The 56,584-nt window shown below is 68.7% G+C and carries 53 protein-coding genes and 1 tRNA gene (2 of these 54 cut by a window edge); 21 read left to right on the top strand and 33 right to left on the bottom strand.

Translation table 11 applies throughout. From position 1 onward, the window contains the following. The 3 genes from ACFYRU_RS35365 to ACFYRU_RS35375 form a co-directional block, all read left to right on the top strand. Window positions 1-2,730: the 3' portion of a BTAD domain-containing putative transcriptional regulator gene (locus tag ACFYRU_RS35365; protein WP_387667155.1), read on the top strand. Its footprint begins 60 nt before the window's first position; 2,730 of the gene's 2,790 nt are visible here — the last part of the coding sequence; its start codon lies beyond the left edge, outside the window; the stop codon is at window positions 2,728-2,730. Window positions 2,731-2,905: 175 nt separating this feature from the next. After that, window positions 2,906-3,673 (top strand): hypothetical protein, encoded by a 768-nt coding sequence (locus tag ACFYRU_RS35370; RefSeq protein WP_387667158.1) that lies wholly within the window; start codon window positions 2,906-2,908, stop codon window positions 3,671-3,673. After that, window positions 3,670-4,539: an endonuclease/exonuclease/phosphatase family protein gene (locus ACFYRU_RS35375; protein ID WP_387667160.1), complete on the top strand. Its 870-nt coding sequence runs from the start codon at window positions 3,670-3,672 to the stop codon at window positions 4,537-4,539. The genes ACFYRU_RS35370 and ACFYRU_RS35375 overlap by 4 nt, the downstream gene beginning before the upstream one ends. A gap of 8 nt (window positions 4,540-4,547) precedes the next feature. Here the strand turns inward: ACFYRU_RS35375 and prmC are convergent, their stop codons facing one another. From prmC to ACFYRU_RS35435, 12 genes are all read right to left on the bottom strand, one after another. Then, window positions 4,548-5,375 carry a peptide chain release factor N(5)-glutamine methyltransferase gene (prmC, locus tag ACFYRU_RS35380; protein WP_387667162.1) on the bottom strand — a complete coding sequence of 276 codons (828 nt, stop codon included), beginning with the start codon at window positions 5,373-5,375 and terminating at the stop codon, window positions 4,548-4,550. After that, window positions 5,372-6,448 (bottom strand): peptide chain release factor 1, encoded by a 1,077-nt coding sequence (gene prfA, locus ACFYRU_RS35385; protein WP_387667164.1) that lies wholly within the window; start codon window positions 6,446-6,448, stop codon window positions 5,372-5,374. The genes prmC and prfA overlap by 4 nt, the downstream gene beginning before the upstream one ends. A gap of 159 nt (window positions 6,449-6,607) precedes the next feature. Beyond that, the gene (rpmE, locus tag ACFYRU_RS35390; RefSeq protein ID WP_387667166.1) at window positions 6,608-6,814 is read right to left on the bottom strand and encodes a 50S ribosomal protein L31; all 207 of its coding nucleotides are present in this window, start codon (window positions 6,812-6,814) and stop codon (window positions 6,608-6,610) included. A gap of 115 nt (window positions 6,815-6,929) precedes the next feature. Next, window positions 6,930-9,113 (bottom strand): transcription termination factor Rho, encoded by a 2,184-nt coding sequence (gene rho / locus ACFYRU_RS35395; protein WP_387667169.1) that lies wholly within the window; start codon window positions 9,111-9,113, stop codon window positions 6,930-6,932. A gap of 327 nt (window positions 9,114-9,440) precedes the next feature. Continuing rightward, complete coding sequence (thrB, locus tag ACFYRU_RS35400) at window positions 9,441-10,331, bottom strand: homoserine kinase (RefSeq protein ID WP_387667171.1); 891 nt, start codon at window positions 10,329-10,331, stop codon at window positions 9,441-9,443. A 52-nt stretch (window positions 10,332-10,383) separates the two neighbouring features. Beyond that, entirely contained in the window at window positions 10,384-11,448 is a 1,065-nt protein-coding gene (gene thrC, locus ACFYRU_RS35405; RefSeq protein WP_387667173.1) for a threonine synthase, read from the bottom strand. Window positions 11,449-11,453: 5 nt separating this feature from the next. Beyond that, window positions 11,454-12,752, bottom strand: a complete 1,299-nt coding sequence (locus ACFYRU_RS35410; protein WP_387667176.1) for a homoserine dehydrogenase — start codon at window positions 12,750-12,752, stop codon at window positions 11,454-11,456. After that, the gene (lysA, locus tag ACFYRU_RS35415; RefSeq protein WP_387667179.1) at window positions 12,749-14,155 is read right to left on the bottom strand and encodes a diaminopimelate decarboxylase; all 1,407 of its coding nucleotides are present in this window, start codon (window positions 14,153-14,155) and stop codon (window positions 12,749-12,751) included. Before lysA ends, ACFYRU_RS35410 begins: the two co-directional genes overlap by 4 nt. Further along, the gene (gene argS / locus ACFYRU_RS35420; protein WP_387667181.1) at window positions 14,152-15,810 is read right to left on the bottom strand and encodes an arginine--tRNA ligase; all 1,659 of its coding nucleotides are present in this window, start codon (window positions 15,808-15,810) and stop codon (window positions 14,152-14,154) included. Before argS ends, lysA begins: the two co-directional genes overlap by 4 nt. Window positions 15,811-15,873: 63 nt before the next feature. Further along, on the bottom strand, window positions 15,874-16,404 hold the full coding sequence (locus ACFYRU_RS35425; RefSeq protein WP_387667184.1) for a hypothetical protein: 531 nt from the start codon (window positions 16,402-16,404) through the stop codon (window positions 15,874-15,876). Window positions 16,405-16,448: 44 nt separating this feature from the next. Beyond that, window positions 16,449-16,634, bottom strand: a complete 186-nt coding sequence (locus ACFYRU_RS35430; RefSeq protein WP_387667186.1) for a PspC domain-containing protein — start codon at window positions 16,632-16,634, stop codon at window positions 16,449-16,451. Between the two features lie 136 nt (window positions 16,635-16,770). Further along, entirely contained in the window at window positions 16,771-17,604 is an 834-nt protein-coding gene (locus tag ACFYRU_RS35435) for a hypothetical protein (RefSeq protein WP_387667189.1), read from the bottom strand. Between the two features lie 80 nt (window positions 17,605-17,684). On the opposite strand from ACFYRU_RS35435, the gene ACFYRU_RS35440 reads away from it, so the two are divergent. Beyond that, window positions 17,685-17,756, top strand: a tRNA-Arg gene (locus tag ACFYRU_RS35440). Between the two features lie 223 nt (window positions 17,757-17,979). Here ACFYRU_RS35440 and ACFYRU_RS35445 read toward each other — a convergent pair. From ACFYRU_RS35445 to ACFYRU_RS35460, 4 genes are read right to left on the bottom strand one after another with little or no spacing between them, the layout of a single operon-like run. Continuing rightward, window positions 17,980-18,912: an SDR family NAD(P)-dependent oxidoreductase gene (locus tag ACFYRU_RS35445; protein WP_387667191.1), complete on the bottom strand. Its 933-nt coding sequence runs from the start codon at window positions 18,910-18,912 to the stop codon at window positions 17,980-17,982. Continuing rightward, the gene (locus ACFYRU_RS35450; protein WP_387667193.1) at window positions 18,909-19,136 is read right to left on the bottom strand and encodes an SRPBCC family protein; all 228 of its coding nucleotides are present in this window, start codon (window positions 19,134-19,136) and stop codon (window positions 18,909-18,911) included. Before ACFYRU_RS35450 ends, ACFYRU_RS35445 begins: the two co-directional genes overlap by 4 nt. Beyond that, window positions 19,133-20,599: an SDR family oxidoreductase gene (locus tag ACFYRU_RS35455; RefSeq protein WP_387667195.1), complete on the bottom strand. Its 1,467-nt coding sequence runs from the start codon at window positions 20,597-20,599 to the stop codon at window positions 19,133-19,135. Before ACFYRU_RS35455 ends, ACFYRU_RS35450 begins: the two co-directional genes overlap by 4 nt. Continuing rightward, window positions 20,596-21,486 carry a MerR family transcriptional regulator gene (locus ACFYRU_RS35460; protein ID WP_387667198.1) on the bottom strand — a complete coding sequence of 297 codons (891 nt, stop codon included), beginning with the start codon at window positions 21,484-21,486 and terminating at the stop codon, window positions 20,596-20,598. Before ACFYRU_RS35460 ends, ACFYRU_RS35455 begins: the two co-directional genes overlap by 4 nt. Before the next feature lie 94 nt (window positions 21,487-21,580). Between ACFYRU_RS35460 and ACFYRU_RS35465 the strand changes: the two genes are divergently transcribed. The 3 genes from ACFYRU_RS35465 to ACFYRU_RS35475 are packed head-to-tail and all read left to right on the top strand — an operon-like array spanning window position 21,581 to window position 24,725. Continuing rightward, complete coding sequence (locus ACFYRU_RS35465) at window positions 21,581-22,828, top strand: NAD(P)/FAD-dependent oxidoreductase (RefSeq protein ID WP_387667201.1); 1,248 nt, start codon at window positions 21,581-21,583, stop codon at window positions 22,826-22,828. Continuing rightward, a complete protein-coding gene (locus tag ACFYRU_RS35470) occupies window positions 22,825-23,502 on the top strand; it encodes a DUF1365 domain-containing protein (RefSeq protein WP_387667204.1) in 678 nt (225 codons plus the stop codon). Before ACFYRU_RS35465 ends, ACFYRU_RS35470 begins: the two co-directional genes overlap by 4 nt. Then, window positions 23,499-24,725: a class I SAM-dependent methyltransferase gene (locus ACFYRU_RS35475; RefSeq protein ID WP_387667207.1), complete on the top strand. Its 1,227-nt coding sequence runs from the start codon at window positions 23,499-23,501 to the stop codon at window positions 24,723-24,725. Before ACFYRU_RS35470 ends, ACFYRU_RS35475 begins: the two co-directional genes overlap by 4 nt. Here ACFYRU_RS35475 and ACFYRU_RS35480 read toward each other — a convergent pair. Next, window positions 24,659-25,198: a hypothetical protein gene (locus ACFYRU_RS35480; protein WP_387667209.1), complete on the bottom strand. Its 540-nt coding sequence runs from the start codon at window positions 25,196-25,198 to the stop codon at window positions 24,659-24,661. The two genes, ACFYRU_RS35475 and ACFYRU_RS35480, sit on opposite strands and share 67 nt — an antisense overlap. 56 nt (window positions 25,199-25,254) lie before the next feature. Here ACFYRU_RS35480 and ACFYRU_RS35485 point away from each other — a divergent pair, with 56 nt between their 5' ends. Next, a complete protein-coding gene (locus ACFYRU_RS35485; RefSeq protein WP_387667211.1) occupies window positions 25,255-26,739 on the top strand; it encodes a serine hydrolase domain-containing protein in 1,485 nt (494 codons plus the stop codon). Between the two features lie 21 nt (window positions 26,740-26,760). Here the strand turns inward: ACFYRU_RS35485 and ACFYRU_RS35490 are convergent, their stop codons facing one another. From ACFYRU_RS35490 to ACFYRU_RS35510, 5 genes are read right to left on the bottom strand one after another with little or no spacing between them, the layout of a single operon-like run. Beyond that, the gene (locus ACFYRU_RS35490; RefSeq protein ID WP_387667214.1) at window positions 26,761-27,390 is read right to left on the bottom strand and encodes a maleylpyruvate isomerase family mycothiol-dependent enzyme; all 630 of its coding nucleotides are present in this window, start codon (window positions 27,388-27,390) and stop codon (window positions 26,761-26,763) included. Between the two features lie 37 nt (window positions 27,391-27,427). Then, complete coding sequence (locus ACFYRU_RS35495; RefSeq protein ID WP_387667217.1) at window positions 27,428-28,126, bottom strand: hypothetical protein; 699 nt, start codon at window positions 28,124-28,126, stop codon at window positions 27,428-27,430. Beyond that, window positions 28,119-30,230, bottom strand: a complete 2,112-nt coding sequence (locus ACFYRU_RS35500; RefSeq protein WP_387667219.1) for a hypothetical protein — start codon at window positions 30,228-30,230, stop codon at window positions 28,119-28,121. The genes ACFYRU_RS35495 and ACFYRU_RS35500 overlap by 8 nt, the downstream gene beginning before the upstream one ends. A gap of 44 nt (window positions 30,231-30,274) precedes the next feature. Continuing rightward, window positions 30,275-31,459 carry an RNA polymerase sigma factor gene (locus ACFYRU_RS35505; RefSeq protein ID WP_387667221.1) on the bottom strand — a complete coding sequence of 395 codons (1,185 nt, stop codon included), beginning with the start codon at window positions 31,457-31,459 and terminating at the stop codon, window positions 30,275-30,277. Beyond that, entirely contained in the window at window positions 31,456-31,785 is a 330-nt protein-coding gene (locus ACFYRU_RS35510; protein ID WP_387667223.1) for a YciI family protein, read from the bottom strand. Before ACFYRU_RS35510 ends, ACFYRU_RS35505 begins: the two co-directional genes overlap by 4 nt. Before the next feature lie 61 nt (window positions 31,786-31,846). Here ACFYRU_RS35510 and ACFYRU_RS35515 point away from each other — a divergent pair, with 61 nt between their 5' ends. Further along, a complete protein-coding gene (locus ACFYRU_RS35515) occupies window positions 31,847-32,233 on the top strand; it encodes a VOC family protein (RefSeq protein WP_387667225.1) in 387 nt (128 codons plus the stop codon). A 17-nt stretch (window positions 32,234-32,250) separates the two neighbouring features. Here the strand turns inward: ACFYRU_RS35515 and ACFYRU_RS35520 are convergent, their stop codons facing one another. The 7 genes from ACFYRU_RS35520 to ACFYRU_RS35550 are packed head-to-tail and all read right to left on the bottom strand — an operon-like array spanning window position 32,251 to window position 40,202. After that, on the bottom strand, window positions 32,251-33,183 hold the full coding sequence (locus tag ACFYRU_RS35520; protein WP_387667226.1) for a DUF1177 domain-containing protein: 933 nt from the start codon (window positions 33,181-33,183) through the stop codon (window positions 32,251-32,253). A 24-nt stretch (window positions 33,184-33,207) separates the two neighbouring features. Beyond that, window positions 33,208-33,867 (bottom strand): AroM family protein, encoded by a 660-nt coding sequence (locus tag ACFYRU_RS35525; protein ID WP_387667228.1) that lies wholly within the window; start codon window positions 33,865-33,867, stop codon window positions 33,208-33,210. Then, a complete protein-coding gene (locus ACFYRU_RS35530; RefSeq protein WP_387667231.1) occupies window positions 33,864-35,525 on the bottom strand; it encodes an ABC transporter ATP-binding protein in 1,662 nt (553 codons plus the stop codon). The genes ACFYRU_RS35525 and ACFYRU_RS35530 overlap by 4 nt, the downstream gene beginning before the upstream one ends. Continuing rightward, window positions 35,518-36,783 (bottom strand): M20 family metallopeptidase, encoded by a 1,266-nt coding sequence (locus ACFYRU_RS35535; RefSeq protein ID WP_387667234.1) that lies wholly within the window; start codon window positions 36,781-36,783, stop codon window positions 35,518-35,520. The genes ACFYRU_RS35530 and ACFYRU_RS35535 overlap by 8 nt, the downstream gene beginning before the upstream one ends. Continuing rightward, window positions 36,780-38,348, bottom strand: a complete 1,569-nt coding sequence (locus ACFYRU_RS35540) for an ABC transporter substrate-binding protein (RefSeq protein WP_387667236.1) — start codon at window positions 38,346-38,348, stop codon at window positions 36,780-36,782. The genes ACFYRU_RS35535 and ACFYRU_RS35540 overlap by 4 nt, the downstream gene beginning before the upstream one ends. Window positions 38,349-38,362: 14 nt before the next feature. Continuing rightward, window positions 38,363-39,202, bottom strand: a complete 840-nt coding sequence (locus ACFYRU_RS35545; RefSeq protein ID WP_387667239.1) for an ABC transporter permease — start codon at window positions 39,200-39,202, stop codon at window positions 38,363-38,365. Further along, entirely contained in the window at window positions 39,195-40,202 is a 1,008-nt protein-coding gene (locus ACFYRU_RS35550) for an ABC transporter permease (RefSeq protein ID WP_387667241.1), read from the bottom strand. The genes ACFYRU_RS35545 and ACFYRU_RS35550 overlap by 8 nt, the downstream gene beginning before the upstream one ends. A 98-nt stretch (window positions 40,203-40,300) precedes the next feature. On the opposite strand from ACFYRU_RS35550, the gene ACFYRU_RS35555 reads away from it, so the two are divergent. From ACFYRU_RS35555 to ACFYRU_RS35575, 5 genes are all read left to right on the top strand, one after another. Continuing rightward, the gene (locus ACFYRU_RS35555) at window positions 40,301-41,080 is read left to right on the top strand and encodes an IclR family transcriptional regulator (protein WP_387667244.1); all 780 of its coding nucleotides are present in this window, start codon (window positions 40,301-40,303) and stop codon (window positions 41,078-41,080) included. Between the two features lie 8 nt (window positions 41,081-41,088). Further along, window positions 41,089-41,811 (top strand): dipeptidase PepE, encoded by a 723-nt coding sequence (gene pepE, locus ACFYRU_RS35560; protein ID WP_387667247.1) that lies wholly within the window; start codon window positions 41,089-41,091, stop codon window positions 41,809-41,811. A gap of 61 nt (window positions 41,812-41,872) precedes the next feature. Next, window positions 41,873-43,360, top strand: coding sequence for a glucose-6-phosphate dehydrogenase (zwf, locus tag ACFYRU_RS35565; protein ID WP_387667250.1), 1,488 nt, complete (start codon window positions 41,873-41,875; stop codon window positions 43,358-43,360). A gap of 13 nt (window positions 43,361-43,373) precedes the next feature. Then, window positions 43,374-44,132, top strand: a complete 759-nt coding sequence (cobF, locus tag ACFYRU_RS35570; protein ID WP_387667252.1) for a precorrin-6A synthase (deacetylating) — start codon at window positions 43,374-43,376, stop codon at window positions 44,130-44,132. A 91-nt stretch (window positions 44,133-44,223) separates the two neighbouring features. Then, window positions 44,224-45,765: a carboxylesterase/lipase family protein gene (locus ACFYRU_RS35575; RefSeq protein ID WP_387667255.1), complete on the top strand. Its 1,542-nt coding sequence runs from the start codon at window positions 44,224-44,226 to the stop codon at window positions 45,763-45,765. Here the strand turns inward: ACFYRU_RS35575 and ACFYRU_RS35580 are convergent. The 3 genes from ACFYRU_RS35580 to ACFYRU_RS35590 form a co-directional block, all read right to left on the bottom strand. After that, window positions 45,719-46,357, bottom strand: a complete 639-nt coding sequence (locus ACFYRU_RS35580; protein WP_387667258.1) for a TMEM175 family protein — start codon at window positions 46,355-46,357, stop codon at window positions 45,719-45,721. The two genes, ACFYRU_RS35575 and ACFYRU_RS35580, sit on opposite strands and share 47 nt — an antisense overlap. Beyond that, complete coding sequence (locus ACFYRU_RS35585) at window positions 46,350-47,774, bottom strand: MFS transporter (RefSeq protein ID WP_387667261.1); 1,425 nt, start codon at window positions 47,772-47,774, stop codon at window positions 46,350-46,352. The genes ACFYRU_RS35580 and ACFYRU_RS35585 overlap by 8 nt, the downstream gene beginning before the upstream one ends. Window positions 47,775-47,852: 78 nt before the next feature. After that, window positions 47,853-48,335, bottom strand: coding sequence for a MarR family winged helix-turn-helix transcriptional regulator (locus tag ACFYRU_RS35590; protein ID WP_387667265.1), 483 nt, complete (start codon window positions 48,333-48,335; stop codon window positions 47,853-47,855). A gap of 195 nt (window positions 48,336-48,530) precedes the next feature. Here ACFYRU_RS35590 and ACFYRU_RS35595 point away from each other — a divergent pair, with 195 nt between their 5' ends. From ACFYRU_RS35595 to ACFYRU_RS35625, 7 genes are all read left to right on the top strand, one after another. Beyond that, on the top strand, window positions 48,531-49,688 hold the full coding sequence (locus ACFYRU_RS35595; protein ID WP_387667267.1) for an MFS transporter: 1,158 nt from the start codon (window positions 48,531-48,533) through the stop codon (window positions 49,686-49,688). Between the two features lie 10 nt (window positions 49,689-49,698). Then, window positions 49,699-50,823, top strand: coding sequence for a precorrin-3B synthase (locus ACFYRU_RS35600; RefSeq protein ID WP_387667270.1), 1,125 nt, complete (start codon window positions 49,699-49,701; stop codon window positions 50,821-50,823). Further along, window positions 50,820-51,449 (top strand): precorrin-8X methylmutase, encoded by a 630-nt coding sequence (locus ACFYRU_RS35605; RefSeq protein ID WP_387667273.1) that lies wholly within the window; start codon window positions 50,820-50,822, stop codon window positions 51,447-51,449. The genes ACFYRU_RS35600 and ACFYRU_RS35605 overlap by 4 nt, the downstream gene beginning before the upstream one ends. Continuing rightward, window positions 51,446-52,972, top strand: a complete 1,527-nt coding sequence (locus ACFYRU_RS35610; RefSeq protein ID WP_387667276.1) for a precorrin-2 C(20)-methyltransferase — start codon at window positions 51,446-51,448, stop codon at window positions 52,970-52,972. The genes ACFYRU_RS35605 and ACFYRU_RS35610 overlap by 4 nt, the downstream gene beginning before the upstream one ends. Before the next feature lie 80 nt (window positions 52,973-53,052). After that, on the top strand, window positions 53,053-53,748 hold the full coding sequence (locus ACFYRU_RS35615; protein ID WP_387667278.1) for a hypothetical protein: 696 nt from the start codon (window positions 53,053-53,055) through the stop codon (window positions 53,746-53,748). Window positions 53,749-53,824: 76 nt separating this feature from the next. Then, on the top strand, window positions 53,825-54,427 hold the full coding sequence (locus tag ACFYRU_RS35620) for a hypothetical protein (RefSeq protein WP_387667280.1): 603 nt from the start codon (window positions 53,825-53,827) through the stop codon (window positions 54,425-54,427). 42 nt (window positions 54,428-54,469) lie between these two features. After that, a complete protein-coding gene (locus ACFYRU_RS35625; protein ID WP_387667283.1) occupies window positions 54,470-55,522 on the top strand; it encodes an FAD-dependent oxidoreductase in 1,053 nt (350 codons plus the stop codon). On the opposite strand, the gene ACFYRU_RS35630 is transcribed toward ACFYRU_RS35625, so the two are convergent. Beyond that, on the bottom strand, window positions 55,503-56,584 hold the 3' portion of the coding sequence (locus ACFYRU_RS35630) for an MFS transporter (protein ID WP_387667286.1). The gene runs 118 nt beyond the window's last position; the window shows 1,082 of its 1,200 coding nt (coding positions 119-1,200); the start codon falls outside the window, past its right edge — the gene reads right to left on this strand; it ends in the stop codon at window positions 55,503-55,505. The two genes, ACFYRU_RS35625 and ACFYRU_RS35630, sit on opposite strands and share 20 nt — an antisense overlap.

The following is a 56,584-nucleotide window of genomic DNA, read 5'->3' on the forward strand; positions in this document are numbered from 1 at the left end:
GGGATCGAGCTCGGGCCACTGCGTCAGCAGGCGCTCCTGGCGGTTCTCGCACTGCGCACGAACCAGGTGCTGTCCGCGGACGAGTTGGTCGAGCTGGTGTGGAACGACGCACCACCCGGCAGTGGGTCGCGCATCGTGGCGCCGTACGTGTACCGCTTGCGACAGCTGCTGCCGAAGGGCGTGCTGGTCAGCTCGCGGGAGGGGTACAGCCTGCGGCTCGGCGCGTTGGACGTGGCGCGGTTCGAGGAGCTCGTCAGCGCGGCGCATGCGACCGACGACCTCGACGTACGGGCAGCTCGGCTGGCGGAAGCCCTTGCACTGTTCAAAGGCGAGCCGTTGGCCGGGCTGCCCGGGCACTACCTCGGCGTCGAGCGGCTGCGACTGGCGGAGAGGCGGCTCAACGTGCTCGCGGAGCGGATCGAGGCGGACCTGGAGCGCGGGCGGTACGGCGACCTCGTGCCGGAGCTGGTCGCGCTGGTCGAGGCGGACCTGCTGCGGGAGCAGTTCGCCGGGCAGCTCATGCTGGCGTACTGGCGGAGCGGGCGGAGTTCTCAGGCGCTGGAGACCTACGCGCGCACCCGGCAGGAGCTGATCGATCAGCTCGGTGTCGAGCCCGGCCCGGCGTTGCGGGCGATCCACGAACGCATCCTGCGCAACGACGAGCAGCTGGCGCGTCCTGCGGTACGCGACGAGCTGCCGTACGACGGTGCCGCGTTCGTCGGCCGCGACGCCGTACTGCAGCAGGTGGTCCGCGCACTCAGTACGGAAGGCCCTGCGGTCGTGGCGATCGACGGTATGGCTGGTGTGGGCAAGACCGCGCTGGCTGTGCGTGCTGCACGTCAGCTGGCGGACGTGTATCCGGACGGACGGCTCTTCATCGATCTGCACGGCTACACGCCCGGCCACGAGCCTGTGTCGGCCCTGCATGCGCTGGATCGCTTGCTGCGCACACTGTCCGTTCCGGCGGACCGCATACCCGCGGACCTCGAGGAGCGCGCCGCTCTGTGGCGTTCTGAGCTGTCCAGGCGCCGCATCCTCGTGGTACTCGACAACGCACCTGACAGCGCGGCAGTGGTGCCGTTGCTGGCCGGTAGTCCGCGGTGTGGCGTCCTGGTGACGAGCAGGCGGCAGCTGACCGGACTGGATGCCACCGCGCGGCTCGCACTCGACGTACTGGACCCTGCCGATGCGCAGCAGCTGCTGTCGGAGATCGTTGGACCAGAGAGGACGGCCGACCCCGCCGCGGCGGCGCGGGTGGTGAGCCAGTGCGGCCATCTCCCGTTGGCGATCCGGGTGGCCGGCTCGCGGCTGCGGCACCGGCCGAGCTGGACGGTCGAGCATCTGAGCAGGAGGCTCGAGGTCCGGCGGTTGGCCGAGCTCAGTACCGACAGCGGAGGGGTCTCCCCCGCATTCGCCTTGTCGTACAAGCACCTGCCACCGGATCAGCAGCGGCTGTTCCGGCTGCTCGGTGCGATGACGGGGCAGGACATCTCGCCGTACGCGGCCGCGGCTTTGGCCCAGGTGGACGTGTTCGAGGCCGAGGACCTCCTTGAGCAGTTGGTTGACGCCAATCTGCTGCTACAGCTGCGTCCTGGCCGTTTCCAGTTCCACGACCTGCTGAGGCAGTACGCACGGACGCTGCCGGCGGAACCGGACGCAGTACGGCGGCTGCTCGACTACTACCTTCATGCGACGGCGGCCGCCAGTACTGCCATCTTCAGCAGTCAACTGCAACCACTGCCGGAGCCCGCGCCGGTGCGGTTGCCGGAGTTCGCGTCGGCGGCGGACGGTCTGGAGTGGATCGACAGCGAGGGTGCGAACGTGCTGGCGACGATCCGGTTCGCGGCGTCGAGCGGTGCGGTCGAGCACGCGTGGCGGCTCGGTCTGTCGGTCGCTTCGTGCTTCTTCCAGCGCAGGCAGGTCGACGAGATGGAAGAAGCGCTGGAGCTGGCGCTGCGGGCCGCACCGGATGCGTCGACGCGAGCGCGGGTGTTGTTGTCGATCGGCAGCCTCGGGCGGTACCGCCGGGGCGCGGAGGCCAGTCTGCGTACGCTGCAGGAGGCCCGCGAGTTGCTGGCTGACGACGCGGACCTGGTACTGCGGGCACGGCTGCTCGCGTCGATCGGGTACAGCCTGGCGAAGCTCCGGCCGGACCTCGAAGCGATCGCTGTGCTGCAGGAAGCTCTGGAGGTTGCACGGCGGTCCGGTGCGGTCGACATCGCGTCCCGCGTGCTGGCGTACATCGGGGTGACGTACGGCGACCGCAGGGAGTTTGCGGAGGCGCTGACGGCGTACGAGGAGTCGCTGGCGCTCGGGGATCCCGCCGTACGGGCGGAGGTGCTCAACGGGATCGGCGAATGCCTGCTGGAGCTCGACCGCGTGGACGAAGCTCTGGCTGCGCTCACGACGGCTCGGGACCTCGGTGTGGAGCGTAGGGCGGACTACAGCCTCATCTACACGTATGCATTCCTTGGTACGGCGTATGCGCGGCAGAAGCAGTGGGTGGAGGCACTCGATGTCGGGCGCAGGTCGTTGGCGCTCGCGTTGGAGAGTGACTCGAAGCAGTCGCAACAGAACGCGCACCTGCGGCTTGCGGAAACCCTGCTGAACAAGGGAGATCTCACACAAGCCCGTCCCCATTTCGCACGCGCTCTGGAGCTGGCACTGGCTGAGGGACCAGAGGCGAACGTGCAGCGTGCAGCCGACGGCCTGGAGCGAACCAGTCTTTGACATGTGGTTCCCTGGGTCGATGCGGAGAGTCTGTGTGACGGTAGCCGTCGTACTGCTGGCCCTGTCGGCCTGCAGCGACAAGCCGGCACCTGCCGCCGCACCACCTCCTCCTACGACAGCACACCCCAGCCCCACTCCACCGCCTGCACCTAACGGGCTGCCACGGGGTGGGCGCGTGCTGTTCCCGAAGTACCAGCTGGTCGCGTACGTCGGGCTGCCCGGCTCTCCTGCGCTTGGACCGCTCGACAAGGATCTTGACGCAAAGGCGGCCAAGCTGGAGACCCTGTCCCGCGCGTACGCGGCTGGTCGGACACCGCAGCCTGTGCTGGAACTGATCGCGGTGGTCGCACGCGGTTCCCGTGGCAAGGACGGGCTGTACCGCGGGCGACTGGACGACTCCAAGATCGAGCAGTACCTGGCGGTCGCGCGGAAGTACAAGATGCTGCTCCTGCTCGACATCCAGCCCGGGCGGGCCAAGATCCTGCCCGAGGTGAAGCGGCTCGAGCGGTGGCTGAAGGAGCCGGACGTCGGGCTCGCGTTCGATCCCGAGTGGGCCGTCGGCCCGACGCAGGTGCCGGGCAGGGTGTTCGGGCATACGACGGGCGCCGAACTCGACAGTATCGCGGCCTACCTGTCCGGGCTGGTCACGGCTCATCAGCTGCCCGAGAAGGCGTTCGTGTTCCACCAACTGTCGACGAGGATCGTCAGCGACGAGGCTGCTCTGAAGCCGCATCCCGGCGTCGTGACGATCAAGTCGGTCGACGGGATCGGCGCCCGCAAGGACAAACTCAAGACCTGGGCAAAGCTCACCACAAACCTGCCACCGGCCGTCCACACCGGCTTCAAACTCTTCTACACCGAAGACACCCGCCACGGCCCACTGATGACCCCCACCCAAGTCCTGTCCTTGAAGCCACACCCGGAACTGGTGGTCTACGAATGATCTCGATCGCCTTCGCCAACGTCGCGGGCGGCCGGCTCGTCGGCGCGGACGGGTATGTCGACGCCGACCGGACGGCGGACTTCGGGCGGGCGCTCGTGGGTCTTCGTCCCGACGTACTCGTCGTCACCGAGCTGGATGTCCGGAGCGATCAGCTGGAGCGGCTGGGTACGGCGGCGATGCCGGGCCAGAAGCTGTCGTACGCGCAGCAGGACTTCTCGGATTCCCACATCCCGGGAGTGGAGCGGCTGGGAGTCGGCATCGCGTCGGCGTACCCGTTGACGGAGTTGCCGCGGATCGACCTGCCGGCTCCCCCGATCGACTTCCTGCATTGGCGGACAGGCGCAGGGATGGATCCGCATCCGAAGGGGTTCGTGGTCGCGCGGACCGAGTTCGGGCTGGACATCGTCGGTGGTCAGGTATGCCCGATCCACATGTTTCGCAGCGCCGTGGGAGTCGGGTACACGTACCGGGAGGGTGTGGGGCACGCGTACGGCCTGGAGCTGGCGGCGCACCTGAGGCAGGAGCTCGACGGGCGGGGCGTACGGCGGGCGGTCGTCGCGGGTGACCTGAACATGCCGAACCCGCGGGAGTTCTTCGGTGAGCGACTCGGACTGGTGGACGCGTTCGGCGATCCGCCACCGCCGACCACACCTGACGGACGGTCGATCGACCGGTTGTTCTCCACCCCGGAGCTGGTCGCCCGCGAGGTCGAGGTCGTCCAGCTTCCCGGAGCGGACCACCACCTCGTCGTCTGCCGTGTCGACCGCCGACCGTCCGCTGGGCCGCCGGTCGGCCGTATCCGCGAGCAGGACATCCGCCGGCCTCCTGTTCGCCCCGCTCCCCGGCGAGGTTTGTCGCGCGGCTGAAGCTGCAGTCAGATGCGGCGGCCGGTTGCGAATCTGTGGCGGCCGGCTAGGTCCAGTTGGTCGCGGACTTCGGTGAAGAGGCCGGTGGCGGCGAAGACCGCGGGGGCCGACTCGCCTTGGACGTCCGCGTGCTCGCAGGCGAACCAGCCGCCGGGCTTCAGGAGCCGACCGGCTGTGGCGGCGACCACCTTGATCTCGTCTAGGCCGTCGTCGCCGGACCACAGTGCGAGCGCCGGATCGTGGTCGCGTACCTCGGCGGTCACGGATTCCCAGGCGGTCAACGGGATGTACGGCGGGTTCGAGATGACCGCGTCCACCTGGCCGTCGAGCTCCGGCAGGCAGCCGTCGATGTCGCCCTCGTGCAGGATCGCCCCGGTACCTTCCAGGTTCCGCCGAGCCCACATCACCGCGTCCGCCGACAACTCGACGGCATGCACCGTACTGTCCGGCCGCTCGGTCGCCACGGCTCCCGCGATCGCACCCGACCCGCTGCACAGATCAACCACGAGCGGGTTCCGGACGCGGGCGATCCGCTCGAGGATCCACCCGACCATCACCTCGGTCTCCGGCCGCGGCACGAACACCCCCGGCCCGACCGCCAACTCCCGGTACCGGAACGCGGCCGTCCCCGTCAGATGCTGCAACGGCTCCCGACCCACCCGCCGCCCGACCAGTTCCTCGAACCGCGCCCGCTCGTCCCCCGTCGGCTCCCGCAGCATCATCCGGCTGGACCCGGTAACAAACGCAAGCAACTCGGCGGCGTCGAACTCGGGAGAAGCCACCCCCGCCTCGCGCAGCCGTTCGGCCGCCTCGGCGACCAGCAACTTCACAGTCACTGGGAGTCGACAGCCTCGAGGCGGGCGGCCAGGTCGGCGTCGGTGAGGGCCTTGATGACTGGTTCGAGGTCTCCGCCCAGTACCTGGTCGAGGTTGTGTGCCTTGTAGCCGACCCGGTGGTCGGAGAAGCGGTTCTCCGGGAAGTTGTACGTACGCACCCGCTCCGACCGGTCCACCGTACGGATCTGCGAGCGCCGCGCGTCCGACGCCTCCTGGTCCGCCGCCTCCTGCGCGGCCGCCAGCAAGCGCGCACGCAGGACCCGCATCGCCTGCTCACGGTTCTGCAGCTGGGACTTCTCGTTCTGCATCGACACCACGATCCCGGTCGGCAGGTGCGTGATCCGGACGGCGGAGTCGGTCGTGTTCACGCTCTGCCCACCCGGCCCGGACGACCGGAACACGTCGATCCGCAGGTCGTTCGGGTCGATCTCGACATCGACGTCCTCAGCTTCCGGCAGCACCAGTACGCCGGCCGCGGACGTGTGGATCCGCCCCTGCGACTCGGTCACCGGTACCCGCTGCACCCGGTGCACGCCGCCTTCGAACTTCAGCTTCGCGTACGGCGCCTCGCCGGGCTCCGGCGTACCCTTCGCCTTCACCGCGACCGTGATCGACTTGTACCCGCCGAGGTCGGACTCGGCCGAGTCGAGCACCTCGGTCTTCCAGTTCTGCGTCTCGGCGTACTTCAGGTACATCTTCAGCAGGTCGCCCGCGAACAGCGCGGACTCGTCGCCGCCCTCGCCGGCCTTGATCTCGAGGATCGCGTCCTTGTCGTCGTTGGGGTCCCGCGGTACGAGCAACGTCTGCAGCCGCTCCGCGAGCTCCTCGCGGCGGCCGGTCAGCCGCGTGGCCTCCTCGGCGAACGCCGGGTCCTCGGCCGCGAGCTCACGCGCCGCCTCGATGTCGTCGCCGGTCTGCAGCCACTCGTCGTACGTCCGCACGACCGGCGCGAGCGCGGCGTACCGCTTGCCGACCCGGCGGGCGTTGGCCTGGTCGGAGTGCAGCTCCGGCTCCGACATCTGCCGCTCCAGCTCGGCGTACTCCGCCTTCAGCGTCTCCACTGCCTCGAACATGCCGCACTCCTCCCTTCAGTTACGAACAAACGCCCGCGCCGCGCAAGGGGGTGCGGTGGCGAAGCCCCCGCCCGCGGCAAGCGGAGCGCAGCCGCACAACACGCGAAAGCGAGGCGGCCTGCGCTGTCCGCAGGCACACCTCGCCCAGAGCTTTCGCCGCTACTTCTTGGCGTACCGCTTCTCGAAGCGGGCGACGCGGCCACCGGTGTCGAGAATCTTCTGCTTGCCGGTGTAGAAGGGGTGGCACTGCGAGCACACGTCGGCGTGGATGACGCCGTTCTCCGCGGTCGAGCGCGTGGTGAACGTGGCGCCACAGGTGCAGGTCACCTTGGTCTCGACGTACGTCGGGTGGATATCAGCCTTCACAACAAGTCTCCTAGGAAGTATCAAGCGTCCCGGGTCGCCCGCACGGTGCGAACGTGAACCGGAACCGACAGACCAGTTTGCCACCCGGAGGCGGCAAACTGGTAATCGAGGTCGATCAGTCGCCGTTGGTGGTGCTGTGCGTCGTACCGGTCGACGGGGTGGTCTTGTTCACCTGGAGCAGGAACTCGATGTTCGACTTGCTCTCCTTGAGCTTGCCGATCAGGAGCTCGAGTGCGGCCTGGCCGTCGAGCGCGGACAGCACCCGGCGGAGCTTCCAGACCACCTGGGTCTCGTCCTTGGACATCAGCAGTTCCTCGCGGCGGGTGCCGGAGGCGACCACGTCGATCGCCGGGAAGATCCGCCGGTCGGCGAACTCGCGGCGCAGCCGGAGCTCCATGTTGCCGGTGCCCTTGAACTCCTCGAAGATCACCTCGTCCATCTTCGAGCCGGTCTCGATCAGCGCCGTCGCGAGGATGGTCAGCGAACCGCCGTCCTCGATGTTGCGGGCCGCACCGAAGAACCGCTTCGGCGGGTACAGCGCGGACGAGTCCACACCACCGGACAGGATCCGGCCGCTGGCCGGCGCCGCGATGTTGTACGCGCGGCCGAGCCGGGTGATCGAGTCGAGCAGTACGACGACGTCGTGCCCGAGCTCCACCAGCCGCTTGGCCCGCTCGATCGCCAGCTCCGCGACCGTGGTGTGGTCGTCGGCCGGCCGGTCGAACGTCGAGGCGATCACCTCGCCCTTGACCGTGCGCTGCATGTCGGTGACCTCTTCGGGCCGCTCGTCCACCAGCACGACCATCAGGTGTACTTCAGGGTTGTTCGTGGTGATCGCGTTCGCGAGCGCCTGCAGCACCATCGTCTTACCGGCCTTCGGCGGGGAGACGATCAGGCCGCGCTGACCTTTGCCGATCGGGCTGACGATGTCGACGATCCGGGTAGTGAGGATGCCCGGCTCGGTCTCCAGCCGGAGCCGCTCGGTCGCGTACAGCGGGGTGAGCTTGTTGAAGTCCTGGCGCTGCTTGGCGATCTCCGGGTCCGCACCGTTCACGGTGTCGATCCGGACCAGCGGGTTGAACTTCTCCTTGCGCTCGCCCTCCTGCGGCTGCTTCACCGCGCCGGTGATCGCGTCACCCTTGCGCAGGCCGTAGCGCTTCACCATCGACAGCGCGACGTACACGTCGTTCGGGCCGGGCAGGTAGCCGCTGGTCCGGACGAACGCGTAGTTGTCGAGTACGTCGAGGATGCCGGCCGCGGGGACCAGGACGTCGTCCTCGGTGATCGTCGGCTCGGCGTCGTACCGGTCGCCGCGGCCACGGCTGCGGGTGTTGTCCCGGCCGCTGTCGCGACCACTGTCACGCCCGCCGTCCCGGCCACCGTCACGACCACCGTCACGACCACCGTCACGGCCGGTCTGGCCGTCGCGGTTCCGGTCCCGGTCGCGTCCGCGGCGGCGCCGGCGACGGCCCTCGCCTTCCTCGCCCCGGTCGGTGTTCTGGTCCTGGCGGTCCTGGCGGTTCCGCTGGTTGTCACCGCGGTTGTCGCCCCGGCTGTCAGGCCGGTTGTCAGCGCGACCGTCGGTGCGGTTGTCGGTGCGGTTGTCGGTGCGGTTGTCGGAACGGTTGTCGGAACGGTTGTCCCGGCCCTGGCTGTCGCGGTTCTGCTCGCGGTTGCCGTCGCGCTGACCGTCCCGGTTGTTGTCCCGGTTCTGGTTGTCACGGCTCCGGTTGCTGTTCCGGTCGCGGTTGCGGCCCTGGTTCTCGCCCCGGTCGTCGCGCTCGTCGGGCTGGACCGCACCGTTCTGCGCGGCCGGCTCCGGCTGGGTCTGCTTCGCCGCGGGCGCTTCGACGGCGGCCTCGGGGGCAGCACCGTTCTGCCGGGCGTCGTGCTGCGGGGCCTCGCTCCGGCCCTCGTCCTGCGCCTCGTTCTGCGCCTCGTTCTGGGGGGCCGCGTCCTTCTGCGCGGCGGCGCGGGTCCGGCGACTGCCGCCCTCGCGCTTGGCCGGCGCCTCGGCGGTCTTCGCCGGCGCCTCGGCAACCTCGTCCAGCGTCGGCTGCGTCGCCTTCGCCCGGCTGCCGGTAGAGCCGCCCGCGGAGGAACCCGCTTGAGCGGCCTTGATCGCCTCGATCAGCTGGCCCTTGCGCAGTGCGCCGGTGCCCTTGATGCCGAGCGTCCCGGCGAGCTGCTTGAGCTCGGGGAGCAGCATGCCCTCGAGGCCGCCACCAGCTTTCCGGCGACGCGTGGCGGTGGTGGCCGCTGCGTCTGCTCCGCTGGAGGCTTCAACAGTTTCTGTCACGTGAGGTCCTTCCCACACGGATCGTCGAAGGCCTGCACGGCACATCGACCAGTTTCATTCCACCCACGGCCACACAACGGGCACGCGGGGTACAGGAGGTCTCTCGTTCGATCTGAGTCCCCCCGGACATCTCCGACGCAGGCGGCGTCAGGTCACATCCACAGGAGGGTCGCCACACAACACAGGGTGCCGGGAGCACAGCCCGGATCGTGACGAGAGCACGCCGACCACCTGGAGGGGATCGGGTGAGTCGAGACTAGCACCACAACAGGTCCTTCTGCCGACTCAAGGGGTACAGCGCGTGTCCGGGACCCGGCATTCCCCGCGTCAGCCCGCCTCCATCGACCAGACCTGTACGCCGACTGGATCGATCCCCAGCTCGTACTTCGTCCAGCCGTCCGGAGCGTCCGGCGTACCGCGGAAAAACGTGCCCTGACCTGCGCTTTTGCCGTCGTCGGCGCCCAGTACGGCGACCGTCGGGCCGGCGCCGCTGACGATCGCGGCGAGACCGCTGCCGCGCAGTTTGTGCACCAGCGCGAGGCTCTCCGGCATGGCGGGTTCGCGGTACTCCTGGTGCAGCCGGTCCTCGGTCGCGGTGAGCAGCAACTCGGGCCGTCCGGTGAGGGCGGCGACGAGCAACGCGGCCTTGCCGGCGTTTGCCGCGGCGTCGGTGTGGGAAACAACGCCCGGCAGCAGCCCGCGCGCCTCCTTGGTGAGCACGCGGTTGTCCGGTACGTATGCGACCACAGCAGTTCCCGCCGCCGGTTCGAGCTTCACCGCGTGGCCGGTTTCTCCTTCACTCCAAGCGATAGCGAACGCTCCGAGTGCGGCCGCGGCGACGTTGTCGGGGTGCCCCTCGATCTCGTTCGCCAGTACGACGAGACGCTCGCGGTCGAGCTGCTCGCCGGCCAGCGCGTACGCCGCCGCGAGGCCGCCGACGATCGCGGCGGACGAGGACCCGAGCCCACGCCCGTGCGGGATCCGGTTCTCACACCGCAACGTGAATCCGGGCACCGAAGCCTTCAAGGCCTCCAGCCCCGCCCGGATCGACCGCACCACCAGATGCGACTCGTCCAGCGGTACTTCGCCCTCACCGCACCCAGTGACCTGCACCGTCACCCCGGACCCACCCGGCGTCACCACCAGGTCGTCGTACAACGTCAGCGCCAACCCGAACGCATCAAACCCCGGTCCCAGATTCGCACTCGTAGCCGGCACCCGAACCCGAACCTGATCACACGGCTTGCGTCCAGCCTCGGCCTCGGCCATCTCAGGCCAGTCCGGCGATGCGGGCGACCGCGTCGGTGTCGGCCGGTGTCACCGGGGGTTCTTCGAACGTCACGTGGTTGAGGGCCGTGTCGATGTCTTTCAGGCCGTGGCCGGTGACGGTGATGACGACGGTGGAGCCGCCGGGGAGTTCGCCGTTGGACTTGGCCAGCAGGAGACCCGCGACACCGGCCGCGGAGGCAGGCTCGACGAAGACACCCTCGCGGGCAGCCAGCTCGCGCTGGGCATCGAGGATCTGCTCGTCGGTGACCAGGTCGATCTTGCCGCCGGACTCGTCCCGCGCGGCCTCGGCCAGCGTCCACGACGCCGGATTCCCGACCCGGATCGCCGTGGCCGCGGTCTCCGGCTTCTCGACGATCCTGCCGCGCACGATCGGCGCCGCGCCCTCGGCCTGGAAGCCCCACATCTTCGGCGTGCGAGTCGCGAGCTTGTCCTTGGCGTACTCCTGGTACCCCTTCCAGTACGCCGCGATGTTGCCGGCGTTCCCGACCGGCAGCAGATGCAGATCCGGCGCGTCACCGAGCGCGTCGCACACCTCGAACGAGGCCGTCTTCTGCCCCTCGAGCCGTACGGGGTTCACCGAGTTCACCAGCGCGACCGGGTAGTTCTTGCCGAGCTCCCGCACGATCCGCAGGCAGTCGTCGAACCCGCCGTCGATCTGCACCAGCTTCGCGCCGTGTACGACCGCCTGCGCGAGCTTGCCCTTCGCGATCCGCCCGGCCGGAATCACGACCAGCGGCAACATCCCCGCGCGGACGGCGTACGCCGCGGCCGACGCGGAGGTGTTACCGGTCGACGCACACACCACGGCCTTGTCACCCGCCTGCGCCGCCAGCGAGATCGCGACCGTCATCCCGCGGTCCTTGAACGAGCCGGTCGGGTTGTTGCCCTCGACCTTCAGCCACACCTCGCAGCCGGTCTGCTCGCTCAGCCACTGCGCGGCCACCAGCGGCGTCCCGCCCTCGCCGAGCGTGACCACCGGCGTGTCCGCCGACACGGGAAGCCGGTCTCTGTACTCCTCGATCACGCCACGCCACTGGTGCACCATTCGAATTACTCGCCTTCTACCCGCATCACACTGCTGACTTCACGGACGATGTCCATGTCCCGCAAGGACTCCACGGTCGCGGACAACGCGGCGTCGGTCGCGGTGTGGGTGACCACCACCAGCTGCGCGTCACTGCCCCGGCCCTCCTGGCGGACGGTCTGGATCGACACGTCGTGCTCGGAGAACGCGTGGGCCACCGCCGCCAGTACACCGGCCTTGTCGGCCACGTCCAGCGACACGTGGTAGCGGGTCATCGCGTCGCCCATCGGCCGTACGGCCCGCTGGGTGTACGACGACTCGCCGACCCCCGGCACGCCCTTGAGCCGGTTGCGCGCGGCGGACACCAGATCCCCGAGGACGGCACTGGCCGTCGGGGCGCCGCCGGCACCACGACCATAGAACATCAGCCGCCCGGCTGCCTTGCTTTCCACGAAAACCGCGTTGTACGCGTCCCGAACACTGGCCAATGGATGTGTGGTCGGGATCATCGCCGGGTACACCCGGGCACTCACGGAGTCGGTCCGCTCGTCCAGTTCGCAGATCGCCAGCGACTTCACCACGCAGCCCATCTCGCGGGCCGACGCGATGTCGGTCGCGGTCACCTCGGTGATGCCCTCGCGGTGCACGTCGGCGATCGACACCCGGGTGTGGAAGGCCAGGCTGGCCAGCAGCGCGGCCTTCGCGGCGGCGTCGAAGCCTTCGATATCGGCGGTCGGGTCGGCCTCGGCGTACCCGAGCGCCTGCGCCTCCTCGAGCGCCTCGTCGAAGCCTGCGCCGGTGCTGTCCATCTTGTCGAGGATGTAGTTCGTGGTGCCGTTGACGATGCCCATCACCCGGACCACGTCGTCGCCGGCGAGCGACTCGCGCAGCGGCCGCAGGATCGGGATCGCGCCGGCGACCGCTGCCTCAAAGTACAGGTCGCGCTGGTACTTCTCGGCGGCCGCGAACAACGTCGGGCCGTCCTCGGCGAGCAGGGCCTTGTTGGCGGTGACGACCGAGGCGCCGTGCTCGAGCGCGGTCAGGATCAGACCGCGGGCTGGTTCGAGCCCGCCGATCACCTCGATCACCAGGTCCAGGTCGCCGCGGGAGACGAGCGCGTGCGCGTCGGTCGTGACCAGGCTCGGGTCGACCGCGATGTCGCGCTCACGCCCGGCTCGCCGGACGGCGATCCCGGCGATCTCCAGCCGGGCGCCGACGCGGGCCGCCAGGTGGTCCGCCTGCTCGGTCAGGATCCGCACCACCTCGGTGCCGACCACTCCGCAACCGAGCAGGCCTACCTTGAGAGGTTTGTCGTCGTTCTTCATTCGGCGGCCCCCATGTCGAGGAGAAGCAGGTCGTCTTCGGTCTCACGGCGTACCACGACGCGCGTTCGGCCGTCCTTGACCGCGATCACCGGTGGCCGCGGCACGTGGTTGTAGTTGCTCGCCATCGACCGGCAGTACGCGCCGGTCCCCGGGACGGCGATCAGGTCGCCGGGCCGTACGTCGGACGGCAGGAACTCGTCCTTGACCACGATGTCACCGGCCTCGCAGTGCTTGCCGACCACGCGGGCCAGCGTCGCCGGGGCGTCGGAGTACCGGTTGGCGAGCGTGCAGGAGTAGTCGGCGTCGTACAGCGCGGCGCGGATGTTGTCGCTCATCCCGCCGTCCACCGACACGTACGTACGGGCCGCGCCGGCGTCCAGCTCGACCTCCTTGACGGTGCCGACCGAGTACACCGTGCACATCGCCGGGCCGACGATCGCGCGGCCGGGCTCGACCGACACCCGCGGGACCGGGATCTCGTGCTCGTGGCACTCGTGCTCGACGATCTTGCCCATCTCGGTGGCCAGCTGCGCCGGGTCCGACGGGTCGTCCTGAGTGGTGTACGCGATCCCGAAGCCACCACCCAGGTCGAGCTCCGGCATGTCGACGCCTAGCTCGTCGGAAACCCTTGCGTGCAAGGCGATCACGCGCTTGGCGGCCACCTCGAAACCGGCCGAGTCGAAGATCTGCGAACCGATGTGCGAGTGCAGGCCGAGCAACTCGAGCTCCGGCGCTTCGTTGATCCGGGCAACGGCTTCGAAGGCCGCACCGGAGGTGATCGAGAAGCCGAACTTCTGGTCCTCGTGCGCGGTCGCGATGTAGGCATGGGTGTGCGCCTCGACGCCGGCCGTGACCCGGACCATCACCGGGGCGACGGTGTCGCGCTCGGCGGCCAGGGCGATCAGCCGGGTGATCTCGTACTGCGAGTCGACGACGATCCGGCCGACGCCGGCGTCCAGCGCGCGGGCCAGCTCGGACTCGGATTTGTTGTTGCCGTGGAACCCGAGGCGCTTCGGGTCGGCGCCGGCACGCAGCGCGACGGCCAGCTCTCCCCCGCTGCAGATGTCGAGGTTCAGGCCTTCTTCCATCACCCAGCGCACGACCGTCGTACAGAGGAAGGCCTTGCCCGCGTAGTACACGTCGACGTCCTTGAAGGCGTGCTTGAAGGCACGGGCCCGGGCGCGGAAGTCGTCCTCGTCCAGGACGTACGCGGGACTGCCGTGTTCGGCGACCAGGTCGCGTACGTCGACGCCGCCGACCACGAGGGCGCCTTCGCCGTCCTTCTTCGCGTTCGTCGACCAGAGCGACGGGACCAGTTCGTTGGGGTCACGGGGAGCGCGCAGCCAGGGCGGTGCCCGGTGGCCGATGTCGGCGTGCAGCGCGCCCGCCTCGTGCGCCCTCACATCCGCTCCGGTGCGGAGACGCCGAGCAGGTCGAGCCCGTTGGCGAGTACGGTCCGGGTCGCGGAGACCAGGGTCAGGCGAGCCTTGTGCACCGGCTCCACCTCCTCGTCGCCGCGCGGCAGTACGCGGCAGCTGTCGTAGAACTTGTGGAACGCGGACGCGGTGTCCTCGAGGTACCGGGCGATCCGGTGCGGCTCGCGCAGCTCGGCGGCGGTCGCCACCACCCGCGGGAACTCGGCCAGCGCGCGCAGCAGGTCGCCCTCGCGCTCGTGGCTGAGCAGGCCCGGGTCGAACTCGTCCAGCTTGATGCCGAGCTCGTCGGCGTTGCGCAGGATCGAGGCGAGCCGGGCGTGCGCGTACTGCACGTAGAACACCGGGTTCTCGCTGGCCTGGCGGGTCATCTCCTCGATGTCCAGGGTCAGCGGGGAGTCGGCGGGGTAACGGCAGAGCGTGTAGCGCAGGCCGTCGACGCCGCCCTCCTCGACGAGCTCGGCGAGCGTGACGATGGTGCCGGCCCGCTTGGACAGCCGCATCTCCTGGCCGCCCTTGAGGATCTTCACCAGCTGGCCGATGAGGATCTCGATGTTGTGCTCGGGGTCGTCGCCGGCACAGGCCGCGATCGCCTTGAGCCGGTTCACGTAGCCGTGGTGGTCGGCGCCGAGCAGGTAGATACAGGTCTCGAACCCGCGCTCGCGCTTGTTCACGTAGTACGCCGCGTCGGAGGCGAAGTACGTAGGCTCGCCGTTGGACCGGATCAGCACCCGGTCCTTGTCGTCGGTGAAGTCGGTCGTCCGCATCCACAGCGCGTCGTCGGCCTCGTACAGATGGCCCTGGTCGCGGAGCTTCTGGATCGCGTGCGGTACGCCGTCCTGCTCGTGCAGGCTGCGCTCGGAGAACCAGACGTCGAACTTGGTCCGGAAGTGCTCGAGCTGCTCCTGCTGCTCCTTGAGCTGACGCTCGTACCCCGCCTCGCGGAAAGCGACCAGCTGCTCGTCGACGGGCAGCTCGGTGATCCCCGGCACCTCCGCGACGATCCGCTTGGCCAGGTCGAGGATGTACTCGCCGTGGTACCCGTCCTCGGGAATCGGCTCACTGTGCGCGGCGGCCTGCAGGCTGGCGCCGAACTTGTCCATCTGGTTGCCGCGGTCGTTGATGTAGAACTCGCGCGTCACGCTCGCGCCGGCCGCGGTCAGCACCCGGGCCAGCGCGTCGCCGACGGCGGCCCAGCGGGTGTGGCCGAGGTGCAGCGGGCCGGTCGGGTTCGCCGAGATGAACTCGAGGTTGATCGTCCGGCCCTGCAGGCTGTCGCTGGTGCCGTACTGTTCGCCGGCCTCCAGGATCGCCTGGGCGACCTTGCCCTGGGCATCGGCCGCGACCCGGAGGTTGATGAAGCCGGGGCCGGCGATGTCGACGGCGGTGATCGCCTCGTCGTCGCGGAGCTTGCCGGCCAGCAGCTCGGCGAACTGGCGCGGGTTCAGCCCGGCGCGCTTGCCGAGCTGCATCGCGACGTTGGTGGCGTAGTCCCCGTGCTCGGGGTTCTTGGGTCGCTCGACCTTCAGCTCGCGCGGCAGCCCGCCCTCGACGGTGATGGTGCCGTCGGCGGCGAGCGCGGCCAGGGCCTGCAGGATCTTCTCAGCGAGCTGTTCCGGAGTCACCGGATCAGCCTAATGGGCTCCCACCAAAACCCTTGACTCGCTATCCACAGCGCGGTACGGAGGTCAGCTCCGGGCGGTGATGAGGATGTGGCTGTTGCGTATCAGTGGGGTATCCCAGGGGGCGGGGTTGCCGTCTACGGTGACGGTCACGGCCTTGCAGGCGTCGGCGAGGCAGTTGGCGTCGTACCGGACGCCCCAGAGGGTGAAGAACTGGGCGAGGGTCGGCTGTTCGGCGGCGGTCTTGGCTTCGACCCAGACCTGGCCGTCTGTGGTGTGGGTGTGTACGGCGGCCTGCTCGGCGCGGAGCTTGTCGATGCCGATCCCGGCCGCGACCTGCACCGGCTTGCCGTCCAGCGTGACCGCGATGTTCAGCGTGTACGGGGACGGGCCGGAGAAGTCCAGCGGGAGCCGCTCGAAGCCGGCCTTGTCGATGTACGAGACGGCGTCGCGGGGTGCGTCCCACGGGGGCTCGCCGGTCCGCAGGTCGGCGGCCGCCGGCGCCGCGGGGCCGACCTGGCACCCGGCGAGCACACCGAGCACACTGGCGGCGAGCAGCAGCGCGCCCGCCGTCCCGGCCCACCTGCCAGCTCTCATGGGAGCCAGATTGCCAGCTGAGCCGGGACAGCGGGACGCCGGGGTCAGCGCTCGGACGGCATCAGGACCCAGAGCGCGATGTAGATGAGGAACTGCGGGCCGGGCAGCAGGCAGCTGATCACGAAGATCAGCCGCATCGTGTTGGCGGAGATACCGAACCGGCGAGCCAGTCCGGAACAGACACCACCGATCCAGCGATCGTTGACCGGGCGAACCAGAGAGCTGGCCATGAGTACCGTTTCCTTTCCACCGTTGGGCCTCCGTCGGGCCTTGTGTCCACTATGACGGCGTGCAGGCCGGGCCGGATGCCACTTCGCGGTGGTTCCAGGGTGCGCTCAGGGGTCGCCCGTATGACGAAAGTCGTGCTCAGCGCTGGAAGCGGTACGTCTTGCTGTCGATGCCGACGCAGACGCTCGGGGACATCACCACGACGCGCAGGGTGCCGTCGTTCTCGTAGTAGTCGATGCCCTCCACCTCGAAGCTGCCGGAGCAACCACTCTTCAGCGGGAGCTGCCCGAGCGACGTGACGTGGCCCGTGACGTCGGTGGAACCGACCGGCGCCGACAGGTCCACCTGGAGCAGCGGCTTCGTCGTACCGAACAGACTGCCGTCCGGGTCGTCCGAGGAGCACAGGAGCTGCGTGGCGTTCAGGAAGTCGCAGCCCTGTACGTCGCGGACCTGGTGGTCCAGGCGGATCGCAGACGCGTACGGGAGGTTCTTGGTGGGATCAGTTGCGGCCACGCCTGGCATTGGGAGGACCAGGAGGCGGTCCATGGTGCCCCACTCGCCCGTGACCATCCACTGAGCGTCAGGGCTCACCGCGGCGAAGCTGTTGTTGTTGGCTTCCCAGGACTCGAGGGCGTGCGTGTAGTTGGTCCAGGTACCGGACGGGGACTGCACGCGGTACAGCTTCGCGCCGCGGTCGTCACGCTGGTACGGCTCGACGTACCAGCCCTGCGAGGCGCCGGGGTCGCCGACATGGTTCCAGCCGCGGACCAGCAGGGCCGACGGGATCGTTCCGACACCTGTGTAGCGGTACTGCGTGGTGCCGCCGCGGGTGACCGTGGCGAGGCCCTGGCTCTCGTCGAGCGGACGGGCGTTGTCAGAGCCGACTACATGCCATCCGTCGACAGCGTGGGCCTGGGTGGGTAGGAGGAGGGCGGCTAGCACGAGAACGAGAGAAATCCCTGGTTTGCGCATGCCCAGACTTCTACCCCACGCCGGAGGGGCCCGATTCGGAAATGGCATGAACATGCTGCTAATGTTCTGCTCGTTCCTGAGCCCCCGTAGCTCAGGGGATAGAGCACCGCCCTCCGGAGGCGGGTGCGCAGGTTCGAATCCTGCCGGGGGCGCGACCGATCTGGCCGATCTGTGCGCGGGTGAAGCTCGCGCGTTGATCGGCCGTCGTGCTTTCTGGGGGCGGAGCCCCCAGACCCCGCCCCGGGAGGGCTCCGCCCCCCGGACCCCCGCCGTGAGTCGCTCCGCTCCCTCCGCTTGGGCTGAGCGCTTCGCTTCGCTCGCTCCCTATGTCTGGCGCGCCAGTTGCCCGCCCGAAAGGCGCTTCGCTTCGCTCGCTCACTTGGGCGGGGGGTAGGTGGGGGTGGGGAGGCCTGCTTGGGTTTGGCAGTAGGTCCAGGTGGCGGTTCTTGTTGTGGTGGTGGATTTGGTGTGGGGGAGGTAGTGGGTGGGGCGGGGTTTTCGGTCGTGCCAGAAGTTGCCTGTGGGTGGGGCGGGGTCTGTTGCTGCTAGCCAGATTGTGGTGTCCGCGCCTTGCGCGGGGGTCCGCAGCAACGGGCCGGTCAGGCGGGTGAAGGTTGGGAGGGAGGTTGTCAGGCCTGGGGTGTGGGACCAGCCTGGGTGCATCGTGGCGATCGTCGTGGGGGCGAAGTGGGTCGCCATGAGCGGGGTGAGGTCTACCTGGATTCGTTTGGTGCGGGCGTAGGCGACTGCTGGTTTGTAGGGGGCGTCTCTGTACTCGGGGTCTTCCGGGAGGGGTTGGGTGTACATGCCGCCGGAGGCTACGAAGATGACTCTCGACAGGTGGTGTTTCAGGAGCTCGGTCAGGAGGAGGGGGCCTAGTACGTGGGTGGCCAGGGTCAGCTCGTGACCTTGGGGGCTTTCTGTTCTCACCGGGGGCATCACGCCGGCGTTGTGGATCAGGGCGTGGATCGGTTCTTCGATGGTCGACGCGTAGTGGCGGACTGACGTCAGGTCGGCGACGTCGCACTGGTCGAGAATGTACGTGCCTCCGTTGGACTGGAGCTCGGTCAGGGCGTCCTGGGCTTTGGCTGGGTCCCGGACTGCCAAGCGAACGGTTGCGCCGAGGTTCGCCAGGGCTGCTGCAGTGGCTTTGCCCAGGCCTGTGCGGGCTCCGGTTACTATGACCGTTTTCCCCTTTAATGCTTGGGGTTCGGGGTCGTCGGAAGGCCACGTACGAGCACGGTACTTGTAGCCGAGTCGCGTGTAGCCGAGGACTACCAGGCGATCCAGCAGAGTGTCCAGAGTCATGCGGCCAACTTCCCCAGGGCGTTGCGTAGCCCCTCTTCGGCTTCCTCCCCCAGGTGGTCGAACGGCTTCCGCAGGAACGTTGTACCGACTCCCCCGTTGCCGGAGACGAGGCTGGTGCGGACTGTGCCCGGGTCCCATTCCTCGGTGGACGTGAAGTCGGAGAGGTAGTCGAAGACGCGTTCCAGCGGGGCGGCCACGGCGACTTCGCGTTCGATGACGATCATCGGGACACCTCCGCTCGTTCGGCCGCGTGGGCGATGTTGCGTTGCATGCCGCCGAAGACGACGTCGTGGAACGGCCGGATCGCCGCCCAGTACAGCTCGCCGGGCAGCCCCCGGGGATGGAACAGCGCACGCTGCCGGAACAGCGTGCGGCCTTCGTCGTCGGTGCCTGCGCACAGCTCGAGCCATGCCTCACCGGGCAGCCGCATCTCGGCGCGGAGCCGGAGCAGCCGGCCGCGTTCGAGCGCCTCGACGCGCCACCAGTCGAGAGGATCGCCGACCGCGAGCGTGTCCGGATGGAGCCGGCCGCGGCGCAGTCCTGGCCCACCGACGACCCGGTCGAGCAGCCCGCGGGTCCACCAGCCCAGCCGCCACGAGTACCAGCCGCGCCGCCCACCGATGCCCTCGATCACGTTCCACAGCTGCCGCGGCGACGCCTCGACCGTACAGTCGCGTTCGTCGACGTACAGCGAGCCGCCGCTCCAGTCCGGGTCACCCGGCAGCGGATCGCTCGGCGCACCCGGCGTCGCGGCGGACGCCCACGACGTACTGACATCCAGGTCGTGCACCTTCTTCAATGCGAGCGCGACGGCGCGGTCGAAGCCGATCGGGTCACGCGGACCGACGTACCGGTCGATGTCGTGTTCCTTGCACACGACCTCGTGCACCAGGCTGTCGACCAGCGGACGGGCAATGCCGCTCGGGACCGGCGTGACCAGTCCGACCCAGTGGCTCGACAGGCCGGGGCTGAGCAATGGGAGCGTGACGATGCGGCGCGGGCGGAGGCCGGCGACCGCGGCATACCGCTGCATCATCGCGCGGTACGTCAGTACGTCCGGCCCGCCGATGTCGAAGCCGCGGTTCACGTCGGCGGGCATCCGCGCGGACCCGACGAGGCAGTGCAGTACGTCGCGGACCGCGATCGGCTGGATCCGGGTGTCCAGCCAGCGCGGTGTCACCATCACCGGCAACCGCTCGGTCAGGTACCGCAGCATCTCGAACGACGCGGACCCCGAACCGATGATCACCGCGGCGCGCAGCACGGTCGTCGGTACGCCGCTCGCGAGCAGGATCTCGCCTACCTCGCGGCGGGACCCGAGGTGCGGCGACAGTTCCTCGCCGTCGGGGTACAGCCCACCGAGGTACACGATCCGGCCGATCTCCGACTCGCGGCACGCGACCCCGAACGCGAGCGCCGTCCGCCGGTCGCGCTCCTCGAACCGCCTCCCGGTGCCGAGTGAGTGGATCAGGTAGTACGCGACGTCGACGTCGACGAGCGCCTTCGTCAACGCCTCCGGATCGGCGGCGTCGCCTTCGGTGACCTGGACCTGGGACCGCCACGGACGGCCGTCGAGGCGCTGCGCGCGCCGGGCCAATACGCGGACGTCGTACCCGGCCGCGAGCAGTTCCGGCACCAGCCGCCCGCCGATGTAGCCGGTGGCTCCGGTGACCAGGACGCGGGTCATCGCCGCGCCAATCGCTCTGCGGACGTGACGGGGTCGTTCTCGACGTACTGCGCTCCGATGGCGGCGGCCAGGTCCGGCGAGGCGCCGGGGCCGGCGAGTGCGAGGGAGCCGGCCTGGGCGAGGCGGACGAGTTCCGGGCGGACGCTGTCGAAGCGGGCCGGGTCGGACGCGGCGAGCATCACCAGGTCCGGTTCGAGCACCGCCGTGGTCCGTTCGATGTCGGACATCGGCGAGTCGGCCCCCAGGAAAACCACACGCCAGCCGATGCGACGCAGCACCAGTCCGAACGACAGCAGGGCGATGTCGTGCAGTTCGCCGGGCGGGCAGGCCAGCAGGGCCTTGGGTCCCGCGCCGCTGCCCCAGCCGCGGGACAGGGCCGCGAGCCGTGAGCGGACGACGTTGCTGGCGAAGTGCTCCTGTCCCACCGTGACCTCGCCGCGGGACCACCGAACGCCCAGATCGTGCAGGTACGGAATCAGCACGTCGCGGATCACGGCCTCGATCGTCAGCGTGGCGAACAGTTCGTCGAGGACGACATGCGCGGCCCGCTCGTCCAGGTCGTCCAATGCGACCTGGAGGCTGGCCGCTGCGCCGACCGTCGCGGTCCGTACTGCGACCGGGTCCGGCACGGGCGTCCGCAACGTGCCCCGGGACTCCGAGAGGACGGCACGCGCTGCCTCCGCCGCGGACAGGCCGTCGGCGAGGTACGCCCGCATCCGCTGCACCCGGCGTACGTCGTGCTCGGAGTACAGCCGGAAGCCGCCCGCGGACCGCGTCGGCGATAGCAGGCCGTACCGCGTCTCCCAGGCACGCAGGACGTGCTCGCTGACGCCGGCGCGCTTGCTCAACGCACCGATCCGCAACGCACCCGGAACCGAAGTCTCCATGAGCTCACTATACAAAACCTAGACAGATCTTTGACAAGCCTCAAGATGCCGCCCTAATCTCTAGACGAACCTTCGACAGCCTGGAGACCATTCGATGACCGAATCCGTGGCTGTGATCGGCGCCGGCGTGTCCGGCCTGACCGCCGGCTATCTGCTCGCCCGCCGCTTCGACGTCACCCTCTTCGAGGCCGAGCCGCGCCTCGGCGGCCATGCCCACACGCACGGCCTGACCGACCCGGCGGGCCGCCGGCTGGCGGTCGACACCGGCTTCATCGTCCACAACACCACCACCTATCCCCTGCTCAGCCGGCTGTTCAGCGAGCTGGGCGTACGGACACAGCCGACCGAGATGAGCATGAGCATCAGCGACCCGTCGAGCGGCCTGGAGTTCGCCGGCGGCCGTGGGGTGACCGGACTGTTCGCACAGCGCCGCCGGTTCGCCGACGTGTCGTTCTGGAAGCTCCTGACCGAGGTACGCCGCTTTCATCGTCGTGCGGCCGCCTGGGTCGCAGCAGGTTCAGAGGACGACCTGACAACGTTCGGGGAGTTCCTGGAGGCCGACCGCTTCAGCCCAGCCTTCATCCGTCTCTACGCCGTCCCCGTGGTGTCCTGCGTGTGGTCCTGCGGCGGCAGCTCGGCCTTGACGTACCCAGCTCGCTACTTGTTCCGGTTCCTCGACCACCACGGCATGCTCTCGGTCGGCGGTTCCCCTCAATGGCTGACCGTCACAGGCGGTTCTCGCACGTACGTCGAGGCCGTGGCGGACCGCCTCGACGCAGTACGGGCTGGTCAGCCGGTGCGGTCCGTCCAGCGGCACCCGGACGGTGTCACGGTGACCGTTGCCGGCGGCAACACCCTGGACTTCGACCGAGTCGTCCTGGCCACCCACGCCGACCAGGCGCTTGCGCTACTGGCCGATGCGACACCGGAGGAGAAGGCAGTACTCGGCCCGTTCGAGTACAGCCGCAACGAGACGGTCCTGCACACCGACGCGTCGTTGCTCCCCAGAACGAAGAACGCCCGAGCCTCGTGGAACTACGTGGTGCATCCAGGTGCACCGCTGACGACCTACTGGATGAACCGGCTGCAAGGACTGGAGACCGACGAGACGTACCTGGTGACGCTGAACGGTGCCGAGACGGTCGATCCGGCAAAGGTGATCGCACGGATGGACTACCGGCACCCCATCTACACCCCGGAGGCTGTCGCCGCACAGAACCGGCTGGCAGGCCTCAACACCGGTCGGGTCGCGCTAGCGGGGGCGTACCACGGCTGGGGTTTCCACGAGGACGGCTGCCGCGCGGGCGTCGCGGCGGCCGAGTCCTTCGGGGTCCGCTGGTGACGGTCGTCGGAGAGGTCCCCCCACTCCCGGCGATCGTCACCGGCCTCGTCCGACACGCACGGTTCGGCCCGGTACGGCACGCCTTCAGGCACCGCGCGTACCAGTGGCTGGTGGATCTGGACGACGTACCACGGCTGCCTTGGTACCTACGTCCGCTCGCCCGCTTCGACCAACGCGACCACCTGGACCTCAGGCGTTACCTGGCCGACAACGGGATCCCGTACGACGGCCGCGCTGTCATGCTGGCCAACGCGCGCGTACTGGGTCACGTCTTCGACCCCCTCACCGTCTACTGGTGCCTGGACGGCCCGTACGTCGTCGCCGAGGTCCACAACACGTACGGCGAACGGCATGCATACCTGCTTCGCCCGGACGAGCACGGCAGCGCCAGTACTGCCAAGGAGTTCTACGTGTCGCCGTTCTACGACGTGTCGGGCAGCTACCGCCTGTCCTTCGAGCTGGACCGTGAACGCGTCAAGGTGCAGGTCGCCCTGTCGCAGGACGAACGCACGGTGTTCGCAGCGAGCTTCGACGGCGTACCGCGACCTGCTACCCACCGGGCTGTGCTGTCGGCTGCCCTACGGATGCCGTTGATGCCACAGCGAGTGTCGACCCTCATCCGCCTGCACGGCGTCTGGCTGTGGGCGAGACGACTCCCATTGGTCAAGCGATGAGGGCGCGCATCGCGCGGCTGATCGTCGACAGGATGCTCGATCAAGTGCCCGTACGTGCGGTCTACCCGGACGGTACGGTCCGCGGCCGCGGTGGACCGGAGCTGCGGATCGTCCGACCGGACGCGATGTTCGAACGCATCGCCCGTAGTCCCAAGATCGGTCTGGGCGAGGCGTATCAGGCGGGTGACTGGACGGCCGGTGAGGGCACCGATCTGGGCGAGCTGCTGACGCCGTTCGCGGCCCGCGTCGCACAGCTCGTTCCACGGCCGCTGCTGAAGTTCAGACGGCTGGTGGACGAGCGGATGCCGCGCAGGCAGCGCAACACCCCAACAGGTGCCCGGAGCAACATCAGCGCGCACTACGACCTCAGCAACGCGCTCTTCGCCGCCTTCCTCGACCCAGGCATGACGTACAGCTCGGCTTTGTTCGAGTACGCCGGTCAGGACCTGGAGGAAGCGCAGCGCCACAAGGTCGAGCGCATTCTCGACCAGGCGGGCGTCGGCGCCGGCACCAGGCTGCTGGAGATCGGGATCGGCTGGGGTGCGTTGGCGATCACCGCGGCCCGGCGCGGCGCACAGGTCACCGGCATCACGTTGTCGACCGAGCAGTTGCAGCTGGCGCAGAAGCGTGTGGCCGACGCCGGGTTGACCAACCGCGTCGACCTGCGGCTGCAGGACTACCGAGCAGTGACCGGCTCGTACGATGCCATCGTCAGCGTGGAGATGATCGAGGCCGTCGGAGCTGAGTACTGGCCGGAGTACTTCCGCGCGCTGGACCGGTTGCTCGCACCGGGTGGGTCCGTCGCGCTGCAGGCGATTCTGATGGACCACGAGCGGATGCTCGCGACCCGGAACTCGTACGGCTGGATTCAGAAGTACATCTTCCCCGGCGGTTTGATCCCGTCGCGGACCGCGATCGACGAGACGCTGGCGCACTACACCGGGTTGGTGGTCGAGGACGACCACCGGTTCGGTGCGGACTACGCCGAGACGCTCCGGCGGTGGCGGCGGAACTTCGACACCAACTGGCCGGCCATCCGGGCGGAGGGGTTCGACGAGACGTTCCGGCGGACGTGGGAGTTCTACCTGGCGTACAGCGAGGCCGGTTTCGCCTCCGGGTACCTGGACGTCGGACAGTTGCGGCTGATCGCCAAGGATCAGCTGTCCGGTAGCGAGAACATCGAGAGTACGACGCGGTCCTTGCCAGGGGCCTCGGCCAGGTAGGGCTCGATCAGTTCGGCGAAGCGGGCGCGGAAGTCGGCCATGTCCTCCGGGCTGAGGTACATGGCCAGCTGGGAGTAGCCAAGTTGGTTCATTCGCGGGTACAGGTCTCCGCTCTCGACCACGCGGTCGAAGTCGGCGGCCAGGCGGGTCAGCATCATCAGGAAGGCCTGGCGGTGTTGGTCGGGGGTCATCGCGCGCGCTTCGCGCTCGTCGATCCGGCCGACCTTGGTCTGGTCCAGGCTGAGGGTGCGTTCGGTGGTGCCTCGGACTTTTCGTTCGCGGACGACCGTCAGGTAGCCGGCGTCGATCAGCGCGGCGACGTGCCGGTACAGCGTCGTGGTGGGGATGTCCGGCAGGTCGCGCTTGAGGTCTGTCGTGGTCACCTCACGACCCAGCACCCGCTGCGCGATACGCCAGCGGATCGGGTGCAGCAGGACGTCGATGACCGGGGTCGGCCCTTCCTTTGATCCCATATCTGGTAATAATAGCTGGACTGGAAGCATTCGCCTGTTCGCCCGAGGAGATTGCCGTGCCGCTCACCCGTCGTACCGTGCTCAAGTCAGCCGCCGTGCTCCCCACGCTCTCGGCGCTGCCCACGTCCGCCACCGCCATCCGGGAACCCGCCGCGATCGGCCGGCTGGCGGAAAAGATCGAGGCGGGGATGGCCGACTACGCGATCCCCGGCGCCGGGCTCGGCGTCTGGTACCGCGGCCGCGAGTACGTCCGCGGCTTCGGCGTGACCAGCGTCGACACCAACGAGCCGGTGTCCGCGGACACCGTGTTCCGGATCGGCTCGACGTCCAAGACGTTCACCGCGACCGCGATCATGCGACTCGTCGAGCAGGGCCGGATCAGTCTGGAGCGGCCGGTTCGCGCGTACTTGCCGGACTTCGCGACCGCGGATCCGTCGGTCGCGGCGCGGGTCACCGTACGGCAGCTGCTGAACCACTCGGCCGGCTGGCAGGGCGACTACTTCGAGGACACCGGGGACGGCGACGACGCACTCGCGAAGTACGTCGCCGACCTGACGAAGGTCCCGCAGCTCACGCCGCTGGGGAAGGTGTTCTCGTACAACAACGCGGCCCTCGGCGTTGCGGGACGCGTGCTGGAGACCGTGTACGGGAAGCCGTACGAGACCGCCGTACGCGAGCTGCTGATCGATCCGCTCGGGCTGGCGCACAGCAGGTTCTTCCGGAGCGAGCTGGAGGGGTTCAGCGTCGCTGCGTCGCACAACGTCGTCAACGGGAAGGCTGTGGTCGAGCCGTCGTTCGACGCGATGCCCCGGAGCCTCCATGCAGCAGGCGGGCTGATCTCGAGCGCACGGGACCAGCTGCGGTACGCACGGTTCCACCTAGGACACCGTGGTATCCCCCAGGTGCTCAGTGACCGCATCAGGCTCGCCATGCAGTCACACCCTGGTCCTGGCGGCACTCTGTTCGTAGAGCTCAACGGTGTCGGTGTCAGCTGGATGCTGCGGCCTACAGCGCAGGGACCGACTGTGGTGCAGCACGGTGGTGACTGGTCCGGCCAGCACTCCGGGTTCCTGTTCGTACCGCAGCGGGACTTCGCGATCACCCTGCTCACCAACTCCGAAAGCGGGCCGACGCTGCTGGCTGAGCTGTTCGCTGACGACTGGGCGTTGCAGGAGTTCGCAGGACTCAACAACCTGCTCGCCGTACCCCGTCCGGTAACCAGGCCAAGCGAGTACGTGGGCACGTACGTAGCCCAGCAGATCGGCTTCGACGGTAAGCCGGAGGAGATCGGTCTGGATGTCACGGCCGACGACGGCGAGCTGGTGGCGAGTGTGGGTGGACAGCCGATGTTCCGGTTCGCCTTCTACCGCAAGGACTTCGTACTGGCTCTCAACCCGGACGGCACCTCCACCCACACCCGCGCGAACTTCGTCCGTGGCACCACGGGCAAGGTCGAGTGGCTGCGGTACGGCGGGCGCCTCTTCCGCTTCCACCCCGCGGGCGTCCGCCAGGCAAAGGCATTCAGCCACCGCGTGCTCTAGTCCGTATCGGGAGGCTGATGATCATCGGGGTACTCCCGCGGTGAAGCGGTCGGCGGCCTGACCTGAGAGGTGGCCCGGCGGGAGGTGGCGGCCGCTCAGGACCATGAGCAGGTCCTGAGCCGTCCCGGTCAGCGGTGCGCCGCTACCGAAGGTCCAGGACAGGTCGGTGGCCTGCAACCGTACGTCGGTCAGGTTCACGCCGAAGTACTTCACGTGCCGCGGCTGCAGCGCGCCGAGGACGTACTCCAGGCGCTCGTGCGGCACCTGGCGATCGATGCCCAGGGCAATCGTCATGTCGAGCCCGTGGATCACGTCGTGCGACAGCGCGCCCTCGAAGCCACCGCCCGGGGGCTTCCACGGATGGCCGACGTTCTGCCGGAGACAGTCGACGAGCTCCGCGGACGTCAGCGTCGCCGCGTCCTGCCGTGCCTGCCGGTCGGCGTACCGGTTGAAGTTGCCCCCGGCCCGGATCATCCCGGCGACGAACCGCGGCGGCCGGACCCGGTACGCCATCGTGATGTGCGCGACCACCTCCCGCACCCGCCAGCCGGCGCACAACGTGGGCCGGTCCCAGTCCGCCGCCGGCAGCCCGCCCAGGATCTCCGCGAGGTCGGTCCGCTCGCCTGCTACAGCACTTCTGATCTCCGTCATACCCGACCGACGAACGGGTTCCGCCGGGACAGACACCTCAGACCGAGAGATATTCGGACGGTTTCAGCAGCGGTACGCCGTCGGTACGGCGGCACGCGGTGATCAGCCCGGTGAACTCCGCATCCGTCGGAGTCCTGCCCTCACAACTGGTGAAGTAGTCCGTCAAGAACCCAACCAGCAGGTCGGCCCCGATCCGCTCGGTGTGCGCGTAGAACACCATCAGCAGCAGGTTGCGGACCCGCTCGGCCCCCTCGGACAGGGCAGGCTGGACGTACGGCAGCGGAAGGATCAGCCCGCCGAGGCCCTCGTACAACCGCATCCGCGCGTCCGCGTCCCCATGCCCGGCGTCGGCGTCCGCAGGGCCGCGTGGATCCTCCACTTCCGCCAGGGCAAGCGCGGGGCGGTACCGAGCGATCCACCGCGGCACGGCGTCCCGCGCGAGCCCGGAGCCGACCCCGCGGTCACGGAACTCCGGTAGAACGGCCAGGTACGACAGCAGAAGCACACGGGAGTACGTGTCGGCGATGATCGCGGCCAGGACGCGCCCGGCCGGGTCGACCGCGGCACGGCAGCACACGCCACTGTCCTGCTGAGCCAGCCGGGTCAGCAGCCCTTCGCGTGGCATCAGTTCGTCGACAGGAAAGCTCGGGTTGAGCACGTCGTCGTACAGACTCGCCAGCTGCTCCGGTGACAACAGCCACGAGTCCACGTAGTCCACCACGGGCTTGTCAGTCATGTGGGCGGCCCATGAACCCGAACGTCAGCGCGATCGCGGCAGCGGCCAGTGCGACGACGCCCAGCTCGGCGGCTGCTGCCACCAGCGGCACTCGGTCCGAGCGCGGAGCCTCGACGAACTGGTTGATCGCCTCGATCAGACCGACGAGCGACAGCGCTGCCAGCACTCCCAGGATCACCTGGATGCTCCGCTGGTACTTGCTCGTCCGGATCTCCTCCTCGCGTGCCTTCTGTTCCTCGACAACGCTCAGGTGCGCCGCGACCAGCTCGTAGAGCGCCTGGACCTCACGGATCTCGGCCTCGAGTTCCTTCTCGTAACGCAGCAGCCCGGCCGCCTCGTACAGGCGGTCGACCAACCGCCGGTGCACGGCGGGGCGGCACAACGCGTTGCTGTGCAGCTGATCGAGGCAGAAACGCAGGTCGGCCACTTGTCTGGCCAGCTCCATCCGGTCCGTCTCCACCTGCCCGCGCTGGTTCTGCTTCGCCGGCGAACTCAGTGACTCCTCGACCTTCTCCTTCATCGTCCGCAGGTCGCGGCGCCACCGCTGCATCAACGGGGGAAGCGAGGCAACGAACTCGACCTTCTCCTCCTGACCGAGATAGACCCAGCTCGGACTACCCGGCAGCACTACCAGCGTCGTGTTGTCAGTACGCGCGATCAGGTCGGTCTCGTAGCCCTGGTCGCCGCTGAGGTTCCGTACCTTGGCCGGCATCGGCCGCCGGGTCCACTCCTCCAGCGCGGTCGCGTAGCCGGTCACAGGGTTCAGTACGAGCCGACCGGCCACGTCGACGATGTCCTGCCCGGTCGCCTCCCGCTCGGCGCCGTCCGCGCTGCGCAGGCTCGCCTGCCGGATCTCCAGTACGACGTTGAAGTTCTTGCTGAGGTCCGCGTCCCATTCGCCGGGGTCCTCGGCGTCGACCTGCTGGGCGAGATCGGCGAGCACTGTCGCCGCGAACTCGTCCAGCCGTGGCCAGTGCCGGTCGCCGCCGTCGAGCCAGGTGACCACCTCGTCGCCCATCATGTGCGACGCCCGCCGCAGCCCCTGGTAGATCTCGTGCAGTCCGAGCTCCTCGCTGTTGTGCTCGATCCGCAGGTAGTGGTTGCCGAACTTACTCAGCCGCAGCTCGACCGTGTGCCGCAGGTCGATGCCCGCGGTCGTCCGGACGTTGATCGGTGGCAGCGTCACCACCAAGCCCTGGTAGATCTCGCTGTTCCAGATGTCCGACAGGTGCAGCTCGTCGACCAACTGAACCTGCCCACCGGCCAGCAGGCTCGCGTTCGCAAGCTCCTCCCAGCGGATACGCGCAGGAGCGGCGAACGGATAGCAGTAGACGAAGCGGGCCTCACCGATCGTCAGGTCGCCCGGCGTGCTCTCGACCAAGCTCTGCAATGCGTACCGGTGTGCTCGCAGCTCTGATGCGTACACGTCGTCGGCCAGCAACGGGCTGGACTCTGCCTTCTCCAGCCGCGCCATGCACGCTTCGATCTGGCCGGCAGCGGCAGGGCCTTCCATGAGCCAGCCCAGCACACTGTGTGCCACTGCAGCGATCGCGTCGTACGTCACGAAGTGCTTCTCGACGATCTCGGACAAGAACTGCACGAAGCTCTCGGCAGCTGGTTGTTCGAGGCCCCTGATCGACTGAAGAATCGCGGCGTTCGTCTCGGACACCGCGGCGGCGTGCGCCTCCAGTGCGATCGGGCAGGAGCAGTTGACCGCTCCCTCGGCGTCCATGCAGTCGGGCAGCGACGCGACGTGCTGCAGGAACAGCTCTGTCGCCTCATCCTCCCAACCGCCCGGTCTGGTGCACTCGTCCCAGCCGGCCCGGGCGCTCTCGATCGTTGCCCTGATCCTGCCGTAGTCGCCGGTCAGCTCCCACGCTTCCTGGCAGCGCGCGTACACGTACGCGGCCAGTACGAGCGTCGCGCCCGGCTGCCGGCCGGCCGTTGTCCAGGCGTGCTGGAAGTCAACGGCACGGTCACCGGCCAGCGCACGATCGACGGTCTCGCGCAGCGCCACGTTGCCTTCGAGTGACTTCGTCAGTGCGGTCAGCTCCCGGCGGCTGAACTCGCCGCCGATCACAGCCCAATCTGTCTCCCCCACCATGTTGCCCCCTCCCCCACAGTCCACAGTACGCGCGGGAAGGCATTTCAAATGAGCGCATCAGCCAGACGCTTCTCCAGATACAGGCGCTCGGCCTCGGTCGTGGCCAGCGCCAGGGCCTCGCGGTAGGCCTCAGCGGCTTCGGTACGACGGTCAAGACGGCGCAGGAAGTCCGCGCGGGTCGCCGGAAGCAGGTGGTAGCCGCTCAGCTCGGCGGCACCCAACTCGTCGACCAGGCGCAGCCCGAGAGCTGGGCCGTCTGCCATGCCGATCGCTACAGCTCGGTTGAGTGCGACGACTGGTGTTTGTGGCAGCTGGGAGTACAGACCGGCGATCTGATGCCAGTCGGTGTCTGCAGCAGTGCGGGCTGTTGCGTGGCAGGCCGCGATGGCCGCCTGGATCTGGTACGGGCCGTGCTCTGCGAGGTGCAGTGCGGAGTCCAGGACGTCCACGGCCTCAGCGATCTGGGCGTGGTCCCACCTGGTGCGGTCCTGGTCGTCCAGGGTGACCAGGGCTCCGTCCGGTGCCAGCCTGGTCTCCCGGCGCGCATCGTGGAACAGCATCAGTGCGAGGAGTCCGGCGGCCTCTGGTTCGTCCGGCATCAGTTGGACGAGCAGCCGGGCCAGGCGGATCGCCTCAGTGGTGAGCTGGCGTCGTACGGCATCGGAGTACCCCTCGTTGAAGAGGAGGTACAGCACTGCGAGTACCGCCGGAGTGCGCTCGGGCAGGAGGTGGGCGGGCGGTACGCGGTACGGGATGCCGGCGTGCTGGATCTTCTGCTTCGCCCGGGTCAGCCGCTTCGACATGGTCGTTTCCGGTACCAAGAACGCCCGGGCGATCTCTGCCGTACTTAGACCGGCCAGTGTCCGCAACGTCAGCGCTACACGTGCCTCCATGGCGAGCGCGGGATGGCAGCACGTGTACATCAATCGCAGCCGGTCGTCCGGTACGTCGTACGGCGGCTCCTGCTGCTCAACGCCGAGCGCAGCGATCTCCTGCAGCTTGGCCGCGCCCACGGCCTCGCGGCGCAGCCAGTCGATCGCACGGTTGCGTGCCGTCGTCGTCAGCCACGCTCCAGGGCGGTCCGGTACGCCGTCGGAAGGCCACCGCTGGAACGCCGCCGCGAAGGCCTCCTGCGCGCACTCCTCGGCCAGCTGCCAGTCGCCGGTCAACCGGATCAGAGTGGCGACCACCTGGCCCCACTCCTGCCGGTAGATCTCCTCGAACGTCACACCGGCGGCTCGAACACGGGCCGGATCTCGATCGTTCCGTACCCGGCCGCCGGGTGCTTCGCCGCGATCTCGATCGCCTCGTCCAGGTCGGCACAGTCGATCAGCACGAAGCCGCCGATCTGCTCCTTCGTCTCCGCGAACGGACCGTCGGTGAGCAGCACGTCGCCGTCGCGGACCCGGACCGTGGTCGCCTCGTCCGGCGGCCGCAACCCGGCCCCGCCCGCGACCACGCCGCGCGCTTCCATCTCCTCGGTCCACCCACCGCAACCGTCGTCGGCATGCGCCGCCGCGGACTCGTCACCGGCAATCATCAGCAGGTACTTCACGGCCTCATCCTCGCAGGTCTAGCGTCGGCCGCAAGGGAACCGTTTGGGGGAAGGACAGCCGATGACTGGCCGGATCGTGCACTTCGAGGTGCCGTACGACGACGGTGAGCGAGCGCGGGCGTTCTACCGCGAGGCGTTCGGGTGGAACCTGATGGAGCTGCCCGAACTGAACTACACGATGGTGTCCACCGGGCCGGTGAACGAGCAGCAGATGCCGGCCGAACCGGGCTTCATCAACGGCGGGATGTTCCAGCGCAGCACCGTCAACGCCGACCTCACCCGGCCGGTGCTGACGATCGACGTACCCGACATCGACGCCGCCTGGAAGACGATCGAGAGCCTCGGCGGCGAGAAGGTCGGCGAGAAACTCCCGGTCGGCGACATGGGCTTCGCCGCCTACTTCAAAGACCCGGAGGGCAACGTCCTGGGCCTCTGGCAGAGCGCCTAGACGCGCAGAGAAAGGGCCTAACCGCCCATCGTCTGCAGGTGCCGCATCGAGCCGTAGCGGGTGGTGAGCCGGTCGAAGTCGGCCGGGTCGAACAGCGCGCAGGTCCCGGCGCCGTAGCTTTTCGCGGCCTCGACACAGAACCGGGCGGCCGACTCGACGGCGGCCAGGTCGGTCGCCCCGGTCCCACACCCCGGTACGGCGGTCTCGGTGGTGATCGCGACACCGACCACCGGCGCGCTGGTCGCCGTACACGGCTGCAGGATCGAGTTCACGTGGTACACGTCGTTCCCGTACGGCGTGATGTCCTGCATGGTCAGCGGCAGTACGGCCGGCAGCCGCCCGGTGACCTGGGACGCGAGCTCGAGCAGGTCCTCGCTGACCCGGAGGATCCAGCCCTCCTTGACCGTCGGCGAGATCGCGAAGCCGTGGTGGTTGACGATCCGGTTGCCCTTCGTGGTGTCCACCGACAGGACGGCGTCCATCGCGTCCTCGACCTCGTGCGCGTTCATCGCGCCGACGTCCACCGGCGAGTCCATGAACGGCACCGGGTCGTGCGGCCGGGTCGGCGCGTCCGGGCAGACGTGCGTCGCGACGATCACGTCGCCCGGCAACCGGTCGCCGCGGCGCGACATCGACCCGAGCTTGGCCGCGACGGCGAGCGCCACCAGCGCCCCGTCGCCGTCCGATACGAACCCGATCCGCTCCGGCCGCGCGCCGAGACCACCGAGCCGCCCGATCACGCCGAGCGTCGGTGCCGCGCCGCCGGCGGTCCGGCCCGAACTGCCCGGGATCACCGCGCGGACGAAGTCCGTACTGCCCCTGTCGCCCTGCACGGTGGTCACGCTGACGTCGTCGACGCCGCACTTCCGCAACCAGGCCGCGACCGACTCCCCGGACGCCGACGCGTCGTCGAGCAGGTCGTACAGGTCAAGGACTTCACGCCATGGCATAGCTGTATCTCCTCAGTAGATTGCTCAGCAGAGTTCTGCGGTAAGGCGCGCCACGACCGAACGGGCCAGGACCACAGGCAGACCAGACGCGGCCGCAGCCGCCTCGCGGTGCGCCTGCGTGTAGCCCATGCAGTCGAGGACCAGCAGCTGTACGCCCTCCGCGGCGAGCTTCTGCGCCGCGGTCTCCAGTTCGGTCAGGCCGGGCTGGTAGGGCGTGGCCCACGCGACCTTGATGTGCTGCGGGAACTTCTCGTACGTCTGCTGCTCCTGCTCCGCCAGCGGGCACACCACACCGACGAGCGAGTCGCCCGCGATCGCGGTCAATCCTGCGGTCAGCAATGGCCCGGCCAGCAACAACGGCCGGCTGTGGCGGAACGCGGGGAACTCCCCGGTGCAGACGACCAGTACGACGTCCGCACCGCCCGCCTCGAGGATGTCGATCGCCGCCTGCAGCCGTGACAGGATCCCGGCCCGTCCGATCACGACGGACGACCCGTCCCGCAGCCTGGTCGTCAGCGTCTCGTCGTCCGGCGCCGGGGCGAGCGCGGCGATGTCCGCCGTACTCAGGCCGTCGAGGGCACCACGCTGACGTACCTCGACCGAGGACGGCAGCCACTGCAGCAGCTCCGGGAACATGTCGCTGCGCGGCGACTGCCCGATCGTCACAACACCCAGTACGGTCACCCGACCGCCTCCTTCGTTCCGGCTTCGACGAGTTCGCGGCGCTGCGCCCGATCGAGCCGCGCCCGCGGGTCCGGCGCCGGGACCGCGGCCAGCAACGCCTTGGTGTACGGGTGTTGCGGCGCGGCGAAGACCTCGTCGACGGTGCCGCGCTCGACGACCTTGCCGCGGCTCATCACGATCACGTCGTCGGCGACCAGCCGGACCACGGACAGGTCGTGCGAGATGAACACGTACGCCAGCCCGAGCCGTTCCTGCAGGTCCCGGAGCAACTCCAGGACCTGTGCCTGCACCGAGACGTCCAGCGCGGACACCGGCTCGTCGCAGACCACCAGCGACGGGTCGAGCAGCAACGCGCGGGCGATCCCGATCCGCTGCCGCTGTCCACCGGAGAACTCGTGCGGGAACCGCTCCAGGTGATCCGCCTCCAGCCCGACCAGCTCCATCACCTCGACCAGCCGGTCCTGGATCCCGGACGCGTCGAGGCCCGTGTGCAGCCGCAGCGGCTCGGCCAGCGTGCGGCCGATCGTCCAGCGCGGATCCAGCGAGGCGTACGTGTCCTGGAAGACGATCTGCATCCGGGACCGCATCCGGCGCAGCTCCTCGGCGGACAACCCGAGCAGATCGACGCCGTCGAACGTCACGGTCCCGGACGTCGGCTCGTGCAACCGGAGCAGCGCGCGACCGGTCGTCGACTTGCCCGACCCTGACTCGCCGACGATCGCGAGTGTCCGGCCGGGCGCGACGCTGAAGCTGACGCCGTCGACCGCGGTCACCGGGCCGGTACGACGGCGGCCGGGGAACACCTTGACCAGGTCGGACACCTCGAGCAACGGCGGCTGATCAGCCGGGCGGGACGGCCGTGCGCGCGGGCGGTGCGAGGGCAGGAAGCTGAGCAGCCGCTTCGTGTACTCGGCCTGCGGTGTCTCGAAGAGCTGCTCGACCGGCGCGGTCTCCTGGACCTGGCCGTCGTGCATCACCGTGACCTCGTCGCACGTCTGCGCGACGACCCCGAGGTCGTGCGTGATCAGCAGGACGGACGTGCCGTGCTGCTCCTGCAGGTCCATCACCAGTTCGAGGATCTGCAGCTGGGTGGTGACGTCGAGCGCGGTCGTCGGCTCGTCCGCGATCAGCAGCTTGGGCTCGCAGGACATCGCCATCGCGATCATCACCCGCTGCCGCATCCCACCGGACAGCTGGTGCGGGTAGTCCCGCAGCACCCGGGCGGGGTCGCGGAGACCGACCATGCCGAGCAGCTCGGCCGCCCGGTTCGCCGCCTGCCGCCGGGACATCCCGAGGTGTACCCGCAGCGGCTCGGTGACCTGGTCGGCGATCGTCAGCACCGGGTTCAGCGCGGTCATCGGCTCCTGGAAGATCGTCGCGATCTCCTTGCCGCGCACGGCCCGCAGCGACCGCTCCGACAGGTTCGTCAGGTCGCGGCCGTCGAACTCGATTCGCCCGCCGGTCACGTGCACCGACCGCCGCGGCAGCAACCGGGTGATCGTCATCGCGGTGACGCTCTTGCCGCTGCCCGACTCCCCCACCAGCCCGAGCATCCGGCCGCGCGGGATCCGCAGGCTGACGTCCCGGACCGGGGTGATCGGACCGCGCGACGTGTCGATCCGGACGGTCAGGTTGTCGACGGTCAACAGGTCACTCATCCGCGACACCGAGATACCGAAGTGCGGTCAGCGCGTACGTCTTGGCCGCGAGAACGACGTCCGCGACCGGTGCGCGCTCGTCGAAACCGTGGATCGTCGACAACTCCGCCGGGCCGTACTGCAGGACCGGGATGCCGTGGCTGCGGAACGTTCGCGCGTCCGACGACGCCCACTGCAGCACACCTTCGGCCTGCTCGCCGGTGAGCTCACTCAGTACGTCGACCAGCTCGACCACGATCGGGTCGTCCGGGCGCGTCCAGTTCGGTTCGCTGCGGAACCCGAGCGGCTCGACCACGGCCTCGACACCGGCCTCGGCGAGCAGCTCGTCGACGCGCGCCAGCACCTGCGCGCGGCTCAGCCCGATCGGGACCTGGGTGTCGAACTCCACGACGCAGCTGTCCGCGACCACATTCGTCGCCGACCCGCCGGTGATCTTCCCGACGTTGATCGTCACATGGTCGAACACTGCGCCGATCCCGGGCGCGTACCCCTCGCGCTCCTCGGCGAACAGCTGCGACCGCGCGATCAGCTCGCGTACGTCGGCCGGCGCGTCCGGCACCATCTCCCACAGGCCCTGCAACGCGAGGATCGCCTTTGCTGCTTGAAGATTCGCGTTGGTGCCGTGCAACGGCTGCAGGCTCCCGTGGCCGGGACGACCAGAGATCGTCAGCCGGAACCAGTTACTGCCCTTCTGCCCGATCGTCGGATGCGTCCGCTCGGCCGGCTCCGCGATCACCGCGCCGGTCGCGCCGTCCAGTACGCCCTGGTCGAGCAGCCAGTCCGCGCCGAGCGGCCCGCCGACCTCCTCGTCCGGTACGGCGGCCAGCGACAGCCGCCCGTTCAGCGGTACACCGAGCCGGTGCAGTACGACGTACGTGTGGATGATGCCGGCCAGGCCTGCCTTCATGTCGCTGGCGCCGCGGCCGCGGAGGTACCCGTCGACCACATCACCGGCGAACGGCGGGAAGCTCCAGCGGCTGACGTCCCCGACCGGTACGACGTCCGAGTGGCCGGCCAGCACCAGATGACGATCGCCCGCCCGGCCCTGGTGGGACACGACATTCAGGCGGCCGTCGCCGGCGTCGAGGATCTCGGTCTCGACGCCCGCCTTCCGCAGTACCGCCGCGATGAACTCGCCCACTTCGGTGCAGTCGCCCGGCGGGTTCTCACTAGGGATCCGGATCAGGTCGCCGGCCAGTTGGATCAGTTCGTCCGTCGTCGACTCGAGCTCGGCGAGGACCTTCGTCTCCCAGCTCACTTGGTCACGCTCAGCTGGAAGAAGCGGACGATGCCGTCGGGGTACGACGTGTAGCCGTCGAGGCCGGCGCGGTGCGCGACCACGATGTTGTACTCGTACAGGTACGCCCACGGTGCCTTCGTGTTGATCTCCTGCTGCGCGACGCCGTACAGCTTGTTCCGCTTGGCTGCGTCCGGTTCGGTCGCCGCCTGCTGCCAGGACTTGTCCACGACCGGGTCGGAGAAGTTCGCGTAGTTGCTCGAACCCTGGCTGGTGAGCAGCAGCCCGAGGTGGTAGCCGGGGTCGTTCACGAACGACGTCCAGCGCGTGATGTACGACTGCACCTGCCGCGTGTCGAGCGCTTCGAGGAACTGCGGCCGGGCCATCTTCTTGATGTTCATCTTCACGCCGATCTTGGCCAGCTCGGCCTGGATCAGAACGGCGTCGTCGTTCCAGTCGTCGAAGCCGGAGCCGAGCGTGAAGTCGAAGCTGAAGCCCTTGGACAGACCGGCCTGCGCCAGCAACGCACGGGCCTTGTCCAGGTCGTGCGTGTACGTGTAGCCGGCGTCGGTGAAGCCCGGTGTCGAGCTGGCAACAGCCGACTTCATCGGCGACGCCTCGCCCTTCATCACGTCGTTCAGCAGCTTGTCGTACGGGATCGCGTACGACACGGCCTGCCGGACCCGCGGGTCGTCGAACGGCTTGATCTTGTTGTTCATCGCGAAGAACAGGATCTTGTTGCTGGCCCGCGAGTCGATCACGACACCGTCGGCGCTCTTCAGCGACTGCACGTCTTTCGGCGGTACCTCCAGGGCCAGGCCGACCTCCCCCTTGCGGAGCAGCTGGACCCGGTTCGACGCCTCCGCGATGAACTTCACGTCCACCTGACGGAGCTTCGGCTTGTCACCCCAGTACGCGTCGTTGCGGGCCATCGTCGCCTCGGTCGACGGGTCCCACTTGGTGAGCTTGTACGGACCGGAGCCGGCCGTGTTGGTGGCCAGCCACTTCACGCCGCCGTTCTTCGCCACCTGGTCCATGTCGACGATCGAGAACGAGTACATCGGCAGGATCTGCAGGAACAGGTGGTTCGGTGCGGTCAGGTCGATCCGTACGGTGTGCTCGTCGACCTTGGTGACCTTCGCGATCCCCGCCATCTTGTAGAGGAAGCTCGCCGAGCTGGACGCCTTGATGTGGTCGAACGACTTCACCACCGCGTCCGCGTCGACCGCCGTACCGTCCTGGAACTTCGCGTCGGTGCGCAGCTTGAACGTGTACGACGTACTCGCCGCGTTCGCCTGCCAGGACTCGGCCAGCATCGGCTTGATCTCGTCGGTCTTCGCCTGCGACTTCCCGTTCACCTCGGTACGGCCGTACGTGACCAGCTGGTCGTACGCGGCCGTCACGAAGGTGTCGGACGTGACGTCGTTGGCCTCTGCGGGGTCGAGCGTCTTGCCGCCCTCGGAGTACGCCGCGACCAGGGTGTCGCCGGCGTCCTCCTTCGCGGCACCGCTGCTGTTCGCGTTCGCGGCGCAGCCGGAAACCGCGAGGGCCGTCGCCGTGGCGAAGGCGAGAATTGTCCGCTTCATGCGCGGTCTCCTTGTCATTTGCTGGTCCGCAGGCGCGGGTCGAGGACGTCCCGGAGGCCGTCGCCGAGCAGGTTGAAGCCGAGGATCGAGGTCGCGATCGCGAGGCCGGGGAAGGTGGTCATCCACCACTCGCCGCTGATGATGTAGCCGCGGCCGTCGGAGATCAGCACGCCCCATTCGGGGTCCGGTGGCTGGGCGCCGAGGCCGATGAAGCTGAGCGACGCGGCGGTGAGGATCGCGTAGCCCATCCCGAGGGTGGCCCGGACCAGGATCGGCGCGAGCGCGTTCGGGACGATGTGCCGGACCAGGATGCTGCCGCCGGGCAGGCCGATCGCGTGCCCGGCCTCGACGAAGTCCCGTTCCCGCAGCGACAGCACCTGACCGTGCACGATCCGGGCGAACTCCGGGATCCCGACGATGCCGACGGCAACCATCGCGCTGACCATGCCGGGCCCGAGGGCGGCCGCGATCGCCATCGCCAGGACCAGCGACGGGAACGCCAGCAGCATGTCCATCAGCCGCATCACCAGCCCGCCGGCCCGGCCGCGGACGAACCCGGCGAAGGCGCCGAGCGGTACGCCGACGGCGAGCGAGATCGCGATCGCGATCAGCCCGGTCCAGAGCGAGATCCGGCCACCGGCCAGCACGCGGGTGAGCAGGTCGCGGCCGAAGTTGTCGGTACCGAACGGGTGCGCGAGCGTCGGTCCCTGGAGAAGACCACCCGCGCCCGGCTGCGTCGCGCCGTACGGGGACAGACCGGACAACAGGGCGCCGAGCGTCCAGATCGCGATGAAGACGAGACCGACGACCGCGAGACGGTTACGCAGCAGCAGGCGGAAAGTGGTGTCAGGCATCGGCGATCCTCGGGTCGAGGCGGGCGTTGACGAGGTCGACGACGAGGTTCGCCGCCAGGTAGACGACGGCGGCGACCAGCGTGAAGGCCTGCACCGGCGCGTAGTCGGTGGCCAGCACGGACTGGACGACGTACGAACCGATGCCCGGCCAGGTGAAGACCGTCTCGGTGATCACGGCGCCGCCCATCAGCTGCCCGAACTGCAGCCCGGAGACCGTGACGATCACCGGCGCGGCGTTCTTCAGCGCGTGCTTGAGCGTGACGATCGACGGCTTGAGACCTTTCGACACCGCCGTACGGACGTAGTCCTGGCCGATCACCTCGAGCATCGCGGACCGTGTCATCCGCGCGATGATCGCCGTACTGCCGGTGGCCAGGCAGAGCGCCGGCCAGATGATGTGCGACAGCGACGACCTCAGCGCGACCAGGTCACCGGTCATCAGCGAGTCGACGATGTACAGGCCGGTGATGTGGGTCGGCGGGTTGACGCCCTCGGCGACCCGGCCGAGCGGCGCGGGTGCCCAGCCGAGCTTGTTGTAGAAGACCACGATCACCATCAGCCCTAGCCAGAACAGCGGCATCGACGCACCGAGCAGCGAGAACACCCGGCCCGCGTGGTCGACCGGACGGTCACGGCGGGTCGCGCTGATCACACCGAGCGGGATACCGGCCAGCAGCGCGATCAGCAGCGCCACCAGCGCGAGCTCGACGGTCGCGGGCAACCGGGAGGCGAAGTCGGAGGCCACGCTGTGGCCCGTGTGCCAGGCGAACCCGAGGTTGCCGTGCAGCAGGTCGGAGAAGTACCGGACCAACTGGACGTGCAGCGGCCGGTCGAGACCCATGTCGGTACGGATCTTGGCCACCACGCTCGGGTCGGCCTGCTCGCCGGCCAGCGTCCGGGCCGGGTCGCCGGGCAGCACCCGGGTGAGCACGAAGATGCACACCACGACGCCGAGCAGCGCGGGCACCATCGCGGCGAGACGGCGCAGGACGAGGTTCATGCCGAAGAGAGTCAGGGACAAGCCGCGGCATCTGCAACGACTTCCCGTTATATGAGAGACCAATTCGATAATCGGGCCAGTGCGCTACCGTTCCGGACGTGGAGCAATCACCGCTGCAGACCGTCGACCGGGCGCTGCAGGTCCTGATCTCGTACTCCGAGCAGCGCCGCGACTGGGGTGTGATGGAGCTCGCCGACGAGCTCGGGATCGACAAGTCGTCGGCCCAGCGGCTGCTCGCCGCGCTCGCGTTCCGCGGGTTCCTGCGGCCGGACCCGATCAGCCGGCGCTACAGCCTCGGTCCGACGATGTGGCGGATGGCCGCGCTCTGGGAACGGACCGGCGGCCTCGCCGCACTGGCCGACAGTGTCCTCGAACGGCTCGCGCGGGACACCGAACGGACCGCGACGTTCACCGTCCCGGACGGCTTCCACGTCCGCTGCATCGCGGCCGTCGACGGCGGTGGCGGTCCGTTGCGCAGCCACCCGCTGGTCGGTGACCTGTATCCCGCCCACGCCGGCGCGACCTCCCGCGCGTACTTCGCCTTCCTGGACCGCAACGAGCGCCGCGCGCTGCTGTCCGGGCGGCCGTTCGCCCGGTTCACCGACCTGACCGAGGTCGACGAGGCCGCGCTGGAACGGGTCTTCGAGGACACCGTGCAGACCGGCTGGGCGTTCTCCGACGGCGAGTACGACGCCGCGACCCGCGCGATCGCGGCGCCGGTCCGGCTCGGCCGCCGCCCGATCGGCTCGCTGACCGTGGTCGAGGGCAAGTCCGAGGAACTGCCCGGCGACATCCGGGACCACGTCCCACGGTTGCTGGAGGCAACCGAAGAACTGAGCAACCTGCTCGCGCACCGTACGCCCGCCCGCCGACGCTGAGGATCCCTGTGGAACTGCTGCTGCTCTCGAACTCCGCCACCCACGGCCGCCCGTTCCTCGAACACGCCCTCGACGCGTTGCGCGACGTACTGCGCGGCGTCGGCGAGGTCGTCTTCGTGCCGTACGCGTTGTCCGACCACGACGGCTACACGGAGCGGATCCGGGCCGCGCTCGAGCCGCTCGGGGTGTCCGTCGTCGGCGCCCACACCGCGCCGCTGGCGTCGGCGGAGGCGATCTTCGTCGGCGGCGGGAACACGTTCCGGCTGGTCAAGACGCTGTACGAGCGCGGCGAGCTGGACGTGATCCGGGACCGGGTCCGCGACCCGCTGGACGGCGCGCCGTACGTCGGCTCGAGCGCCGGGACGAACCTCGCCGGGCCGACGTTGCGGACCACGAACGACATGCCGATCGTTCAGCCGCCGTCGTTCGAGACGCTCGGGCTGGTGCCGTTCCAGCTCAACCCGCACTACCTCGACCCGGACCCCACCTCCACCCATCAGGGCGAGACCCGCGAGCTGCGGATCACCGAGTTCCTCGAGGAGAACGACGTACCGGTGCTGGGGATCCGCGAGGGCACCTGGCTGCGGCTGCACGCCGACAGGCTGACGCTGGGCGGCCTGTCGGCGGGCGGCCGGCTGTTCCGGCGCGGCACCGTACCGGAGGAGATCCCGACCGGCACGGACCTGTCCGGGTTGCTGACCGTCACATCTGTGTTCGACGTACACCAGTAGTTCACGCTGGAGTGCCTAGACTTCGGGGTGTTGGCTCCGGTGGCGTCCTCGGGAGGACTGAATGCCTGACCGTACTCAGACCATTGCGTATCCGGCCCCGGGTTCGCGGCCGTCGCGGCGGGATCCGGAGCCGTTGGCGCCGCATGTGATCGTGCTGTTCGGGGCGACCGGCGACCTGGCCAAGCGGAAGCTGCTGCCGGGGCTGGCGTACCTGCAGCAGTCGAGGTTCGCGCCGGACGTGCGGATCATCGGGACCGCGACCGAGGACCTGACCTGCGACGAGTTCCGGGACCGCGCGCGGCAGGCGGTGGAGAAGTTCGGCACCCACAAGATGACCGACGAGCAGTGGGCGCAGTTCGCCGAGCGGCTCGAGTACGTACCGGTGACGGCCGGCCCGGAGGCGCTCGCGGCCGCGGTGAAGGCGGCCGAGGAACTGCTCGGCCCGGACACCCGGCGGCTGCACTACCTGTCGGTGCCGCCGAAGGCCGCCCAGGCGGTGATCGCGATGCTGCGCGACGCCGGTCTGGTGGAGCGCGCCCGGGTGGTGATGGAGAAGCCGTTCGGCGACGACCTGGCCAGCGCGATCGAGCTGAACGACTTCGTGCACGAGACCTTCGACGAGGCGCAGATCTTCCGGATCGACCACTTCCTCGGCAAGGAGGCGGCGCTGAACATCCTCGCGTTCCGGTTCGCCAACGGCCTGTTCGAGCCGATCTGGAACCGGAACTTCATCGACCACGTGCAGATCGACATCCCGGAGTCGCTCGGCCTGGACCAGCGGGCCACCTTCTACGAGCCGACCGGCGCGTTCAAGGACATGGTCGTCACGCACCTGATGCAGGTGATGTCGTTCGTCGCGATGGAGCCGCCGACCGCGCTGGAGCCGCGGGCGATCTCGGAGGAGAAGAACAAGGTCTTCCGGTCGATGCTGCCGCTCGACCCGGCCTGCGTGGTCCGCGGCCAGTACTCGGGCTACCGCCACGAGGAGGGTGTCGCGCCGGACTCGGACACCGAGACGTTCATCGCGCTGAAGGTCGAGATCGACAACTGGCGCTGGGCCGGCGTGCCGTTCTTCCTGCGCACCGGCAAGAAGATGGCCGAGGGCCAGCGGATCATCTCGATCGCGTTCAAGGAAGCGCCGAAGACGATGTTCCCGGCCGGCTCCGGGGTCGGCTCCGAAGGGCCGGACCACCTGACCTTCGACCTGGCCGACTCGTCGCGGGTGTCGCTGTCGTTCTACGGCAAGCGCCCCGGGCCGGGCATGCGGCTGGAGAAGCTGTCGATGCAGTTCTCCACCCAGGAGACGGCCGGCGCGGCCGACGTACTGGAGGCGTACGAGCGGCTGATCCTGGACGCGATGCGCGGGGACCACACGCTGTTCACCACCGCCGAGGGCATCGAGTCGCTGTGGGACCGTTCCGCGCCGCTGCTCGAGGACCCGCCGCCGGCCAAGCCGTACCAGCCCGGCACCTGGGGCCCGAACGCCATCCACCAACTGATCGCCCCGCGCGCTTGGCGCCTCCCGTTCGAGCGTGAGTGGCGGGAGTAGTTAGGCTGCCCGCATGCGGGAGATATTGGTCATCGGGGTCGGTGCGGGCGATCCGGAGCAGGTGACGATGCAGGCCGTGTCGGCGCTGAACCGGGCCGACGTGTTCTTCGTGCTCGACAAGGGTGAGGTCAAGCAGGAGCTGGTCGATCTGCGGTCCGAGATCCTCCGGCGGTACGCGACCTCTCGCGAGTACCGGGTCGTCGTCGGGCAGGACCCGGAGCGCGACCGGACCACCTCGGCGTACGTCGAGGCCGTCGACGACTGGCGGCGCCGCCGGGCCGACGTGATCGCGGAGCTGATCGCGGCCGAGCTGGGCGAGGACCAGGTCGGGGCGTTCCTGGTGTGGGGCGATCCGTCGCTGTACGACAGCACGCTGGCGATCCTCGACGACATCACGGCGCGCGGCGAACTGGCGTTCGAGGTGGAGGTCATCCCGGGGATCAGCAGCGTGTCGACCCTGGCCGCCCGGCACCGCGTCGGCCTGAACCAGGTCGGCCGCCCGATCCAGATCACCACCGGCCGCCGCCTCGCCGCCGAGTGGCCGGACGGAGTGGACGACGTCGTCGTGATGCTGGACGCCCAGACAGCATTCACCCACCACGTCGACCAGGACGCCGAAATCTACTGGGGCGCCTACCTCGGCACCCCGGACGAACTCCTGATCTCCGGCCCCCTCCACGAGGCAGCCCCCCAAATCGAAAAAGCCCGCACCGAAGCCCGCACCCGCAAGGGCTGGATCATGGACACATACCTGCTCCGCAGAAAAGGCTAGCCGGGTGGCGACAGGGCGTAGACCAAAGTCTTAGGGCTTTTGGCCGCTTGACCGAAGTCGGACAGGTCTGGTTCGGCGGAGGGTGCTGGGTATGAAGAGAATCTTGGCGGTGATGGTGGCGGGCGGCTTGTTGGTGGCGTTCGCGGGGCGTAGCGAGGCTGCTCAGCCTGAGGTTGTGCGAACTGATGCCGGGGCGGTGGCCGGCAAAGTGGTTGGGGATTCGGTGGTGTACGACGGGATTCCGTACGCTGCTCCGCCGGTCGGCGGGTTGCGGTGGAAGGCGCCGCAGCCGGTGCGGGCGTGGACCGGGGTGCGGCCCTCGGAGATCGCGAATCTTTGCCCACAGCAACCGAATTCGGAGGCGCCGGACGGTTCGACCACCGAGGACTGCCTCTACCTGAACGTGACGACGCCCGCCAAGCCGGCGGCGAAACCGCGCGCGGTGGTCGTGTGGATCCCGGGCGGCGGGTTCTTCTCCGGGGCGGGCAGCAGCTACGAGGCGTCGAAGTTCGCGGCCCGCGGTGACGTGGTCGTTGTCACGGTCAACTACCGGCTCGGCATCTTCGGCTTCTTCGGGTACCCGGGACTGCCGGGCTCCGGCACGTTCGGTGTGCAGGACCAGCAGGCGGCGCTGCGGTGGGTGCAGCGGAACGCGCGTGCGTTCGGCGGCGACCCGCGCAACGTCACGGTCGCGGGTGAGTCAGCCGGCGGGATGAGCGTCTGCGCACAGCTCACGTCCCCGACATCGACGGGCCTGTTCGCGAAGGCGATCATGCAGAGCGGCTCGTGCGCGTTCAACTGGGCCGCCAACAGCCAGTACCCGGGTCAGACCGCGGACGCGCCGTGGATCCCTGCGCGCCAGGTCGAGGCGAACGGCAAGGCGTGGGCGGCGAGCAAGAAGCTGTCCTGCACCACGATCGAGTGCCTGCGCGGCATCAAGACCGAGGCGCTGATGGACGACCTGCTGCAGTTCACGCAGATCGGGTACGGCGAGACTGCGGCCGTACCGTTCAGCCCTGCGAAGGCGATGAAGGCAGGGCTGTTCCACCGGGTACCGATCATCTCCGGGAACAACCACGACGAGGCGAACGGCTGGCTGCCCGCGTTCGGCGACATCAAGGACTACCCGGCGCTGGTGAAGAACATGGTCGGCCCTGCCAAAGCTCCTGCAGTACTGCGGCACTACCCGCAGTCCCGCTACGAGTCCCCGGCCGCGGCGTGGGGTGCCGTGACGACGGACCGGATCTGGTCGTGCACACAGGTCGCCACGGACCAGCAGGCTGCTCGTGAGGTGCCTGTGTACGCCTACGAGTTCGCAGACAAGCACTCGCCGATTTCGATCCCCGGCCTGGGCGCTTCACATGCCATGGAGTTGCCGTACTTGTTCCGGCTCGGCGGCTTCGACCTGCCGATGTCTGCGACCCAGCAGACGCTGTCCAACCAGATGATCGATTACTGGACAGCCTTCGCTCGTACGGGCAACCCGAACGGACCAGGCCGCCCGCAGTGGTCCCCTACCGCAAGCAGGTCCGTCAGCGGTCTCTCACTCGCACCGACCGACCAGACGGGCATCCGGAAGGTGAACCTCAGCTCTGAACACCAGTGTGACTTCTGGGCCGGTCTGGGTGCTTGACGCGCCAGAGCCGCATCACGGGCGTCGGCAGGAGAAGTAGCAGCATCGCGTAGAAGTTGACGCCCGGCACAAGAGACCCGAGCAGGAACGCGATCAGCGTGAACCCGGTCAGCACGAGGGAGCCGACCAGCTCCCGGTCGCTGACCGGGTTGTCCGGTGACTCGAGCTCCTTGTGGCCGCGGACCATCACGGCCAGCCCGGACTGACAGACACTGAGCACGAGGATCGTCCCGATGTACACACCGGCCACGAACCGGTTGCTGTCGAACGTGCCGACGATCTCGGTCGTGAACGGCAGCACGACGATCGTGAGCAGCCAGAGCAGGTTCAGTCGCATGATACCGGTGGTGTACACGCGGACGTGCTCGAAGATCCGGTGGTGTCCCATCCAGAAGTTCGCGATCACCACGAAGCTCAGCAGGAAGGTGAAGATCTCCTGCCGGTGCTCGGTGATCACGCTCGCCGCGTGACCACCGTGCGCCTTGACCTCGGGGACCAGGTCGACGAGCGGCAGTACGAGCAGCGTGATCGCGATCGCGACGACGGCATCCGTGAACAGCACCAGCCGGTCGGGGTCTCTCGTCCTACTCACGGCCGACAACAGTAGCTGTCTTTCGGAGCACAGTGATCGCCAGCAGGGCCGCCGCGAGGACGAAGCCGGCCGCAGCAAGCCAGGCTGCACCGTACCCGTCCCTCAGTGCGAGCAGTTGACCTTCGGCTGCGCGGCCGGCTGTTGTCGAGGCAGCCAGGGTGGCCAGTACGGCGGTTCCCACGGCCGCACCCGCTTGCTGAGCGGTGTTGTTCAGTCCTGACGCCAGGCCGGCGTCGCTGGGGTCCGCGCCGGACATGGCCAGCATGATGGCGGCCGGGATGGCCACGCCGATACCTGCACCCATCACGGCGAGTACCGGTCCGACGTTGACGACGTACGTACCGTCCACTGGTGCTCTGCTGATCCAGAGCAGGGCCAGGAAGAAGACGAACAGCCCTGCGATCAGCATCTTGCGCGGACCGAAGCGAACGGTCAGACGTGGCGCCAGCGAGAGGGACATGAACGCGTTCATCAGGGGCGCGGGCAGGAACGCCAGGCCGGTGGTGAGTGAGTCGTAGCCGAGTACGCGCTGGACGTACAGGGCCGTGGTGAACTGGAAGCCGAAGCCGGCGGCGAAGAGCAGTACGACGATGAGGTTTGCCACGGTGACCTGGCGGTTGCGGAAGATGCGCAGGGCAAGCAGTGAGTGCTTGATACGCGCCTGTCGTACAACGAACGCAGTCAGCAGGAGCAGCGCCGCTGCGGCTTCCAAGAGCGTGCGGGGCAGTGTCGCTTGCGGTTCTGCCGTCTGGACGATCGTGTAGACGGCCAGGGACAGCCCGGCTGTTACTAGTACTGCTCCTACTACGTCGGCACCGTTGGCGAGGCCCAGTCCGGGTTGGTGAGCCAGGAGCCGTACGGCGAACGCCAGCGCGGCTAGGCCGATCGGGACGTTGATGAGGAACGCCCAGTGCCAGCCGATGGTCTGCGTGATCACCCCACCGAAGATGAGCCCGATCGACGCACCACTGGCCGCCGTGAAGCTGTAGACGCCCATCGCCCGCGCCTGCTCTCCCGGCGCCGGGAAGAGACTCACGACCATCCCCAGGATCACCGCCGAGGCCAGAGCCCCGCCCACGCCCTGCAGGAACCGCCCTGCGATCAGGGCACCCGCATTGGCCGCGAGCCCACACCACAGCGACGCGGCCGTGAACAATCCGAGCCCCGCGACGAACACCCGCTTGCTCCCGAGCAGGTCCCCGATCCGCCCGGCCAGCAGCAACAGGCCGGCGAACGCGATCAGGTACGAGTTCATCACCCAGGCCAACCCCGCCTGCGAAAAGCCCAGATCCCCTTGAATCGTCGGCAACGCGACCGTCACCACGGTCCCGTCGAGAATGATCATCAACTGCATCACGCAGAGGACGACGAGCGCCTTGGCCCGCCCTCGCACCGCAACCGCCTCGACCACAGCCACAGCTCTCTCCCATCTCCGAACCCGATGAGAGAGACCATAGCAGATAGTCCCGTAATAGACGATCTTCTATTGGAGGATCTAGCCGGCGCGTTGGCGGGAGCGGCGGACGGGCTGGGCGGTAACGGGAGTGGCCAGCGGGCCGTCGACGAGGGTGGTCATGGCGTCGACGAAGGGCTGGCGCTGAGGAGCGGCCAGGGCGGCCAGCGCCTCGGCGTGGACCCGGTCGACGATCTGCTGACCTTCGGCGGCGATGCGGGCGCCGGCGCCGGTCACGGCGATGACGCGGGCGCGGCGGTCGGTGGCCGACGGTTTGCGTTCGGCGTACCCGGCCTTCTCCAGGGCGTCGACCGTGACGACCATCGTGGTCTTGTCCATGTAGGCCAGTTCGGCGATCTGGATCTGCGTGCGTTCCGCCTCGAGGGCGTGCCGCAGTACGCACTGCATCCGCAGCGTCAGGCCGATCTCGGCCAGCGCCGCGGACAACTGCGTCTCCAGCACGTGGCCGGCATGCGTGAGGTAGCCGGTGAGATCGGGGACAGTACGTTCCGGGAGTTGCGCCATACCGTCGAGGGTAACTCGGAATTATCTACCCGCAGATGATCCCGAGCCGGATCATTCCCCGCGACCGCCGGCGAGGTCGCGAGCGCCCTCTCGTCCGGCGCCGGCAATCGCGGAAATACGACGGCTTGCTCGGGGCGGAGCGCGGTGTCGCGAATCCGCGAGCGGGGCCGCCGCGGCGCGGGTTGCCTGGAACGCATGACAACCCAGACCCCAGTCCGTCCGGCCGTGCGGTGGTACGGCGTCGGTGCGGTGACGCTCGGGATCTTCGCGATCGTCACGACCGAGATCCTCCCGATCGGCCTGCTCACCCCGATCGGTGCCGACTTCGCGCTCACCCCGGGCCGTACCGGCTGGCTGATGACGATGCCCGGCCTGGTCGCCGCGGTCGCCGCTCCGGTGGTGACGCTGGTGACGGCCCGCCTCGACCGGCGGCTGATGCTGTGCGCGCTGATGGTCCTGCTGGCCGTCGCCGGCTTCCTCGCGGCGGCCGCGCCGTACTTCTGGCTCGAACTCGTCGCACGGTTCCTGGTCGGCCTGACCATCGGCGGCTTCTGGTCCATCGGCGCAGGTCTCGCCGGTCGGCTCGTGCCGGAGCCGTGGACCACGCGCGCCACCGCCGTCATCTTCTCCGCGGTGCCGCTCGGGTCGGTGCTCGGCGTACCGGCCGGGACGTTCGTGGGCGAGTTGGTGGGCTGGCGTACGTCGTTCGCCGCGCTCGGCGTACTCGCAGTACTGGCCCTGGTCGCACTGCGCTCCAGCGTCCCACCACTTCCACCACTGCAGGTGACGCGCGCCGCCGTACTCAAGAAGGCGCTCAGTAGTAGCCGCATGGCACTTCTTGTCACCTGCCTGATCGTGACGGCGCACTTCGCGACCTACACGTACGTCACCCCGTTCTTGCGGGACGTGGTGCGTCCTGAGCTCATCGGCCTGTTCCTGCTGGTGTACGGCGCCGCCGGCTTGGTCGGAAACGTCGTTGCAGGGCTGTACGCCGGGCGCGCCACCTTCGCGGTCTGTGCAGGGTTGATCGCCGCGGCGACGTTGCTGATGCCGGTGGTGGGTCGCAGTACGGCAGGAGCGTTGCTGTTGCTGGTGGTGTGGGGGCTTGGGTACGGCGGGGTGCCGGTGTGCTCGATGAGCATGTTCGCGGCTGCTGTTCCTCAGTCACGGGAAGCGGCGACCGTCTGGTTCACCTCCTCGTACCAGGCCGTCCTGTCTGCTGGGGCGCTGGTTGGTGGACTCGTCGTGGACGCGTGGTCGGTGTCGGTGGTGATGGTGGCCGGTGGGTGCGTTGCGGCACTGACGGTGGGCGTCCTGCTGTGGTCCAGAACACAGCAGGTTTCGGGCACGTAGCATCACGCCTGTGGCGAGGACCGAAGTCGATCGATGCCCTGGTGTGCTGAGCGTGCACCAGGCAGCTGACGGCGGTCTCGCACGCGTACGGCTACCCGGCGGGCGGCTGACGGCCGAGCAGCTCGACGTACTGCGTCTCGCGGCCGCTGAGCTGGGTGACGGGCGACTTGAGCTCACGTCACGCGCGAACATCCAGTTGCGCGGTCTGTCCGCGGACGGGCCGCAGAAGCTGTCGGATCGGCTGTTCAGCGCCGGACTGCTGCCGTCGATCGCCCACGAGCGGGTGCGCAACATCCTGGCCTCGCCACTGTCCGGACTGGACGAGCAGTCGCTGTACGACGTACTCCCGGTAGCAACTGCTCTCGACGAGGCGCTGTGCTCGCGTAGTGCGCTCACTGAACTCCCCGGTCGTTTCCTATTCGCGTTGGACGACGGCCGCGGCGATCTGACCGATCTACATGCAGACGTGGTTGTACGAGCCGTGGATGGCGGCGCCCTGTTGTCGATCGGCGACGCCGCCACGCAGGTGGATTGGCCTGCCGTACCAGGGCTGATGCTGGCCGCAGCTGAGGCGTTCCTGGGACTCCGTGACCGGGAGTGGCGAATCGCCGAGCTCACAGACGGTCCCTTGCGGATCTTCCAGCAGCTGAACCTCCAGCCGACCGAGGCACCACCTCCCCCATCAGCACGCATCACCGCGGGCCGCCATGGCTCTGGCCTGGTCGTCACGGTGCCGCTGGGCAGCCTGACCCAGCCACAGGCGTCCGTGCTGACACAGACAGCTCCTGAGATCCGCATCACCCCGTGGCGCTCAGTTGTAGTTCCAGGGAAAGCACGCGGTCTGGAAGAGGTGGGTCTGATCACCACGCCCGACTCGGTCTGGGAAGGCGTAACGGCCTGCGCCGGCCGACCGGGCTGCGCCAAGGCGCTGGCAGACGTGCGAACTGACGCAGCCCTACTACTGGCTGACCCCGCCCGAGGCGCAGGGGGCGGGCCCGGGCTCGCCCGGGTGCTGGGAGCGAGCGGGAGAGTGCATTGGTCAGGCTGCGAGCGGCGGTGTGGGAAGCCGGGGGGAGAGTTTGTGGACGTGCTGTCGGTGCGGGACGGGTATCTGGTGGATGGGGAACGGCTGTGAGTTACGAGTACGAGCGGGACGGCGCGGAGATCTACCGGCGGTCGTTCGCGACCATTCGGGCCGAGGCCGAGCTGGACGGGTTGCCACCGGAGGTCGCTCAGGTCGCCGTGCGGATGATTCACGCGTGTGGGATGACCGATCTGGTCGCGGACCTGGCCTGGTCACCGGGCGTGGTGAAGAGCGCTCGTGCCGCACTGAAGGCGGGTGCACCCGTGTTGTGTGACGCGCAGATGGTCGCGGCCGGTATCACCCGGCGGCGGTTGCCGGCGGACAACGAGGTGATCTGCACACTGCCGGACCCGCGGACCGTCGAGCTCGCGCAGCAGCTAGGGACCACTCGGAGCGCGGCGGCCGTTGACCTGTGGGCGGACCGGCTCGACGGCGCGGTTGTTGCTATTGGCAACGCTCCGACGACGCTCTTCCGGCTGCTGGAGGTGCTCGCGGCGGGCGGTCCCCGTCCGGCCGCGGTGCTCGGGATCCCGGTCGGGTTCATCGGCGCCGCCGAGTCCAAGGAAGCGCTGGCCGCGAACGACCTCGGCCTGGAGTACCTGGTGGTGCAGGGCCGGCGCGGTGGCAGCGCCATCACTGCCGCCGCCGTGAACGCGATTGCGAGTGAGGAAGAGTGACCGGTCGGCTGTGGGGTGTCGGGCTGGGCCCTGGTGATCCCGAACTCGTGACGGTGAAGGCGGCGCGGCTGATCGGCGCGGCCGAGGTGATCGCGTTCCACAGTGCGCGGCACGGGCGGAGCATCGCCCGGTCGGTCGCGGCGCCGTACCTGACCGAAGGACAGCTCGAGGAGCACCTCGTCTACCCGCTGACCACCGAGACCACCGACCACCCGGGCGGCTACCAGGGCGCGATGGACGACTTCTACGCCGACTGCGCCGAGCGCCTGGCAGCACACCTGGACGCTGGCCGCGACGTCGTCGTACTCGCGGAGGGCGACCCGCTCTTCTACGGGTCGTACATGCACATGCACAAACGCCTGGCTGATCGCTACCCGTGCGAGGTCGTCCCCGGTGTCACGTCCGTCAGCGCAGCAGCCGCCGTACTGGGCCGACCGCTCTGCGAACGCGACGAGATCCTCACCGTCCTCCCAGGCACTCTCCCACCGGACGTCCTGGCTGACCGTCTCCGCTCCACGGACGCGGCAGCGGTCATGAAGCTCGGCCGTACGTTCACAGGCGTCCGCGAGGCTTTCGAGTTGGCAGGCCGCGCCGACGAGGCCTGGTACGTCGAACGCGCGACCACCGAGGCGCAACGTACGTCGCCGCTCAACGAGGTCGACCCGGACGAGGTTCCGTACTTCTCCCTCGCGCTCCTCCCGAGTCCGATCAGCAACACGTTTGCTCCGCCGACGACGAAGACCGCAGAGGAAGGCTCTGTGACGGTAGTAGGTCTCGGCCCGGCCGGCCCGGAGTGGATGACACCCGAGGTACGTGCCGCAATCGCAGGTGCCGACGACGTGATCGGTTACACCACGTACGTCGATCGCCTCCCGGACCGCGCCCGCCAGCGCAAGCACGGCTCGGACAACCGTGTGGAGTCGGAGAGAGCCGCCTTCGCACTGGACCTGGCCCGCAAGGGCTCCCGCGTCGTAGTGGTTTCCTCCGGCGATCCAGGCGTCTTCGCGATGGCCAGCGCGGTCACGGAGGTCGCCGCAGAGCCTGAGTACGCCGACATCGCCGTCCAGGTGTTGCCTGGCATGACCGCGGCACAAGCCGTCGCCAGCCGCGTCGGAGCACCGCTGGGGCACGACTACTGCGTGCTGTCGCTCTCGGACCGTCTCAAGCCGTGGGAGGTCATCGCTCAGCGCCTGAGTGCTGCCGCCCAAGCAGACCTGGCCATTGCGATCTACAACCCGGCCTCGAAGTCCCGCACCTGGCAGGTGGAAGCAACCCGCGACCTTCTGCTCGAACACCGTTCCCCCAGCACTCCTGTCGTCGTAGGACGCGACGTGGGCGGCCCGGAGGAGACGATCACCGTGACAACTCTGGCTGAACTGGACACTCAAACGGTTGACATGCGGTGTCTGCTCCTGATCGGCTCGTCACAGACCCGTACCGTGCCCCGCCCCGCCGGACCGCTGGTCTTCACTCCGCGCCGATACCCGGCGACTGTCAGTGAGGCCACACCAGGAGTCGGTTAAATCCGTCATCCGCTTGTGTCAGGCACTGCACGGACGGGTAGAGACCGCCCCGGAAGCCGATCTGTGAGGAGCCAGCGGACATGAGTCAGCAGTACCCCGGCGACACCGCCACGATCACCACGCCCGCCGGTGACACGAGCACCCAGCGGTACGAGGAAGCACGCGCAGCGGCCAGCCGGGCGATGAGCACGATCTCCGTGCCCGCGGACCAGCCGCTGCGGACCCCGCCGCCGGCTGCGGAAACGACCGAGGTCGACACGGACCTGCTGTCGTACCGCGGGTTCAAGTTCGGAGCGGCGTTCTTCGGCTACCTGATCGCGATCTCGATGTCCGTACTGCTGATGGCTGCCATGTCCGCAGCCGCGTTCGGAACGGCGCAGGTGCTGGACTACACGACCAGCGACGCCAAGGCGCAGCCTGGTGCGGCCCTGCTCACCGCGGCCGGTGTCAGCATCTTCATGCTCATGCTGGCGTTCTACACCGGCGGCTACGTCGCCGGGCGCCTGGCGCGCTTCGACGGTGGACGGCAGGGCTTCGGGGTCTGGATGATCGCTCTGCTCGTGGGACTGGTCGCGGGCGGTCTCGGCTGGTTCCTGGACAGCCAGTACAACCTGGTCGACGACATCAACTGGCCAAACGTGGCACTGTCCGACAACACCGTGCTGCTGGGTAGCGTCGCCGCGGCGGCCACACTGCTGCTCGTGACGCTGCTGGCGGCGATCATCGGCGGAAAGTCCGGAAAGCGTTACCACGACCGCATCGACGAACTGCTCTGAGCTAGACCGGTTCTATCGGTTTCCCCACCGGGTACCTGACAAGTACACGGGGCTTGTCCGGTGAGGAGAAGCTGAGATGACCCAGCAACACGAAGAAGACACGCGCGTCGATCGGCTCGGCCCGTCCGAGATGTACGCCGACGACAGGCCTGCGACGACCGCTCCGGACCGGGTGGAGCCGTCGCACCGGCGCTCCGCGAGCGGCGCCACGTTCTACGGCTGGCTGGTCGCGATCGGCATGATCGCGCTGCTGACCGGGATCATCGGAGCGATCGCCACAGCGGTCGACTACGCACTCACCATCAACTGGAACGCGGCCAAGGGCAGCGCGGGGACGGCCGGCACCGTCGGCATCGTCTCCGTCGTGGTCCTGCTGCTGGTACTGGCAATCGCCTACTACTCCGGCGGCTCCGTCGCCGCGCGGCTCGCCCGCGTCCACGGCGGCCTCCACGGGTTCGGCGTCTGGCTGCTCGGGATCGTCGTGACCGCGATCGTCGCGGGGCTCGCGGCGATGGCCGGTTCGGAGTACGACGTGCTGAACCGGGTCGACCTGCCGTCACTGCCGATCGCGGACAACGCACTCACGACCGGCGGTCTGATCGCGGTGGCGCTTGCTGTGGTGGTCACGCTGATCGCCGCGGTAGCCGGCGGCCGGTCCGGACAGCGGCGTACCGAATAGCCCGTCGGGAAGACCTGAGCCTGGCCTCGCGTTGATCATCGTGTGCTCGAAGTAGCGGTGATCGGTGCGGGCCAGGCGGGGTTGTCCGCCGCGTACCACCTCGTACGGTTCGGATTCACGCCGTACGACGAGGTGGTTGTGCTGGACCGCAACGCGGAGCCAGGCGGTGCGTGGCAGCACAGGTGGAACTCGTTGACGATGCACGACGTCCACGGGATCGCCAACCTACCCGGAGTACCTGTGCCGTCGAGCGTGGGCGCGGAGCGAGCGAACGAGTTCGTACCGTCGTACTTCGCGGACTACGAGAAGCGGTTCGAGCTGCCCGTCGTACGGCCCGTAGCGGTCGAGAGCGTGCGAGAGGTCGACGGTGGCTTCGAGCTGGACACTTCCGCCGGGAGCTACTCCGCGGCGGCGCTGGTCAACGCGACGGGGACGTGGGATCGGCCGTTCATCCCTTGGTACCAGGGAATCGAGACGTTCAAGGGCCGGCAGCTGCACACCGCGGACTACCGGGGCGCGGCCGAGCTGGCTGGACAGCACGTGCTTGTCGTTGGTGGTGGGGCGTCCGCAGTACAGCTGCTTGCGGAGATCTCCGAGGTGGCCAGCACTACCTGGGTTACCCGACGTCCTCCTGAGTGGCGCACGGGCGAGGACTTCACCCCGGAGTACGGGCGTCAGGTCGTGGCCCGGGTCGAAGAACGCGTACGGGCCGGCCTGCCACCGCGTAGCGTCGTCAGCGTCACTGGACTGCATCTGCGGGAGCAGGAGCAAGCTGCGCTGTCACGTGGCGTCTACAACCGTCTACCGATGTTCTCGCGCATCACACCAGACGGTGTGGAGTGGGCTGACGGCACTGCAGAGCAGGTGGACACCATCCTCTGGGCGACAGGCTTCCGTGCCGACCTGGCGCACCTGTCCCCGCTGCACCTCCGCGAGCCCTCCGGCGGCATTCGCATGAACGGCACAGCCACCGTCCTCGACCCACGCATCCACCTGGTCGGCTACGGCCCCTCCGCCAGCACCATCGGCGCCAACCGAGCAGGCTTCACCGCGGCTCGCGCTCTCCGCGACCTACTCAAGTCTGTAGCTGCATAGCAACCGTTGCTCGCTGGTTGACGACCGCGGGGATCAGTAGGCCTGCAGTCAGGAACACCGCACCCGTCAGCAGCCACCCAGGCCAGCCCCAAGCAACAGCAACGCTGGTGAGCAGAACAGGCCCGGTGAGATCGCCGAGCTGACGCGACATGGCGTACGCGCCCTGGTACTGCCCTTGAGCGCCGGCAGGAGACAGTTCGAAGCTCACGCCCCAGCCGCCCGCAGACTGGAGCATCTCGCCCACTACGTGCACCAGAGCGGCAACAACGAGAAGCGCGATCGTCACTGGGCCGGAGGTGGCGTCGGTGACGGCCAGCACGCCACAGGTGATCGCCAGCAACAGACCTGCTCGACGGCCGGCCCGGGCTGCACCGGAGAGCGTGTCGGTTCCTCGGGTGACACGGAGCTGCAGCAGGATCACCGCGACCGAGTTGAGCACCAGCAGCACCGACACCACCCAACGGGGCGCATCAGTAGCGGTAGCCACCCAGAGCGGGATGCCGATCTGGGCCAAGGCGGCGTGCATGCTCAGTACGCCGTCCAACGCCACGAAGCCGAGGAACGTCCGATCGCGCAGCGCGGTCAGAGCAGACGGACCCGATGCCCTCGGCACCGGCGGAACAGCCGGCAGCCCGTAGCGGATCACCGCGGCCGTGACGAGGTAGGTCGCCGCGTTCACGAGCAATGCGAGCACGTAGAACTCGCGCCGGTCCACCGCGAGGACGACCCCGGCGAGCGCCAGCCCGACGCCCATGCCGATGTTGGTCGCTACCCGCATGATCGCGCGCGTCCGCACCCGATCGGCAGCAGGTGCGAGTCCCGCGACCAAGGCCCCGGTCGCACCGCGCTGCCCGGAGCCAGCCATCGAGGTCACGGCGGCCAGCAGTACGAACGGAACGAACGAGTGGATCTGCGTCAGCAGCGCCATCGTCACGGCGTTCAGCAGCAGAAACCCTGCATACGCCCGGTTGGGCCCGAGCCGGTCCGCGACCACACCGAGCGGCGTGCTCGTCACCAGCCCCGCCAAGGCCGCTACGGTCAGCCCCGCGCCTACCTGCGCGA

Source organism: Kribbella sp. NPDC004536 (assembly GCF_042873835.1).
GTDB lineage: Bacteria > Actinomycetota > Actinomycetes > Propionibacteriales > Kribbellaceae > Kribbella.

What these genes read in the sequence shown, in the direction of transcription:
- ACFYRU_RS35500 (WP_387667219.1), bottom strand. Translation starts at nt 30,230, where the DNA reads ATGGTGGGGGAGACAGATTGGGCTGTGATCGGCGGCGAGTTCAGCCGC.
- ACFYRU_RS35430 (WP_387667186.1), bottom strand. Translation starts at nt 16,634, where the DNA reads ATGGCCAGCTCTCTGGTTCGCCCGGTCAACGATCGCTGGATCGGTGGT.
- ACFYRU_RS35445 (WP_387667191.1), bottom strand. Translation starts at nt 18,912, where the DNA reads ATGACTCTGGACACTCTGCTGGATCGCCTGGTAGTCCTCGGCTACACG.
- ACFYRU_RS35615 (WP_387667278.1), top strand. Translation starts at nt 53,053, where the DNA reads ATGAGTCAGCAGTACCCCGGCGACACCGCCACGATCACCACGCCCGCC.
- ACFYRU_RS35620 (WP_387667280.1), top strand. Translation starts at nt 53,825, where the DNA reads ATGACCCAGCAACACGAAGAAGACACGCGCGTCGATCGGCTCGGCCCG.
- ACFYRU_RS35455 (WP_387667195.1), bottom strand. Translation starts at nt 20,599, where the DNA reads ATGACCCGCGTCCTGGTCACCGGAGCCACCGGCTACATCGGCGGGCGG.
- ACFYRU_RS35475 (WP_387667207.1), top strand. Translation starts at nt 23,499, where the DNA reads ATGAGGGCGCGCATCGCGCGGCTGATCGTCGACAGGATGCTCGATCAA.
- prfA (WP_387667164.1), bottom strand. Translation starts at nt 6,448, where the DNA reads ATGTTCGAGGCAGTGGAGACGCTGAAGGCGGAGTACGCCGAGCTGGAG.
- ACFYRU_RS35460 (WP_387667198.1), bottom strand. Translation starts at nt 21,486, where the DNA reads ATGGAGACTTCGGTTCCGGGTGCGTTGCGGATCGGTGCGTTGAGCAAG.
- ACFYRU_RS35550 (WP_387667241.1), bottom strand. Translation starts at nt 40,202, where the DNA reads ATGAACCTCGTCCTGCGCCGTCTCGCCGCGATGGTGCCCGCGCTGCTC.
- thrC (WP_387667173.1), bottom strand. Translation starts at nt 11,448, where the DNA reads ATGGTGCACCAGTGGCGTGGCGTGATCGAGGAGTACAGAGACCGGCTT.
- ACFYRU_RS35425 (WP_387667184.1), bottom strand. Translation starts at nt 16,404, where the DNA reads ATGAGAGCTGGCAGGTGGGCCGGGACGGCGGGCGCGCTGCTGCTCGCC.
- ACFYRU_RS35435 (WP_387667189.1), bottom strand. Translation starts at nt 17,604, where the DNA reads ATGCGCAAACCAGGGATTTCTCTCGTTCTCGTGCTAGCCGCCCTCCTC.
- cobF (WP_387667252.1), top strand. Translation starts at nt 43,374, where the DNA reads ATGCGGGAGATATTGGTCATCGGGGTCGGTGCGGGCGATCCGGAGCAG.
- ACFYRU_RS35465 (WP_387667201.1), top strand. Translation starts at nt 21,581, where the DNA reads ATGACCGAATCCGTGGCTGTGATCGGCGCCGGCGTGTCCGGCCTGACC.
- ACFYRU_RS35450 (WP_387667193.1), bottom strand. Translation starts at nt 19,136, where the DNA reads ATGATCGTCATCGAACGCGAAGTCGCCGTGGCCGCCCCGCTGGAACGC.
- ACFYRU_RS35575 (WP_387667255.1), top strand. Translation starts at nt 44,224, where the DNA reads ATGAAGAGAATCTTGGCGGTGATGGTGGCGGGCGGCTTGTTGGTGGCG.
- ACFYRU_RS35590 (WP_387667265.1), bottom strand. Translation starts at nt 48,335, where the DNA reads ATGGCGCAACTCCCGGAACGTACTGTCCCCGATCTCACCGGCTACCTC.
- ACFYRU_RS35545 (WP_387667239.1), bottom strand. Translation starts at nt 39,202, where the DNA reads ATGCCTGACACCACTTTCCGCCTGCTGCTGCGTAACCGTCTCGCGGTC.
- zwf (WP_387667250.1), top strand. Translation starts at nt 41,873, where the DNA reads ATGCCTGACCGTACTCAGACCATTGCGTATCCGGCCCCGGGTTCGCGG.
- ACFYRU_RS35540 (WP_387667236.1), bottom strand. Translation starts at nt 38,348, where the DNA reads ATGAAGCGGACAATTCTCGCCTTCGCCACGGCGACGGCCCTCGCGGTT.
- ACFYRU_RS35490 (WP_387667214.1), bottom strand. Translation starts at nt 27,390, where the DNA reads ATGACGGAGATCAGAAGTGCTGTAGCAGGCGAGCGGACCGACCTCGCG.
- ACFYRU_RS35375 (WP_387667160.1), top strand. Translation starts at nt 3,670, where the DNA reads ATGATCTCGATCGCCTTCGCCAACGTCGCGGGCGGCCGGCTCGTCGGC.
- ACFYRU_RS35595 (WP_387667267.1), top strand. Translation starts at nt 48,531, where the DNA reads ATGACAACCCAGACCCCAGTCCGTCCGGCCGTGCGGTGGTACGGCGTC.
- ACFYRU_RS35520 (WP_387667226.1), bottom strand. Translation starts at nt 33,183, where the DNA reads ATGCCATGGCGTGAAGTCCTTGACCTGTACGACCTGCTCGACGACGCG.
- ACFYRU_RS35530 (WP_387667231.1), bottom strand. Translation starts at nt 35,525, where the DNA reads ATGAGTGACCTGTTGACCGTCGACAACCTGACCGTCCGGATCGACACG.
- ACFYRU_RS35495 (WP_387667217.1), bottom strand. Translation starts at nt 28,126, where the DNA reads ATGACTGACAAGCCCGTGGTGGACTACGTGGACTCGTGGCTGTTGTCA.
- ACFYRU_RS35410 (WP_387667176.1), bottom strand. Translation starts at nt 12,752, where the DNA reads ATGAAGAACGACGACAAACCTCTCAAGGTAGGCCTGCTCGGTTGCGGA.
- ACFYRU_RS35480 (WP_387667209.1), bottom strand. Translation starts at nt 25,198, where the DNA reads ATGGGATCAAAGGAAGGGCCGACCCCGGTCATCGACGTCCTGCTGCAC.
- ACFYRU_RS35515 (WP_387667225.1), top strand. Translation starts at nt 31,847, where the DNA reads ATGACTGGCCGGATCGTGCACTTCGAGGTGCCGTACGACGACGGTGAG.